The 57,671-nt window shown below is 45.1% G+C and carries 53 protein-coding genes (2 of these 53 running past the window's edge); 45 read left to right on the top strand and 8 right to left on the bottom strand.

Features of this window, described 5'->3' with window-relative positions; translation table 11 throughout:
- The 22 genes from HFM85_RS04845 to HFM85_RS04740 all read left to right on the top strand — a co-directional run.
- A protein-coding gene (locus HFM85_RS04845) for a glutamine synthetase III family protein (RefSeq protein ID WP_173737416.1) crosses the window boundary here: on the top strand, window positions 1–144 show its 3' end. The gene continues 1,974 nt to the left of window position 1, outside the view; 144 of the gene's 2,118 nt are visible here — the last part of the coding sequence; the start codon falls outside the window, past its left edge; its stop codon occupies window positions 142–144.
- Window positions 145–345: 201 nt separating this feature from the next.
- A complete protein-coding gene (locus tag HFM85_RS04840) occupies window positions 346–1,263 on the top strand; it encodes an AAA family ATPase (protein WP_173737415.1) in 918 nt (305 codons plus the stop codon).
- Window positions 1,256–3,055: a vWA domain-containing protein gene (locus tag HFM85_RS04835; RefSeq protein WP_173737414.1), complete on the top strand. Its 1,800-nt coding sequence runs from the start codon at window positions 1,256–1,258 to the stop codon at window positions 3,053–3,055. Before HFM85_RS04840 ends, HFM85_RS04835 begins: the two co-directional genes overlap by 8 nt.
- A 218-nt stretch (window positions 3,056–3,273) precedes the next feature.
- Window positions 3,274–5,172 (top strand): OPT family oligopeptide transporter, encoded by a 1,899-nt coding sequence (locus HFM85_RS04830; protein ID WP_173737413.1) that lies wholly within the window; start codon window positions 3,274–3,276, stop codon window positions 5,170–5,172.
- Entirely contained in the window at window positions 5,172–5,546 is a 375-nt protein-coding gene (locus tag HFM85_RS04825; RefSeq protein ID WP_173737412.1) for a PqqD family protein, read from the top strand. Before HFM85_RS04830 ends, HFM85_RS04825 begins: the two co-directional genes overlap by 1 nt.
- 193 nt (window positions 5,547–5,739) lie before the next feature.
- Entirely contained in the window at window positions 5,740–6,609 is an 870-nt protein-coding gene (locus HFM85_RS04820) for a YitT family protein (RefSeq protein WP_173737411.1), read from the top strand.
- Window positions 6,610–6,745: 136 nt separating this feature from the next.
- Complete coding sequence (locus tag HFM85_RS04815; RefSeq protein ID WP_173737410.1) at window positions 6,746–7,837, top strand: PucR family transcriptional regulator; 1,092 nt, start codon at window positions 6,746–6,748, stop codon at window positions 7,835–7,837.
- A 297-nt stretch (window positions 7,838–8,134) separates the two neighbouring features.
- On the top strand, window positions 8,135–8,818 hold the full coding sequence (gene ftsE, locus HFM85_RS04810; protein ID WP_173737409.1) for a cell division ATP-binding protein FtsE: 684 nt from the start codon (window positions 8,135–8,137) through the stop codon (window positions 8,816–8,818).
- The gene (gene ftsX, locus HFM85_RS04805) at window positions 8,808–9,713 is read left to right on the top strand and encodes a permease-like cell division protein FtsX (RefSeq protein WP_173737408.1); all 906 of its coding nucleotides are present in this window, start codon (window positions 8,808–8,810) and stop codon (window positions 9,711–9,713) included. Before ftsE ends, ftsX begins: the two co-directional genes overlap by 11 nt.
- Before the next feature lie 63 nt (window positions 9,714–9,776).
- Window positions 9,777–10,964: a S41 family peptidase gene (locus HFM85_RS04800; protein WP_173737407.1), complete on the top strand. Its 1,188-nt coding sequence runs from the start codon at window positions 9,777–9,779 to the stop codon at window positions 10,962–10,964.
- Window positions 10,965–10,988: 24 nt separating this feature from the next.
- On the top strand, window positions 10,989–11,912 hold the full coding sequence (locus HFM85_RS04795; protein ID WP_173737406.1) for an AEC family transporter: 924 nt from the start codon (window positions 10,989–10,991) through the stop codon (window positions 11,910–11,912).
- Between the two features lie 164 nt (window positions 11,913–12,076).
- Window positions 12,077–12,724, top strand: coding sequence for an L-rhamnose mutarotase (locus tag HFM85_RS04790; RefSeq protein ID WP_173737405.1), 648 nt, complete (start codon window positions 12,077–12,079; stop codon window positions 12,722–12,724).
- A gap of 321 nt (window positions 12,725–13,045) precedes the next feature.
- A complete protein-coding gene (locus HFM85_RS04785) occupies window positions 13,046–13,744 on the top strand; it encodes a phosphatase PAP2 family protein (RefSeq protein ID WP_173737404.1) in 699 nt (232 codons plus the stop codon).
- Window positions 13,744–14,775 carry a lysylphosphatidylglycerol synthase transmembrane domain-containing protein gene (locus HFM85_RS04780; protein WP_173737425.1) on the top strand — a complete coding sequence of 344 codons (1,032 nt, stop codon included), beginning with the start codon at window positions 13,744–13,746 and terminating at the stop codon, window positions 14,773–14,775. Before HFM85_RS04785 ends, HFM85_RS04780 begins: the two co-directional genes overlap by 1 nt.
- A 96-nt stretch (window positions 14,776–14,871) precedes the next feature.
- Complete coding sequence (locus HFM85_RS04775) at window positions 14,872–15,555, top strand: CDP-alcohol phosphatidyltransferase family protein (protein ID WP_173737403.1); 684 nt, start codon at window positions 14,872–14,874, stop codon at window positions 15,553–15,555.
- A complete protein-coding gene (locus tag HFM85_RS04770) occupies window positions 15,552–16,418 on the top strand; it encodes a phosphatidylserine decarboxylase (RefSeq protein ID WP_173737402.1) in 867 nt (288 codons plus the stop codon). Before HFM85_RS04775 ends, HFM85_RS04770 begins: the two co-directional genes overlap by 4 nt.
- A gap of 116 nt (window positions 16,419–16,534) precedes the next feature.
- Complete coding sequence (locus HFM85_RS04765) at window positions 16,535–17,215, top strand: response regulator transcription factor (RefSeq protein ID WP_173737401.1); 681 nt, start codon at window positions 16,535–16,537, stop codon at window positions 17,213–17,215.
- A complete protein-coding gene (locus tag HFM85_RS04760; RefSeq protein WP_173737400.1) occupies window positions 17,212–18,741 on the top strand; it encodes a sensor histidine kinase in 1,530 nt (509 codons plus the stop codon). The genes HFM85_RS04765 and HFM85_RS04760 overlap by 4 nt, the downstream gene beginning before the upstream one ends.
- A gap of 170 nt (window positions 18,742–18,911) precedes the next feature.
- The gene (gene hisH, locus HFM85_RS04755) at window positions 18,912–19,544 is read left to right on the top strand and encodes an imidazole glycerol phosphate synthase subunit HisH (RefSeq protein WP_173737399.1); all 633 of its coding nucleotides are present in this window, start codon (window positions 18,912–18,914) and stop codon (window positions 19,542–19,544) included.
- Window positions 19,545–19,546: 2 nt separating this feature from the next.
- Window positions 19,547–20,305: an imidazole glycerol phosphate synthase subunit HisF gene (gene hisF / locus HFM85_RS04750; RefSeq protein WP_173737398.1), complete on the top strand. Its 759-nt coding sequence runs from the start codon at window positions 19,547–19,549 to the stop codon at window positions 20,303–20,305.
- Between the two features lie 20 nt (window positions 20,306–20,325).
- A complete protein-coding gene (gene ung, locus HFM85_RS04745; RefSeq protein WP_173737397.1) occupies window positions 20,326–21,000 on the top strand; it encodes a uracil-DNA glycosylase in 675 nt (224 codons plus the stop codon).
- 15 nt (window positions 21,001–21,015) lie between these two features.
- The gene (locus HFM85_RS04740; protein ID WP_173737396.1) at window positions 21,016–22,641 is read left to right on the top strand and encodes a putative polysaccharide biosynthesis protein; all 1,626 of its coding nucleotides are present in this window, start codon (window positions 21,016–21,018) and stop codon (window positions 22,639–22,641) included.
- 119 nt (window positions 22,642–22,760) lie between these two features.
- On the opposite strand, the gene pepT is transcribed toward HFM85_RS04740, so the two are convergent.
- A complete protein-coding gene (pepT, locus tag HFM85_RS04735) occupies window positions 22,761–23,987 on the bottom strand; it encodes a peptidase T (RefSeq protein ID WP_173737395.1) in 1,227 nt (408 codons plus the stop codon).
- 185 nt (window positions 23,988–24,172) lie between these two features.
- Here pepT and uraA point away from each other — a divergent pair, with 185 nt between their 5' ends.
- The 6 genes from uraA (at window position 24,173) to xerD (ending at window position 30,869) form a co-directional block, all read left to right on the top strand.
- On the top strand, window positions 24,173–25,423 hold the full coding sequence (uraA, locus tag HFM85_RS04730) for a uracil permease (RefSeq protein ID WP_173737394.1): 1,251 nt from the start codon (window positions 24,173–24,175) through the stop codon (window positions 25,421–25,423).
- A gap of 341 nt (window positions 25,424–25,764) precedes the next feature.
- The gene (gene recA, locus HFM85_RS04725; protein ID WP_173737393.1) at window positions 25,765–26,820 is read left to right on the top strand and encodes a recombinase RecA; all 1,056 of its coding nucleotides are present in this window, start codon (window positions 25,765–25,767) and stop codon (window positions 26,818–26,820) included.
- Between the two features lie 3 nt (window positions 26,821–26,823).
- Window positions 26,824–27,321: a regulatory protein RecX gene (locus tag HFM85_RS04720; protein WP_173737392.1), complete on the top strand. Its 498-nt coding sequence runs from the start codon at window positions 26,824–26,826 to the stop codon at window positions 27,319–27,321.
- A 141-nt stretch (window positions 27,322–27,462) separates the two neighbouring features.
- Window positions 27,463–29,022 carry a ribonuclease Y gene (rny, locus tag HFM85_RS04715; RefSeq protein ID WP_173737391.1) on the top strand — a complete coding sequence of 520 codons (1,560 nt, stop codon included), beginning with the start codon at window positions 27,463–27,465 and terminating at the stop codon, window positions 29,020–29,022.
- A gap of 140 nt (window positions 29,023–29,162) precedes the next feature.
- A complete protein-coding gene (locus HFM85_RS04710; protein WP_173737390.1) occupies window positions 29,163–29,771 on the top strand; it encodes a stage II sporulation protein M in 609 nt (202 codons plus the stop codon).
- Between the two features lie 213 nt (window positions 29,772–29,984).
- Window positions 29,985–30,869 carry a site-specific tyrosine recombinase XerD gene (xerD, locus tag HFM85_RS04705; protein WP_173737389.1) on the top strand — a complete coding sequence of 295 codons (885 nt, stop codon included), beginning with the start codon at window positions 29,985–29,987 and terminating at the stop codon, window positions 30,867–30,869.
- Window positions 30,870–31,064: 195 nt separating this feature from the next.
- Here xerD and HFM85_RS04700 read toward each other — a convergent pair whose 3' ends face one another.
- The gene (locus tag HFM85_RS04700; protein ID WP_173737388.1) at window positions 31,065–32,096 is read right to left on the bottom strand and encodes a 3-deoxy-7-phosphoheptulonate synthase; all 1,032 of its coding nucleotides are present in this window, start codon (window positions 32,094–32,096) and stop codon (window positions 31,065–31,067) included.
- Window positions 32,097–32,166: 70 nt separating this feature from the next.
- Entirely contained in the window at window positions 32,167–33,507 is a 1,341-nt protein-coding gene (locus HFM85_RS04695; RefSeq protein ID WP_173737387.1) for an oligosaccharide flippase family protein, read from the bottom strand.
- A gap of 120 nt (window positions 33,508–33,627) precedes the next feature.
- On the opposite strand from HFM85_RS04695, the gene HFM85_RS04690 reads away from it, so the two are divergent.
- From HFM85_RS04690 to HFM85_RS04675, 4 genes are all read left to right on the top strand, one after another.
- Window positions 33,628–34,056 (top strand): RrF2 family transcriptional regulator, encoded by a 429-nt coding sequence (locus HFM85_RS04690; RefSeq protein ID WP_173737386.1) that lies wholly within the window; start codon window positions 33,628–33,630, stop codon window positions 34,054–34,056.
- 25 nt (window positions 34,057–34,081) lie between these two features.
- Window positions 34,082–35,269: a cysteine desulfurase NifS gene (gene nifS, locus HFM85_RS04685; RefSeq protein WP_173737385.1), complete on the top strand. Its 1,188-nt coding sequence runs from the start codon at window positions 34,082–34,084 to the stop codon at window positions 35,267–35,269.
- A gap of 28 nt (window positions 35,270–35,297) precedes the next feature.
- Window positions 35,298–35,744 carry a Fe-S cluster assembly scaffold protein NifU gene (nifU, locus tag HFM85_RS04680; protein ID WP_015526995.1) on the top strand — a complete coding sequence of 149 codons (447 nt, stop codon included), beginning with the start codon at window positions 35,298–35,300 and terminating at the stop codon, window positions 35,742–35,744.
- Window positions 35,745–35,836: 92 nt separating this feature from the next.
- Complete coding sequence (locus HFM85_RS04675) at window positions 35,837–38,422, top strand: HAD-IC family P-type ATPase (RefSeq protein ID WP_173737384.1); 2,586 nt, start codon at window positions 35,837–35,839, stop codon at window positions 38,420–38,422.
- A gap of 78 nt (window positions 38,423–38,500) precedes the next feature.
- Here HFM85_RS04675 and HFM85_RS04670 read toward each other — a convergent pair whose 3' ends face one another.
- Window positions 38,501–40,465, bottom strand: coding sequence for an alpha-amylase family glycosyl hydrolase (locus tag HFM85_RS04670; RefSeq protein WP_173737383.1), 1,965 nt, complete (start codon window positions 40,463–40,465; stop codon window positions 38,501–38,503).
- Between the two features lie 50 nt (window positions 40,466–40,515).
- The gene (locus HFM85_RS04665) at window positions 40,516–41,334 is read right to left on the bottom strand and encodes a histidinol-phosphatase HisJ family protein (RefSeq protein ID WP_173737382.1); all 819 of its coding nucleotides are present in this window, start codon (window positions 41,332–41,334) and stop codon (window positions 40,516–40,518) included.
- A 300-nt stretch (window positions 41,335–41,634) separates the two neighbouring features.
- Between HFM85_RS04665 and gap the strand changes: the two genes are divergently transcribed.
- The 3 genes from gap (at window position 41,635) to tpiA (ending at window position 44,830) form a co-directional block, all read left to right on the top strand.
- Window positions 41,635–42,654: a type I glyceraldehyde-3-phosphate dehydrogenase gene (gap, locus tag HFM85_RS04660; protein WP_021652276.1), complete on the top strand. Its 1,020-nt coding sequence runs from the start codon at window positions 41,635–41,637 to the stop codon at window positions 42,652–42,654.
- 185 nt (window positions 42,655–42,839) lie between these two features.
- Window positions 42,840–44,036, top strand: a complete 1,197-nt coding sequence (locus tag HFM85_RS04655; RefSeq protein ID WP_118169292.1) for a phosphoglycerate kinase — start codon at window positions 42,840–42,842, stop codon at window positions 44,034–44,036.
- 44 nt (window positions 44,037–44,080) lie between these two features.
- Window positions 44,081–44,830, top strand: coding sequence for a triose-phosphate isomerase (tpiA, locus tag HFM85_RS04650; protein WP_021977259.1), 750 nt, complete (start codon window positions 44,081–44,083; stop codon window positions 44,828–44,830).
- Between the two features lie 109 nt (window positions 44,831–44,939).
- Here the strand turns inward: tpiA and HFM85_RS04645 are convergent, their stop codons facing one another.
- A complete protein-coding gene (locus HFM85_RS04645) occupies window positions 44,940–45,215 on the bottom strand; it encodes a helix-turn-helix domain-containing protein (protein ID WP_173737381.1) in 276 nt (91 codons plus the stop codon).
- Between the two features lie 101 nt (window positions 45,216–45,316).
- On the opposite strand from HFM85_RS04645, the gene HFM85_RS04640 reads away from it, so the two are divergent.
- From HFM85_RS04640 to HFM85_RS04610, 7 genes are all read left to right on the top strand, one after another.
- The gene (locus HFM85_RS04640) at window positions 45,317–45,538 is read left to right on the top strand and encodes a hypothetical protein (RefSeq protein WP_173737380.1); all 222 of its coding nucleotides are present in this window, start codon (window positions 45,317–45,319) and stop codon (window positions 45,536–45,538) included.
- 79 nt (window positions 45,539–45,617) lie between these two features.
- Window positions 45,618–46,736 (top strand): Mbeg1-like protein, encoded by a 1,119-nt coding sequence (locus HFM85_RS04635; protein ID WP_173737379.1) that lies wholly within the window; start codon window positions 45,618–45,620, stop codon window positions 46,734–46,736.
- A gap of 54 nt (window positions 46,737–46,790) precedes the next feature.
- The gene (locus HFM85_RS04630) at window positions 46,791–48,086 is read left to right on the top strand and encodes a homoserine dehydrogenase (RefSeq protein WP_173737378.1); all 1,296 of its coding nucleotides are present in this window, start codon (window positions 46,791–46,793) and stop codon (window positions 48,084–48,086) included.
- Between the two features lie 217 nt (window positions 48,087–48,303).
- Window positions 48,304–49,845 (top strand): 2,3-bisphosphoglycerate-independent phosphoglycerate mutase, encoded by a 1,542-nt coding sequence (gpmI, locus tag HFM85_RS04625; RefSeq protein ID WP_119239650.1) that lies wholly within the window; start codon window positions 48,304–48,306, stop codon window positions 49,843–49,845.
- Between the two features lie 196 nt (window positions 49,846–50,041).
- The gene (locus HFM85_RS04620; protein ID WP_173737377.1) at window positions 50,042–51,394 is read left to right on the top strand and encodes an MATE family efflux transporter; all 1,353 of its coding nucleotides are present in this window, start codon (window positions 50,042–50,044) and stop codon (window positions 51,392–51,394) included.
- A gap of 130 nt (window positions 51,395–51,524) precedes the next feature.
- Entirely contained in the window at window positions 51,525–53,153 is a 1,629-nt protein-coding gene (locus HFM85_RS04615) for a L,D-transpeptidase family protein (protein WP_243873815.1), read from the top strand.
- A 77-nt stretch (window positions 53,154–53,230) separates the two neighbouring features.
- On the top strand, window positions 53,231–53,527 hold the full coding sequence (locus tag HFM85_RS04610) for a DUF3784 domain-containing protein (protein WP_173737376.1): 297 nt from the start codon (window positions 53,231–53,233) through the stop codon (window positions 53,525–53,527).
- A gap of 98 nt (window positions 53,528–53,625) precedes the next feature.
- On the opposite strand, the gene HFM85_RS04605 is transcribed toward HFM85_RS04610, so the two are convergent.
- Window positions 53,626–54,984: an MATE family efflux transporter gene (locus HFM85_RS04605; RefSeq protein ID WP_173737375.1), complete on the bottom strand. Its 1,359-nt coding sequence runs from the start codon at window positions 54,982–54,984 to the stop codon at window positions 53,626–53,628.
- A 2-nt stretch (window positions 54,985–54,986) separates the two neighbouring features.
- Window positions 54,987–55,607, bottom strand: coding sequence for an HAD family hydrolase (locus tag HFM85_RS04600; RefSeq protein WP_173737374.1), 621 nt, complete (start codon window positions 55,605–55,607; stop codon window positions 54,987–54,989).
- A 140-nt stretch (window positions 55,608–55,747) separates the two neighbouring features.
- Here HFM85_RS04600 and sfsA point away from each other — a divergent pair, with 140 nt between their 5' ends.
- The 3 genes in view from sfsA to HFM85_RS04590 are tightly spaced (at most 45 nt apart) and all read left to right on the top strand, a layout consistent with a single transcriptional unit that may run on beyond the window.
- Window positions 55,748–56,443: a DNA/RNA nuclease SfsA gene (gene sfsA, locus HFM85_RS16210; RefSeq protein ID WP_173757583.1), complete on the top strand. Its 696-nt coding sequence runs from the start codon at window positions 55,748–55,750 to the stop codon at window positions 56,441–56,443.
- A gap of 45 nt (window positions 56,444–56,488) precedes the next feature.
- Window positions 56,489–57,544: an A/G-specific adenine glycosylase gene (mutY, locus tag HFM85_RS16205; protein WP_173757584.1), complete on the top strand. Its 1,056-nt coding sequence runs from the start codon at window positions 56,489–56,491 to the stop codon at window positions 57,542–57,544.
- Window positions 57,541–57,671, top strand: the 5' portion of a protein-coding gene (locus tag HFM85_RS04590; protein WP_173737373.1) for a glycosyltransferase family 2 protein. 886 nt of this gene lie beyond the right edge of the window; only the first 131 of its 1,017 coding nucleotides appear in the window; the start codon lies at window positions 57,541–57,543; its stop codon lies off the right edge, out of view. The genes mutY and HFM85_RS04590 overlap by 4 nt, the downstream gene beginning before the upstream one ends.

Here is a 57,671-nt window from a genome sequence, read left to right as displayed (position 1 = left end):
GGACGCGACCGTGCGGTATTCTTCAGAGAGTGTGTTGTACCGGCAATGAAAGCTTTAAGAAAACCGGTTGATGAGCTTGAGATGATCGTAGATAAAGATATGTGGCCGATGCCATCCTACGGCGATCTGATCTTTGAGGTATGATCAGTCAAATATAAGAAATAGAAGATGACCCTGTTTGTTGAGGCATCTGTAAAAAAATGACGGGACAGGCAAAGAAGTCTGTTCCGTTTTTAGCTGGATCAGGTAAAATTTCCGATAGGGGTGAGCCTGCCTGATTCTGTCCTGAACAAGTATTGAGCGTGGATGTTTTTATCAGTTTGACAATTAGGAGTAATAATATATATGGAAGAATTAGATTTTTTAAAAGAACAGAATGTATCCGGCGAACTGATCCGCAGCATTAAGGAATTCCGTAAAAATTACGGAGTGGATGAAGCTGCTGCGGCAAGAGTTACCAGACCGTCCATTCCGTTCTATGGAAAAGAAATCCTGGAAATGGCCATCGCAGGTCTTCTGGAGGGGGAAAACCTTCTTCTGGCAGGACCGAAAGCAACAGGAAAAAACATTCTGGCTGAGAACCTGGCCTATGCATTCGGCCGTCCGGTATACAATGTATCATTTCATGTAAATACAAACAGCGGCGACCTGATCGGAACGGATACCTTTGTAAACAATGAAGTGTGCCTCCGAAAGGGCAGTATTTATCAGTGTGCAGAGTATGGTGGATTCGGCATCCTGGACGAAATTAATATGGCCAAGAATGATGCAGTCTCTGTCCTTCATGCAACTCTTGACTACCGCCGTTCTATTGATGTTCCGGGATATGACAGGATCGACCTGCATCCTGCAGCACGTTTTATCGGAACAATGAACTATGGATATGCAGGAACAAAAGAGCTCAACGAGGCACTTGTATCCAGATTCCTGGTGATCGACATGCCAGCCCAGACAGAGGAAACATTAGGTTTTATCTTCAATAAAATGTTCCCGGATGCAAAAGAAAAAGCAGTGGAGCAGTTCATTGGCGTATTTATGGACCTTCAGAAAAAGTCCGTAAACAGCGAAATTTCCACAAAATCCCTGGATCTTCGAGGACTTCTGGCTGCTATGAAGATCGTCCGGGCAGGACTTTCACCTTTGGCAGCAGTAAAGATGGGTGTTGTGAACAAGACTTTTGATATTTTTGAAAAAGAGATCGTGGATGATGTAGTTCGGACAAGGATCCCGGAAGAATGGACAAAGGAAGATGTCTATGCATAGAAATCTCACAGAAGAACTATCCATAGAAGATTACAAGCTGGATCTGGAGAACCGCATCCGTAATCTCCTCTGGACAGTCAGCGGCGATTATACCCTGGATGTGAAGCCGGACGTATCTCTGTTTCTGCGTTCAAAGGAGATCGCGCTTTACGACGGGATCAAGCAGGGAGCTTTTGCCAGATATTTTGATAAAAATCTGCTGGGGCTTTATCTGGTAAAAAAAATCTATCTGGATGCTTCTGAATCAGAACTTACCGGGCTGACGCAGCTCTGTATTGAGGCAGCTGTAGGTGAACGGATCTGCGAAGAACGTCCAGGAGTGCGCCGCATGAGGAAAAAAGCCCTGGAAGACATCATGGATCAGGAATACGAAACCCTGCCATCTTATGATATGCTTCTGGACCGTTTAAAGATCGCAGTATTCCGGGATGTACTGGCAGGAAGCGTACAGCCGGTGGAGAAGAAACTGTCCGGTTTTCGGGATCAGATCTACGAATGTGGAAATACAGAGGATACCATGGAGCTGATCCAGGTGATCGACAGTCTTTATAATACTGTGATCGATCCGGATTTTGAAAAGAAAAAAGGTTCTCTGGACCGGGTGATGGCAGTAACTCTGGAAGAACTGACAGAATTCGGATGGGAAGATTATCTCAATGAGGAAATGTATGAGGATGCCCTGGAAAATTATGTGGAACAGATCACAGACCGGGTGACAGATCTTGAAAATTCATCTCTTACGGAAGATATGGAAGAGAAGAGGAAAGTAAAGAACAAGATCACCGTAGTTTCCGAAGAAGCATTAAAAAAAGCCCACACCTATGTTGAACTGAATTTTGGAAGAAGCTATCTTTCGCCTGCAGAAGACAAGCGGATGAATTATCTGATGTGCCGCGGCATACACGGAGACTGTACTCTGTATTTTACAGAAGGAATCCTTGAGAATCCGGTGCGTGATAACTACCAGTATCAGTATGCCAAGCGTCTCCGGAATAAGAACATATGGGTCTATCATGACAAGCACAGGATCGCCAAGAGGAATACATCCATGCTCACCGAACTGCTGAAAAAAGCTCTTGTGATCCGAAGCGAAAACCAGGAGGTCCTTTCGGACAGAGGAATGATCATCCCGTCCAGGCTATGGAGAGTAGGGCGGAGCAGAGAAGCTGATCTGTTCAAAAGAGTCCTCAGAGGTGACAATACAGATTTTGCAGTAGATGTGCTGATCGATGCCAGCGGTTCCCAGATGAGCCGCCAGGGAGATGTGGCACTGCAGGCTTATATGATAAGTTCTGCCCTGAGTAATGTGGAGATCCCTCACCGGGTGATGAGTTACTGCACATTCTGGGATCACACTATCATGCACAGATTCCGGGAGTACGATGATCCTGTGGCGGCAGATGAAAACATCTTTAATTATGTAACTTCTTCCAATAACCGTGACGGACTGGCCATAAAAGCAGCTGGCTACGGACTTCTGCAGAGGGAAGAAGAAAAGAAGATTCTGATCATATTAAGTGATGGAAGACCTTACGATGTGATCATCAACCGTCCCAATGCAAAGAATCCTGCGCCGTATCATGGTAAATATGCCATTGCGGATACAGCTACGGAGATCCGCCGGCTCAGAAGCCAGGGAGTCAGTGTCCTGGGGGTTTTTGCAGGAGAAGAAAAAGATCTTGCTGCCGAGAAGAAGATTTTCGGCAAGGATTTTGCCTATATCCGGGATGTTGGCAATTTTTCCAGGATCGTGGGACGATATCTGACAAAACAGCTGGAAGCAGATAACTGAAAAAAAATGATATTTTTTTCCGGATGTATAATATTCAATTGGAATGTATATAGTCACTATGTTAGCATAAAAGCCGCATAGTGACTAAATTTTTACTTATAATTATCCATAAAATTGTAAATAATACATAATATTACAGAGATAATTCCTTGCAAAATACTGCGGAATTTGATATACTATATGACGTTACTAATTTACTAGATAAAGGGAGAGGAAATATGAACAAAAACACAGAGTTCAAACCTTACATTCCTGCGGAGAAAGTCACTCCGGAGCTCACAGTTACATCTGTGATCATGGGATGTATTCTTGCTGTCATCTTCGGCGCAGCCAATGCTTACCTTGGTCTTCGCGTTGGTATGACAGTATCTGCCTCCATTCCGGCGGCAGTTATCTCCATGGGTGTTATCCGCGTGATTCTTCGCAGAAACTCCATTTTGGAGAGCAATATGGTTCAGACCATCGGCTCAGCTGGTGAGTCTCTTGCAGCAGGTGCTATCTTCACCATGCCTGCACTGTTCCTCTGGGCAGAGGAAGGACTTTCAGACAAGCCAGGCATTGTTGAGATCACTCTGATCGCACTTTGCGGTGGTATCCTTGGTGTACTTTTTATGGTGCCCCTTCGTAATGCCCTCATTGTTAAAGAGCATGCAACTCTTCTCTATCCGGAAGGAACTGCCTGCGCAGACGTTCTTCTTGCCGGTGAGGAAGGAGGAGCCAATGCTTCCACAGTATTCTCCGGTATGGGACTTGCTGCCATCTTCAAATTTGTTGTTGATGGACTGAAGCTTCTTCCGGCAGATGTTTCTGCAGCATTTAAATCCTTTAAGGGCGAGATCGGTATGGAGGTTTATCCGGCACTTCTCGGTGTTGGTTATATCGTAGGACCGAAGATCGCATCATACATGTTTACAGGTTCTCTTATTGGCTGGATGGTCATCATCCCGCTGATCTGCCTGTTCGGACCTGACACATGGATGTACCCGGCTGCAGAGGGAACAACAATTGCCCAGCTTTACGCAAACGGCGGAGCAGCAGCAATCTGGTCTACTTATGTTAAGTATATTGGTGCAGGTGCCATCGCAACAGGTGGTATCATTTCTCTGATCAAATCCTTGCCGCTGATCGTTACAACCTTCCGTGACTCCATGAAGAGCATGAAGGGCAGCAAGAACACAAGTACAGAGAGAACAGCACAGGATCTTCCGATGCAGTTCATACTTCTTGGTATTATTGCAATGGTATTTATCATCTGGATCGTTCCGGCAATCCCGGTAACTCTTCTTGGTGCATTTATCATCGTAATCTTTGGATTCTTCTTTGCAACAGTATCCTCCCGTATGGTAGGTCTTGTAGGAAGCTCCAATAACCCGGTTTCCGGTATGGCTATCGCTACTCTTCTGATCGCTACATTTGCTATCAAGAGCTCCGGTAAAACAGGTATTGACGGAATGACAGCAGCGATCGCTGTTGGTTCTGTTATCTGTATCATCGCAGCAATCGCAGGTGATACTTCTCAGGATCTTAAGACAGGATACCTTCTTGGTGCCACACCTAAGAAGCAGCAGATGGGTGAGATGCTCGGTGTTGTTGTTTCCGGTCTTGCTATCGGTGGTGTTCTGTATCTTCTGAATGCAGCATGGGGCTACGGTACAGCAGAGATCCCTGCTCCGCAGGCTCAGCTTATGAAGATGATCGTTGAGGGAATCATGGGCGGAAACCTTCCATGGGGACTTGTATTTGTAGGTGTATTCCTTGCAATCTGCCTTGAAATCCTCCGTATTCCGGTAATGCCTTTCGCAATCGGTCTTTACCTTCCAATCTACCTGAACGCAACTATCATGATCGGTGGTATCGTTCGTGGATTACTTGACCGCAGAAAAGGCGTTGACGAAAAAACCAAGACAGCTCAGGCTACAGATGGTACCCTGTACTGTGCTGGTATGATCGCCGGCGAGGGTCTTGTTGGAATTCTTCTTGCGATCTTTGCAGTTGTCGGCATCAGTCTTGATATGTCCGGCGTTGTAAGCCTTGGAAATATCGGCGGTGTTGTGCTGATGATCATCATGATCCTGTCACTGCTTAAATTCTCTATCTGGAGAAAGAAGAAAGCCTGATGAGAAAAAACAAAAAGGATAAGAAACAGGATATCAACTATCTTGATCTGATCCCGGAAACAAACCAGTCGATCCGGTGGCACCGGGACCTGAAGCAGCGGATCATTCTTGAGATAGAGAATAAGGGTATGTTCAATACCATCGCGCAGAAGGTTTTTGGCAAGCCAAGGTTTTCCAAGGTTCATCTTGATGAAATGGGAACTTTTATCTGGCCGGAGATCGATGGAACAAAAACCGTGCAGGATATTGCCCTGCTGGTGAAAGAACATTTCGGAGATAAGGCAGAACCGCTTTATCCGAGAATCGTAAAATACTTTCAGATAATGGAAAGCTATGACTTTGTCCATTTTATAAATAAGAAGACAGATAAGTAGCATTGAGAACGGGAACGGACGCAGAATAGTGTACGTGCCCGTTCTTTTTATGACACATCAGTACGGGAAACTGATGCAGTTGTCATATGATACTGCAGCGTTATGAAATTTTTGCAGTGGAATGTATATATTTGGGAAACATTTCATGCAGATTTTTCAGAAACTGCTGTGAAAAAAATGAAAGGAGCACTTTATGAGTCTTGTGAAAAAAAAGAAATGGTATCTGGATTATCTTCTGATCATAGCAGGAACCGGGCTGATGGCACTTGCCATCAATTCCGTTTTTGATGCAACCGGGCTGGTAACAGGCGGCTTTTCCGGTATTGCGATCCTGGTGAAGCACTGGACCGGTGGGATCATAGATGGCGGAGTTCCGCTGTGGCTTACCAATATCACGCTGAACATCCCACTGTTTTTTCTGGGATGGCGGATCAAAGGCTTTTCTTTTGTAAAAAAAGCTCTGGCCGGTGAGATCTCCCTCTCAACCTGGCTTGCCATTCAGCCGGTGTGGAATATTGCGGGAGATGATCTTCTTCTGGCTGCTGTATACGGTGGTGTGATCCTGGGAATCGGCATCGGAATGGTTTTCCTCGGACAGGGAACCACAGGCGGAACGGATATGATGGCAGCACTGATCCAGAAGTATATAAGTCATTATTCCATCGCACAGATCATGCAGTTTATTGATGGCCTTGTTGTAATTGTGGGTATGTATGTGTTTGGCATCCAGCGTGCTCTGTATGCCATCATTGCAGTTTATCTGGTAACAAAAGTATCCGACAGCCTGATCGAAGGTCTGAAGTTTTCCAAGCAGACATTTATCATTACGGAGAAGCCGGATGAGGTGGCAAAGGTCATTATGGAAGACCTGGATCGTGGGGCAACCGGAATCTGTGGCAAGGGTATGTACTCCGGCCAGGAGAAAACCATCATCTTCTGTGTGGTAAATAAGAAGGAAATCGTGAAGCTGAAAGAGCTGGTGGATGATATTGACCCCAATGCTTTTGTGATTGTTTCCGATGCAAGAGAGGTTCATGGAGAAGGGTTTATAGAGAAAAATTAGGCTGATTTCAACAAAAATTTGTAAGTTTTTTCTGTTTTCCTCTTTTATTTTTGGTGATTTTGTATTAAAATAGCCATAGATAGAGAGGGAAAGACAGAAGATAAGCATACACATAAGTGAGAAGGGATTGAACGGAATGATATCGAATCAGGTGTTACAGAATACGCTCGAGGGACTTAAAGAAATATCAAGGACAGAATTTTGTGTCATTGATACGGACGGTAAGGTGTTGGCATCTACCTTTTCTGATTTTGAAATCCAGCCGGCAGATATCCAGGCTTTTGTAGAATCCCAGGCAGACAGCCAGCTTGTCAAGGGATTTCAGTACTTTAAGGTCTGTGATGATTATCAGTTGGAGTATGTCCTTGTGGCCCATGGGGATGATGAGGATACTTATATGGTAGGCAAGCTTGCAGCCTTCCAGATCCAGAATCTGATCGTAGCGTATAAGGAGCGTTTTGACAAGGACAGCTTTATCAAGAATCTTCTTCTTGATAATCTTCTTCTGGTTGATATTTACAACAGAGCGAAGAAGCTTCATATTGAGGCAGATGTCCGTCGTGTAGTTATGATTCTGGAACTGAACCAGGAGAAGGATCACAGCTCAGTGGAGAGCGTGAAGAGTCTTTTTGGTGGAAAGAGCAGAGATTTTATCACTGCTGTAGATGAGAAGAGCATTATTATCGTCAAGGAACTGGAGGACGGAGAGGGCTATCCGGAGATGGATAAGCTGGCTCATACGATTCTGGATACTCTTGACCTGAACAAGGATGGCGAGGATGTCCATATGGCATATGGTACTATCGTCAATGAGCTGAAGGAAGTTTCACGTTCCTATAAGGAAGCCCGTATGGCACTTGATGTAGGTAAGATCTTCTTTGGAGATAAAGAAGTGATTGCATACAGTTCACTGGGAATCGGACGACTGATCTATCAGCTGCCTATTCCGCTGTGCAAGATGTTCATCCGTGAGATTTTCGATAACAAGTCACCGGATGATTTCGATGAGGAAACACTTGTCACCATTGATAAATTCTTCGAGAACAGCCTGAATGTATCTGAGACATCCAGACAGCTGTATATCCACAGAAATACACTCGTATATCGTCTGGATAAACTTCAGAAGAGCACAGGACTGGATCTGAGAGTATTCGAAGATGCGATCACATTTAAGATCGCGTTGATGGTTGTCAGATATATGAAGTATATGGAGACACTGGAGTACTGATATCATCTTGGAATCAGGATGATAGTTCAATACATTAAGGTAAAAACAGAATTTTTTAACTGTCGCTTGATCTTTTTTGGATAGGCGGCAGTTTTTATATGGAAGTTCACACGAACTTCACAGATAACCGCCATCAGTTCTATTGTAATTTTTGTGTTTTTACGTTAAAATAAATAACTCGAAGAGGGCTGTTTTGGCTCTGGGAAATTTATTCTTGCAATCAGACAGGAAATATATTACAATAATATTACAAAAAAGTTAAGAAACCATATTTGGATTACATAGAGGAGGATAAATATGATCGATCTTGTAGATGTGAGCAAATCTTACGGTCCGGGTCTTCCGGCTGTGAATCATGCGAACTTACATGTAGATAAAGGGGAATTCGTATTTGTAGTCGGAAGCAGCGGTTCAGGTAAATCAACCCTGATCAAGCTTCTGATGAAAGAACTGGATTCCACAGGCGGAACTATTACAGTCAGCGGCGAACGTCTGGAGAAGATGAAACACAGACGTGTAGCGAAATATCGCAGAAAACTTGGCGTAGTGTTCCAGGATTTCCGTCTTCTGAAAGACCGCAATGTATATGAGAATGTGGCATTTGCACAGCGTGTCATCGGAAGACCGACCCGTGTTATCCGTAAACGGGTACCGGAAGTCCTTCAGGAAGTAGGACTTGCCGGAAAATATAAAGCATATCCGGATGAACTCTCCGGTGGTGAGCAGCAGCGAGTAGCACTGGCCAGAGCACTGGTAAACCGCCCGGACATCCTTCTGGCAGATGAGCCAACCGGAAATCTGGATCCAAAGACTTCCGAGGAGATCATGGCACTGATGGAACAGATCAATGACAGAGGAACAACAGTCCTGGTAGTTACCCATAATAAAGATATCGTCAATGCCATGCGTAAAAGAGTAGTTACCATGCACAACGGCAAGATCATCAGCGATGAGAAAGAGGGAGGATATCATGAGGCCTAGTACGATCTGGTATACCCTGAAACAGGGATTCAAGAACATAAAGAGAAACTGGATGTTTTCCCTTGCGTGTATCATTACAATGGCAGCCTGTATTTTTCTGGTAGGTATTTTTTATTCTATTGTAAACAATGTGGATAATATAGCGCATAAGGTAGAAGCGGAAGTTCCGATCACAGTATTCTTTGACGAAGGAACAACGGAGGAAGAAATCCAGGCAGTAGGTGAAGAAATCCAGGCAAGATCTGAGGTGGCGAAGATTGAGTATGAATCAGCAGACCAGGCATGGGAAGAATATAAGAAGCAGTATTTTGACGATGAAGATGCGGCAGACGGATTCAAGGATGATAACCCGCTTGTGAATTCATCTAATTATCATGTATATCTTAACGATATCACCAAGCAGACAGAGCTGGTAAATTACATACAGGGACTGGAGCATGTCCGTAAAGTCAACCAGTCTGAGCAGGCATCCAAGACACTTGGATCTATCAATAAACTTGTATCTTACGTATCCATCGGAGTGATCGGAATCCTTCTGGTGATATCCGTATTTCTGATCAGCAATACGGTATCCATGGGTATTTCCGTCCGAAAGGAAGAAATCGGAATCATGAAATACATCGGCGCGACAGATGCTTTTGTACGACTGCCGTTCCTTCTGGAAGGTATTGTCCTTGGGGTGATCGGTGCGGCAATCCCGCTGATCGGACTGTTCTTCCTGTATAATTCAGCAGTAGAATTTATCTTAACAAAATTTAATGTGCTCACAGGTATTGTAGATTTTATCCCAATCTGGCAGATTTACGAAGGACTGATCCCGATGGGACTCGGACTTGGTGTAGGAATCGGTCTTCTGGGAAGCTTCTTCACAACAAGAAAGCACCTCAGAGTATAATATAATAAGTATCGGCTGTCGGAGAACCGGCAGCCGTTTTTGGCATACAGAAAGAGGAATCACATGCATAATAAAGAATTCAAAAAAGGAATCGCTGTTGGTGCAGCAGCAACTCTAATTGTCACAGGAGCTGGCTTTGGCGGCTATCAGAAGACTATGTTTCCCAAAGGAACCGCTCTGGCGGATTCTGCGACTGTTCAGAAACTGAATTATCTGGAGAGTCTGATCGATGAGGAATATCTGGATGAAAAAGATGAGGACAGTCTCAGAGAGGGGCTTTATGCAGGTCTTATGAGTGGCCTGAATGATCCATATTCCGTATATTACACAGCAGAACAGTATAAGGAACTGAACACATCCAATGAAGGCTCTTATGTAGGAATCGGCGCAGTTCTTCAGAAAGACGAGGATGGTGGGGCACAGATCATACAGCTTTATGAAGGAGGGTCCGGAGAACAGGCGGGGCTGAAAAAAGGAGACGTTCTGAAAGCCGTAGACGGTAAAGATGTCACAGAAAAAGAAACTGCAGACATTGCAGCCATGATCAGGGAAAGTGATAAAGATTCCGTCACCCTCACCATTCAAAGAGCAGAGCAGAAGGAAACATCAGATATTAAAGTAGAGATCCGTGATGTGGAGATCCAGACAGTATCTCATGAAATGCTGGATGACGAGACAGGCTACATCCGCATTTCCGAATTTTCAGAAGTTACCAGCAATCAGTACAAAAAAGCATTCGAAGACCTTCATGATAAAGGAATGAAGAAATTAGTAGTAGATCTCAGAAATAATCCAGGCGGGCTTCTGAATGCAGTCTGCGATGTGCTCCGTCAGATTTTGCCGGAAGGTCTGATCGTTTACACAGAAGACAAAAATGGAAAGAAAGAAGAAGAGAAATGCGATGGCAAAAATGAACTCAACATGCCTCTTGCCGTGTTGGTAAACGGAAGCAGTGCCAGTGCTTCGGAGATTTTTGCGGGAGCAGTAAAGGATTATGGTATCGGAACGATCGTAGGAACTACGACTTACGGAAAAGGTGTGGTGCAGACCATCCAGCCGCTTACCGATGGCAGTGCGGTAAAGATCACCATTGCAAAATATTTCACACCAAAAGGAAATGACATCAATAAAAAAGGTATCACTCCGAATGTGGAAGCAGAGCTTTCTGAAGGCTCTGCAGACTGGACAGAACTTACACATGAGGAAGACACGCAGCTTCAGACAGCCCTGAAGGAGATCGGACAGAGCTGATGCGTTCAGAGGGGAGAGAAGAAAATGATAACTTTACAATTATTACAGCAGATCATCGTATTTTTTCTGATGATGGCCTGTGGATATGCGGTGGTAAAATGTGGACTCATCGATGCAAAAAGCAGTAAGACACTCTCAGTCATCTGTATTTACATTATCATGCCCTGTGTGATGATCAACGCTTTCCAGATTGAATATTCCAGAAGCATCCGCAATGGTTTCCTTCTGGCAGTAGCAGCAGCTGTTCTGATCCATATTTTTCTGCTGGTATTTGTCAGGATCATCGGCAAACCGCTGAAATTAAGCGTGGTGGAAAAAGAATCCATCATCTATTCCAATTCAGGAAATCTGGTGATCCCACTTGTAATCGTAGTCCTTGGTGAGGAGTGGGTAATTTATGCCAGTGCATTTTTAAGTGTACAGATGATTCTGATGTGGACTCACGGACAGTCACTGATGGAGGCGAGAGCTGGCATCAACTGGAAAAAAATCCTCTGTAATATCAATCTGATTGCGATCATCCTTGGTATTATTCTGTTTTTTGCACAGATCAGACTGCCTGTGATCCTTGGAAATACCATGAGCCAGATCTCAGCCACCCTGGGTCCTGTGTGTATGATTATGCTGGGAATGACCATGACGGAGGTAAACTGGAAAGACATTTTCAGCCATTCCAGGATCTATCTGATCACAATCCTGAAGATGGTGGTCACTCCGTTGGTCATACTAATGCTTTTAAAGTATCTGCCAATGGCTTCAATGGTAAAAGAAGGAAAAACTATTCTGCTGATCAGTCTGATGGCCGTGATCACACCCTCTGCAACAACGGTTGTACAGCTGGCACAGCTTTACGATCAGGAACCGGTCTATGCCAGCACCATTAATGTAATGACCACCATAGTCAGTATCATAACCATGCCGCTGATGGTCATGCTGTATCTTGTCTGAGCATCACCGGAAATCCACAGAAATCCTGCCAGCAGAATTGTGAAAACGGGATAAAAGTGATAGAATCAGACTATATGAGAGAGCAGAATGGATATATCTGCTCATTGTGGAAAGTATAGTGGGAAATATAGCAGAAAAATCATCAAAACAGGAGGATAGCATAAATGGAACGACATGCCTTTGCAATGAAAGTAAAAGAAGGAAAAATGAATGATTACCGTAAAAAACTTGGTGAAATCTGGCCGGAGCTTACTGCATATCTTGACCGCAACAGAATCAATAATTTCAGCATCTGGAATGCTGCAGACCTGATCTTCGGATATTACGAAAATGCAGACGGAGCAGTGATTTCTGCAGAAGAAGAGAAAGTGAAAACAGCTCTCACAGAGAAAATCCAGAATACTTTCACATGGATCTCCACACCAGATCAGGATATGCGCCTGATGTATCATAATTTTGGTGTTGTGAGAGAAAACAAGGAGCTGATTCGCCACAGAATGTTCATGACAAAATTAAAAGACGGCTGTGAGGAAGAATATAAAGCCCGTCATGACGGCCTTGTGGCACAGAGAGGCGATAAAATTGATCCGGGTCCGGACAGCAACTTCAGTATCTGGAGCGCAGGCGGATATATTTTCGGCTATGATGAGATCGACACTACCATGGAAGTGGAAGAAACACCGGAAGCAAGAGAAGCAACCGTTGCATGGGAAACACGCCAGCTCGGGATCATGGACTGGATCACCAACGATGTAGATTGGATGACAAAAGAGGTTCACCCGTCAAGTGTGCGTCTTGCATGGCATAACTAAAATGGGAAAATAAAAGGAAGGAGGCCGGGGCTTTAATTGGAGGTAGCCCCGGCAGTATGAAAAAGAAAAAAGTGTTATCAAAGGTAGTACCCTTTGCACATCTAATAATATACTCATATTTTGTGGTCATTCTGTGACGTCATTCTGAAAAAAGTATGAACAAAAAAGAAAAAATAACTGAACTGAATTCTTAATAATTTTTAAACTTTCCATATTTAGTTGAAACCATACGCCTCGACTGTTATACTGTGACTAGCAGATGGCATCAGGAGAAGAATACGTTTTATTCCTGATATTAATAAAATAATGAGGCGCGAATTTATGAAACATTTTTGGAAATATGTAACAGGGGTCATACCTGCGTACGGGCTTTTTCCCCTTGTCTTTTCATTTGTATTTAACTGTCTTGTATATTCCGGTTCAAGGGCGATCGCAGGCAGTTGGTATCACCACAACATAGAAAGTAATCTTGACCTGCGGCTTCCGTTTTTGCCGCAGTTTTTAATTGTTTATTTTGGCTGCTATCTGTTCTGGGCAGTAAATTATGTTCTTGCGGCAAGACAGGAGAAGGAACAGGTTTACCGCTTTTTTACTGCGGATTTCATATCCCGTTGTGTGTGCCTGATCATATTTCTGGCGTATCCAACTACCAATACAAGACCGGTGATCGAAGGAAACGGAATCTGGGATCTGCTGGCCAGGTGGCTTTATTCTGTTGATGCGGCGGATAATCTGTTTCCATCTATCCACTGCCTGGTAAGCTGGTTCTGTTTTCTGGGGATCAAAGATCAGAAAAGAATTCCGACATGGTACAAGAGAGTATCCCTTGTGCTGGCTGTGCTGGTTTTTCTGTCTACCATTTTTACCAAGCAGCATGTACTTGTGGACGTGGCAGGCGGTGTGCTCCTGGCTCAGGTATGCTTTATGCTGGGACAGAAAACAGAGATCTGGCATATTTATGAACGGATAGGAACTGAAATTGAGAAGAAGATCAACAGCTATACAGAAGGTGCCAAATGATGAAAAGCAAAAAAAAGATCATATTTAACGGAGTGTTTCTGGCAGTAGTTTTTGCCCTGACTATCTACGGCGTTTTTCACGGAGAAGATCTGTCCTCCATGATGGATGCCATACACAGGGCAGATAAGCGGTGGCTGGTTCCGGGAATTACACTGGTAGCATTTTTTATCTGGGGAGAATCCATTATTATCTGGTACATGATGCGTTCCAGTGGAATTCATCTGAAAAAAAGAAGCTGCTTTTTGTTTTCGTCCGTAGGATTTTTTTTCAGCTGCATCACACCGTCCGCCAGTGGCGGACAGCCCATGCAGATCTACTATATGAAAAAAGAAAAGATTTCCATTCCGGTGTCAACGGTAATCCTGATGATCGTGACTATTACCTATAAGTTGGTGCTTGTGGTGATCGGTATTGGAATCGCAATTTTCGGAAGAGGATTTCTCCACAAATATCTGGAAGGAATACTGCCGGTGTTTTATCTGGGACTGGTGCTTAATATCTTCTGTGTCACTTTTATGACCATTCTGGTATTTCATCCGCTTTTTGCAAAAGCAATCCTGGTGAAGGGAATGAAGCTTCTGGAGCGGCTGCATCTCATGAAAAAAAAGGGGAGTCGGCTGAAAAAATTGGAAGATTCCATGGATACTTACAGAGATACTGCGGCATATCTGAAGAATAATCCTACGGTGATCGTTAAAGTTATTGGAATCACTTTTATACAGCGGATGGCACTGTTTGCAGTAACCTGGTTTGTATATCAGTCCTTCGGACTTCACGGAACCGGATTTTGGGAGATACTTTTTCTCCAGGCCGTGATCTCGGTGTCTGTGGATATGCTGCCTCTCCCGGGAGGAATGGGAATCAGCGAGACATTATTTTTAACTATATTCAAGCCTGTGTTTGGTACGCTGCTGCTGCCGGGTATGGTACTGAGCCGAGGGCTTGGATATTACGGAGAACTTCTGATCAGTGCCATATTTACAGTGGCTGCCCAGCTGACTATTGGGCAGGAGAAGAAAAAGAAAGCATAAATCAGTGCCGGAGATGTTAAATACAGATCCGCATACAGATACAAGTGAGAAATGCAGAGGTCTGCTTTACGAAAAAGAGAAAGAGGTATGTAAAGAATGATAGGTTTTTATGATTACACAGTAATAATGACTTACATAAGTGTGGTGTCTTCCATGATCGGAATATTCTGTGCCATGACAGACCGGATTGCTACAGCTGTGTGCTGTCTGGCTTTTTCCGGACTGTGCGATATGTTTGACGGAAAAATTGCCAGAACAAAGAAGAACAGGACAGATGAAGAGAAATGCTTTGGCATCCAGATTGATTCCCTGGCTGATATCGTCTGCTTCGGTATTCTGCCCATCGTACTTGGCTTTAAACTTGGAATGTACCATGTTTACGGAGTGGCGATCCTTCTGTTCTACGGACTGGCAGGACTGATCCGCCTTGCATATTTCAATGTGATGGAAGCAAAGAGACAGAGTGAAACAAGCGAAAACCGCAAATATTATCAGGGACTGCCTATCACATCCATGTCTGTGATCCTGCCGCTTTTGTTTGTTGCATCCATGATCCTGCCAGGTTATAAATGGTTTGTGGTGCTTCTTCATATTATAATGCTGGCAGTGGGACTTCTGTTTATCCTGGATTTCAAATTCCGGAAACCTACAAACAGAGAGCTTGTAATTCTGGTTGCAGTAGTTGCAGTCGCAGTTCTTTTTGTCCTTTTTTATAATGAAGGATGGTGGAGATTCAGCTATATCTACAAGACATCACTGGAGCGAGGTGGGACCTTATGATACGGACAGCAGACAGAAATGGTCATGTTGTGGAGGAAGATTCCTTCCAGAATAATCTGCTGGAAAAAATTTACGGATCAGCTTTCGGTCGTGCACTGATCCGGCCACTGGTAACTCCGTCCGTATCCATTGCAGTGGGAAAGCTTCTGGATTCAGGGATCTCGGCAGCAGCAGTGAAGCCTTTTATCCGGATGAACCATCTGGATATGGGGGATTATGAAGAACAGAAATACACTTCTTATAATGAATTTTTTAAGCGGAAGATCAGGGAGGGCGCGCGGAGCATAGATATGGAACCGAAGCATTTTATCAGCCCGTGCGACTGCCGTGCAGGTGTTTATCCTGTTGACGGAAAGACAGGATTTTCTGTCAAGCATACCAGATATACAGTGGAGGAACTTCTTAAGAACCCTTCCCTGGGAAAAAGATTTCAGGGTGGCTATGTGTGGGTGCTTCGTCTCTGCGTCCAGGATTACCACAGATATATTTACCCGGACAATGCCAGAGAGTCCAGGCGTGTGAAGATACCGGGAATCCTTCATACCGTGAATCCGGCTGCTAATGATGCCTATCCTATCTATAAAGAAAACAGCCGGGAATTTTCACTTCTGAAAACCGAGAATTTCCGCACGGTACTGATGATGGAAGTAGGGGCACTTATGGTAGGAAAGATTGAGAACCGTCCGCGTAAGCCTTACGTATTTCGCGGGGAAGAAAAAGGCAACTTTGCTTTCGGCGGCTCTACCATTGTACTGATCACACAGAAAAATACAGTAAAACCAGACGAGGACATCCTGAAAAATTCCGGTGAAGGAATCGAGACAAGAGTCCTTATGGGAGAAAAGATGGGAGAATCCTTTTAACAGAGGGTTCTCTTTTTGGCAGGAAATTATTTGAAAAAATGAAATTACGTTCACACACACATCACAAACCTGTGATATATTACAAATATGAACGTAAAGAAACGGAGGAATCGAAGATGGAAGCATTAAAAATCCTTGTAGTAGACGATGAAAGCAGAATGAGAAAACTGGTAAAAGACTTTCTTGCAAAAAAGAATTTCCAGGTTCTGGAAGCCGGTGACGGTGAGGAAGCCATGGATATATTTTACAAAGAGAAGGACATCGCTTTGCTGATCCTGGATGTAATGATGCCGAGAATGGACGGCTGGGAAGTATGCCGTGAGATCCGTAAAAATTCCAAAGTTCCGATCATCATGCTGACTGCAAGAAGCGATGAGAGAGATGAGCTTCTTGGATTTGAGCTTGGCGTAGATGAGTATATTTCCAAGCCGTTCAGTCCGAAGATCCTGGTTGCACGCGTGGAGGCAATCCTTCGAAGAACGGGACAGAGTAATCCGGACGAGATACTTTCCGCAGGTGGCATTGTGATCGACAAGGCTGCTCATCAGGCAACGGTAGACGGCAAGCCGATGGACTTAAGCTTCAAGGAATTTGAACTTCTTACTTATTTTCTTGAGAATGAGGGCATTGCCCTTTCAAGGGAAAAGATCCTCAACTCTGTATGGAATTATGATTATTTCGGAGATGCCAGAACCATTGATACCCATGTTAAGAAGCTGAGAAGCAAGATGGGTGATAAAGGTGAATACATCAAGACAGTCTGGGGTATGGGATACAAGTTTGAGGTAGGAGAATGAAAAAGCCGGAAAAACAAAAGAAAGACAAACCTAAAAAAGTACACAGTCTCAGACATCAGATCACGGCTTATTTCATAGGACTTTTGTTTTTATCAATATTGACGATCACTGTGATAAACGGAGCTTTTCTTGAGAAGTACTATGTGTCCAAAAAGATCGATGTACTGCTGGATCTCCGCACAACGCTGGAGAGTACGGACATTAATGAGCTGATGAACAGCGAGGATGAGGAGAGTTCCAGGAGCATTCCTGATGAGATCCAGAGAGCCTGCTCCAGAAATAATCTTTCCTGGGTTGTGATCGACAGCAGCAACACCAGCTGGCTTTCCTGGGGTGAGAATGAAAAAATGCTTCAGAGCAAACTGTTCGGATATGTATATGACCTAGATGAGGACGGCGGAAAAAGTCACGTTCTGAAGCGTGGTGATGATTACACCATCCAGCAGTCCCATGACCGTTTTGCAGGAATGGATTATGTGGAATGCTGGGGAATGCTGGATGAGGATCATTATTTTATCATAAGGACACCGCTTGAGAGCATTCGGGAAAGTGCAGATATTTCCAATAAATTCTATTTTGCGGTAGGACTTGCCATCATTATTGTAAGCGGAATGATGATCATGGTAGTGACCAAACGGATCACAAGACCGATCAGTGAGCTTACCGAGCTGTCAAAGAAAATGTCAGATTTGGATTTTGAAGCCAGGTATGAGAGCAAGGTGGGCAACGAGATCGATATGCTGGGAGATAATTTTAACAGGATGTCCACTCAACTTGAGAATACCATCAGTGAGCTGAAATCCGCAAACAATGAACTGCAGCGGGATATTGAGGATAAGATCAAGATCGATAAGATGCGAAAAGAATTCCTGGATAACGTATCTCACGAGCTGAAAACTCCTATCGCTCTGATCCAGGGATATGCGGAAGGTCTTAAGGAAAACATTTCCGATGATCCGGAGAGCAGAGAGTTCTATTGTGATGTTATCATGGATGAGGCGTCCAAGATGAACAAGCTTGTGAAGAATCTCCTCACACTGAATCAGCTGGAATCCGGCAAGGATGCTGTTGTGATGGAGCGGTTTGATATTGTATCCCTGATCAGGGGTGTGCTCCAGACCATGGATATCATGATCGGACAGAAAAAGGCCAAAGTGATCTTTGACGAACAGAAGCCGATATATGTGTGGGCAGATGAATTTAAGACAGAGGAAGTTGTCACTAATTATGTCAGCAATGCGCTGAACCATCTGGACGGTGACAGACAGATCGAGATCAAGCTTGTTGATGAGGACAGCCGTGTGAAAGTGACAGTCTTTAACAACGGAACACCGATCCCTGAGGCTGATATCCCGAATCTCTGGAATAAATTCTACAAAGTAGACAAGGCCAGAACAAGAGAATACGGTGGAAGCGGTATCGGATTATCCATTGTAAAAGCCATCATGGAGAGCATGAACCAGGAATATGGTGTGCAGAATTTTGACAACGGAGTGGAATTCTGGTTCACACTGGACCGGAAATAACAGCAAAAAATCGTACGGGACATCTGAAACTTTAGAACGGTAGTGTGAAAAATGGGCAGCAGCAGAGAAAAGTCTTTGCAACTGCCTGTTTTTGAGTTATACTAAACAAATGTAAATCGACGTGTGAGAGGAATTCGACCGAGATACAATTAAGCAGGAGGAAGCGGCAAATGATAGCAATTATCGATTACGACGCAGGCAACATAAAAAGTGTGGAAAAAGCACTTCAGTATCTGGGACAGGAGACTGTTGTTTCCAGAGATCCCCAGGTACTTCTTGGCGCAGATAAAGTGATCCTTCCAGGTGTTGGAAGTTTTGGTGATGCCATGGAGAACCTTCATAACTACGGACTTGTTCCGGTAATTCATCAGATCGTGGAGAAAGGAACTCCGTTCCTTGGAATCTGTCTTGGACTGCAGCTTCTTTTTGAGAGCAGCGATGAGACTCCGGGAGTGGAAGGTCTTGGAATCCTGAAAGGAAAGATTTTACGCATTCCGCCAAGTCCGGGGATTAAGATCCCGCATATGGGCTGGAACTCCCTGCATTTTCAGAACAATGGAAGATTATTCAAAGATATTCCGGAAAACACATACGTTTACTTCGTACATTCCTATTATTTACAGGCGGAGGATGAGGAAATCGTAAAAGCGACAACCCGGTATAGCACATGTATCCACGCATCTGTAGAGAAAGGCAATGTATTTGCTTGTCAGTTCCATCCGGAGAAGAGCAGCCGGTGGGGCTTAAAGATCCTTGAGAATTTTGCGGCACTTGAGGCAAACACCGGAAAGGAGGAGGCATAATCATGTTTACAAAAAGAATCATCCCATGCCTGGATGTAAACAAAGGCCGGGTAGTAAAGGGCGTTAATTTTGTTGATCTGAAAGATGCCGGAGATCCGGTGGAGATTGCCAAAGCCTACGATGCAGCAGGTGCGGACGAGGTTGTTTTTCTGGATATCACAGCTTCCTGTGAGGAAAGAGATACTGTGGTAGATATGGTAAGAGCCGTAGCTGCCAATGTATTTATCCCGTTTACAGTAGGCGGCGGAATCCGTACAGTAGATGATTTTCGTAAGCTGCTCCGCGAAGGTGCAGATAAGATCTCTGTAAATTCCGCAGCCATCGACCGGCCGGAGCTGATCCGCGAGGCAGCACAGAAATTCGGAAGTCAGTGTGTGGTAGTTGCGATCGATGCCAAGAGAAGAGAAGATGGCGGCTGGAACATCTACAAGCATGGCGGAAGACTGGATACAGGTATCGATGCTCTTGCGTGGGCAAAGAAGGCAGAAGAACTGGGTGCAGGTGAGATTCTGCTTACCAGCATGGACTGTGACGGAACAAAGGCCGGATATGATATTGCACTTACAAGAGCCGTTGCAGATGCAGTTTCCATTCCTGTGATCGCATCCGGCGGAGCAGGAACGCTGGAACATTTTTACGATGCACTGACAGAAGGCGGAGCAGATGCAGCACTTGCAGCATCCCTGTTCCATTACAAAGAACTTGAGATCCGTGAAGTGAAGGATTACCTTGCAGAAAAAGGAATTTCTGTGAGAAGATAAAAGGTTGAGAGGTGAAGGATATGGCTCCGATAGCTGGGGACTGGCAGGAGGCTCTTAAGGGTGAGTTTCATCAGCCTTACTATGCCAAACTTTATAAAACCGTGATGACGGAATATAAGACAAGAAAGATTTTTCCACCGCCGGAAGATCTGTTCAATGCGTTTCATTTTACTCCCCTTCACAAGGTGAAGGTGGTGATCCTTGGACAGGATCCGTACCACAATGACGGACAGGCGCACGGACTTTGTTTTTCTGTAAAAAAAGGTGTGGAAACACCGCCATCTCTGGTAAACATCTATAAGGAGCTTGAGGATGATATGGGATGTTATATCCCAAATAACGGCAATCTGGAGAAATGGGCGAAGCAGGGTGTTCTCCTTCTGAACACGGTGCTTACAGTAAGGGCCCATCAGGCCAATTCCCACAGAGGGATCGGCTGGGAACAGTTTACAGATGCCGCGATCCGTATCCTGGATGAGGAAGACCGTCCTATTGTATTTCTTCTCTGGGGAAGGCCTGCCCAGATGAAGGCATCCATGCTTCATAACCCCAGACATCTGATCCTGGAGGCTCCGCATCCAAGTCCTCTTTCTGCGTACAGAGGATTTTTCGGTTGCAAACATTTCAGTAAGGCCAATGAATTTCTGAAAGCCAACGGTGAGGAGCCGATTGACTGGCAGATCGAGAATATTTAAGTTAAGGAAAGTAAAATGGGTAAAAAAAACGATAACACACTTGTGAAAAACGCCTCTTTTCTGATGATTGCGGCATTGATTTCCAAGATCATCGGAATGCTGTACAAGAGTCCGCTTTCAACAACACTGGGAAGTCAGAGTTTCGCACTTTTCCAGTTTGCGCAGAATGTATATTTTATTTTGCTGATGATCGCGTCCTTCAGTATTCCTCAGGCCGTATCCAAGATCATGGCTGAGAAGATCGCTTTTCACAGATATAAGGATGCACAGAAAGTATTTTACGGTGCACTGATCTATGCGGCAGTTGCAGGCGGCATTGTAGCACTGATCTGCGTATTTGGTGCGGGAATTCTGGTTCCGGACAGTATGGCCAATGCCCGTCTGGCACTACAGATGCTTGCACCTACGATTTTTATGTCAGGTATCTGTGGTGTTTTCCGCGGATATTTCCAGGCATACCGCAATATGATGCCGACTTCAATCTCGCAGATCATTGAGCAGATATTTGTGGCAACCTTTGCACTTCTGATGTCCCATATATTTATTCAGCATTTTTCTGCAACAGGAGATATGGATCTGGTACACAGATGGGGTGCTGCAGGTGCTACCATGGGTACTGGTGCAGGTGTGGCATCTGCGCTGATCTTTATGCTGATCGTCTATGCAGTGAACCGCAGGATCATCCGCAAAAGGATCGCCAATGACCATCATTCCGTAAATGAGAGCATGGGTCATGTAATGAGCAATATTGTGCTCATTATCATGCCGATCATCCTCAGCGCTTTTATCTATAATGTAAACGGATATATCAACAGCTACATGTATTCCGGAATCATGGATATCAAAGGCGCTGTCAAGGATGTGATCCAGACTTTGTATTCTGAGTACGGATATTATATGACACTGATCAATATCCCGCTGACTCTGGCAAGTACAGCGCCGACTTCCATGATCCCGGAGGTTTCTGCACACTATGCAATGCATGATATTGAAGGTGCGAATATGAAGACAGACAGAGCTACCTGGATCAGTATGCTGATTTCCATTCCGGCTGCTGTAGGTCTTGCTGTTCTGTCAGGTCCGATCACAAGACTGATATTCCCTGGAACTAATGGCGTGGGCGGACAGCTTCTGATCCTTGGAGGGATTACCATTATCCTTAATGGTAATTCCAATATTACCAACGGTGTGCTCCAGGGTATCGGCAAGCCGAAACTTCCGATGATCCATGCAGCCATCGCACTGGTAGCAGATGTGATCGCAATGGCACTGCTTCTGGTATTTACCAACCTTGGTGTTTATACCATTGTTATCGCACAGATTGTTTATGCAGTTGTAATGTGTCTTCTTAATGACCATTCTATCAAAAAATACATGGGATATAAGAATCCGTGGAGAAGTGCTTATTTAATCCCGTTCCTGGCTTCCATTCCTATGGGAATCGTGGCAGGAGTGGTATATTACGGTTTGTATGCACTGATCCATTCCAATGTGATCTGTCTTGGCGTTTCTGTAATCCTGGCAGCAGGTGTATATTTTATTGTATATCTGTTTGTAAGCAAGCCGGGTGAAGAAGAACTGGGCATGATGCCTGGCGGAAGATATATGAAGAAACTGGCGAGAATGATGAAGATCATCTAAGATCTTAAAGAAAATAAATATATGTATACAAAAACACCCACAGACAGTCAGGCGAGACATGATGCTTCGCCCTTGGCTGAGCTGTGGGTGTTTTTTTCATAAATAAGCAGGAAATTATCTTAATCTCTGCGTTCTGCGAATAATTTCACAATTTGCAGGGTAACTTCCACTGCAGTGTCCATCCCCTCCACGGTAATATGTTCATAAGGCCCGTGATAAGCATGTCCGCCTGTTCCAAGGTTAGGACATGGCAGCCCCATGAAGCTTAACCGGGCTCCGTCTGTACCGCCGCGGATGGGAAGGATCAGAGGAGTGACGCCGCAGGCCCGGCAGGCTTCCTCTGCAAGGGAGATCAGCCACGGGCAGGTATCGATGATCTCCTTCATATTGCGGTACTGCTGAGTGAGGGTAAGGGCGACTGTACCTTCACCCCATTTTTCGTTGAGGATCTTTGCAATATGAGTAAGCGTATTCTGGCGTGCTTCAAAAGATGCTGCATCATGGTCGCGGACAATGTAGTGAAGCTCTGCCCGGGAAACATCTCCCTTCACAGAACACAGATGGAAAAATCCTTCATAGTCCTCTGTGTTCCGTGGCGTATCAGCGGCTGGCAGCATGGAATTAAACTCCATGGCAACAAGAGACGCGTTGACCATGGTATTTTTGGAGGAGCCTGGATGAACGTTCACACCCTGGAAAACAACTTTTGCACTGCAGGCATTGAAGTTTTCGTACTGGATCTCACCTTCTGTATCCCCATCCAGAGTGTAGGCATAGTCTGCACCGAATTTTCCGACGTCAAAATGTGCCGGTCCCATGCCGATCTCTTCGTCTGGAGTAAAGGCAATGGCAAGAGGGCCGTGAGGAATTTTTTCCGTAAGGATACGCTCCAGAGCTGTGATGATTTCAGCGATTCCGGCTTTATCATCAGCACCGAGGATCGTAGTTCCGTCTGAGGTGATAAGAGTTCTGCCTTTCAGAGAAGAAAGATGCGGGAACATTTCCGGGAAAAGAATTCTGCCACTTGTGCCAAGAGGGAGCTCGCCGCCGTCATAATTTTCAGTGATGACAGGTGTGACCGGATGATCGCAGAAATCGGAAACTGTGTCCATATGTGCGATAAAACCAAGAGTTTTGCAGGAGTCCAGACCTTCTGACGCAGGAATATGGGCGTAAACATAGCAATGTTCGTCCAGGGAGACATCAGAGATCCCAAGATTTTTCAGCTCATCAACAAGAATGCGGGCCAGGTTAAACTGGCAATTGGAAGACGGGGCTGTGGTACTGTCTTCATTGCTTGGGGTAAGTATTTTTACATAGGATAAAAGTCGTTCGTATGCTTTCATATATATAGATCCTTTCTGGGAAAATTTGGTTAAATCAGAGTGGCCTTGGCTGTAAAAAACTCTGATTAACCGGAGATACTAACAGTATACCACACAGTATCCACATATTTATGCAAAAAATCCCCCGGTATGACAAAACATATGTTATAATCGGTGAGATAATAAAAAACGGGGAGGATTAGAGAGTGGAAAAAAGAATCATACAGGTCGAGGAAAAAGTACCTGCCAAAATGCTGATACCCTTAAGTATCCAGCATATGTTTGCCATGTTTGGAGCATCTGTACTGGTACCGTTCCTTTTTGGCATCAGTCCGGCCATCGTTCTTCTGATGAACGGTGTGGGAACACTTCTTTTCATTTTTATCACAAAAGGAAAGGCGCCTGCTTACCTGGGATCCAGTTTTGCCTTTTTGTCACCGGCGCTGCTGGTCATCAGCAAATATGGCTATGAATATGCGCTGGGAGGCTTCGTAGTTCTTGGTATTGCCGGTATGGCAGTTGCTTTTATCGTACGTCAGTGCGGAACGGACTGGATCGATATCGTGCTGCCGACAGCAGCAATGGGACCGGTAGTTGCACTGATCGGACTGGAACTTGCAGGAAGTGCAGCAAGCACAGCAGGACTTCTGGAGGATAAAGTAGATCCTAAGAATGTGATCGTATTTCTGGTGACACTGGGAGTTGCAGTATTCGGACAGATCCTTTTCAGAGGATTTCTTTCGGTTATTCCGATTCTGATCGCGATCATCGCGGGCTATGTGGCAGCAGGAGCATGCGGGCTTCTTGATTTTACAGCAGTAAAAGAAGCAGCATTTTTCGCACTTCCGAATTTTACATCACCGAAATTTAATTTTGAGGCAGTTATGACCATTTTTCCGGCACTGCTTCTGGTAACTTCCGAGCATATCGGACATCAGATCGTAACCGGAAAGATTGTTGGACGAAATCTTCTTAAGGATCCGGGACTTCACAGATCACTGTTTGCGGATTTCTTTTCCACCACAGTTTCCGGCTGTCTTGGTTCTGTACCGACAACTACTTACGGTGAGAACATCGGCGTTATGGCAGTGACAAAAGTTTACAGCGTGCAGGTTATCGGCGGCGCGGCGGTGCTTTCCATCTGCTGTTCTTTCCTTGGTAAACTGGCAGCACTGATCAGCACCATTCCGGGACCGGTCATCGGAGGAATTTCTTTCCTTCTTTACGGAATGATCGGAACATCCGGACTTCGTATGCTGGTTGACAACAAGGTAGATTACAGTAAATCCAGAAACCTGACACTGACAAGCGTTGTGTTCGTAACAGGACTTTCAGGAATTGCCCTGAAGCTTGGAAATGTAGAGCTTACAGGTATGGTCCTGGCCTGTGTGGTCGCTATGGCCCTGAGCCTTGTATTCTATATTCTTGACAAGCTGAAGCTGACAAATGATCAGTAAGACAGTATTATAATTTTTGGGGAAAAGCAGATACACGGAAAAAATCTCCGCTGTATCTGCTTTTTTGCTGAATAACCGCATATCAGTTATTCGGTTATGAGCAAGTAGCGAAAGCGGATTGCGAATATCCGATTGACTGCAGAGCTGCGTGGCGAAAAGGGATGATTTTATCCGCCTGATTGTCATATTATGAGTTTTGGTGTCAACAAAAAAACAGGGGGATTTTGAAGTATCTTATTGACAATCAGCCCGATTTATAATACTATGTAATACAGAAAACACGAACAAAGGTTCGAAAAAAACGTAAATTATAAAATAGAGAAGAATAGGAGAGTCGAAGGATGATCAGTGAAGAGAAGCAGAAGGCGCTGGAAGCAGCCCTTGGAAATATTGAGAAGCAGTTCGGTAAGGGCTCCGTTATGAAACTTGGAGATTCCAGTTCCCATATGCAGGTGGAGGCAGTTCCTACAGGATGTCTGAGCCTTGATATCGCCCTTGGCGTGGGTGGTGTTCCTAAGGGACGTATCGTGGAGATTTACGGACCGGAATCCAGTGGTAAGACAACAGTTGCCTTACATATGGTAGCTGAGGTGCAGAAGAGAGGCGGAATCGCAGGATTCATCGATGCAGAGCATGCACTTGACCCGGTTTATGCCAAGAGTATCGGCGTAGATATTGATAATCTTTACATTTCGCAGCCGGATAACGGTGAGCAGGCACTGGAGATCACAGAGACTATGGTTCGTTCCGGTGCAGTAGATATCGTGATCGTAGACTCAGTTGCAGCCCTGGTACCGAAGGCTGAGATCGAGGGAGATATGGGAGACAGCCATGTAGGACTTCAGGCCCGTCTGATGTCACAGGCACTTCGTAAGCTGACAGCAGTAATCAGCAAGTCAAACTGTGTTGTTATATTTATCAACCAGCTTCGTGAGAAGGTTGGCGTTATGTTCGGCAATCCGGAGACAACAACAGGCGGACGTGCCCTTAAGTTTTACGCGTCTGTCCGTATGGATGTACGCCGTGTTGAGACACTGAAGCAGGGCGGCGAGATGGTTGGTAACCATACCCGTGTGAAAGTAGTGAAGAACAAGGTGGCTCCGCCATTTAAGCAGGCAGAGTTCGACATCATGTTCGGTACCGGTATTTCCAGAGAGGGAGATATTCTGGATCTTGCAGCAGAGTGCTCCATTGTCAACAAGAGCGGCGCATGGTACGCATATGAAGGAGATAAGATCGGACAGGGACGAGAGAATGCCAAGATGTTCCTGAGAGAGCATCCGGAACTTCGTGATGAGATCGAGAAGAAGGTACGTGTACACTATCACCTGGATCCGTCTGACGAGACAGCGGAGGCAGCTGGTACACAGGCTGCAGATAAAGAGGAAGAAGAGTAATCCATGCTGAATCCGGAAGAGAGAAACAGAGCACGTAAGAAAGCCATGAGACTTCTGGAACATATGGACCGCACAGAGAAAGGCCTGACGGACAAGCTCCGCCAGGCCGAATTTTCACAGGAGGCAGTGGAGGATGCCATTGCCTATGTGAAGTCCTACGGCTATATCAATGATGCCCGTTATGCCAGAACCTATATCTCATTCCGCATGGAGTCCAAAAGCCGCCAGAAGATCCTCTCAGAACTTCAGATGAAAGGGGTAGACCGCCAGACTGCACTGGAGGCCTGGGAAGAGATGGAAGAGCTTATGGAGCCGGATGAACGTGCAGTACTTCGTAAGACAATAGAGAAGAAATTTAAGCCGAATGCAGAGCTGGATGAGAAGGAGATGCGGAGGCTTCAGGGATATCTTGCCAGAAGAGCGTTCAAGTATGAAGATATCGCCCATGCTCTGGAAGAAATGAATATACGGGTGAAGCGGGATACGGGATCGTTATACTGAATTAAGCGACCAAAAAACCACAGTTCACATATGCTAACCAAAATTGGCTTTTTCAAGAGAAAAACTTGACATAAATGTGAAAAACAGCTAAACTTGTATTGTTGTATTTGTACAATGAAAACTAAATAAGGAGGTGCTCCTGTGGCAGGCACAATTATCGGTGTTATTGTCGCTGTGGTAGTCACGCTACTTATTGCAGTTCCTGTTACTTGCAAGATTGCTGTGGACAAGAAAGTACGCAAGGATGCGGAAATCGTAGGTACAGCAGAGGATAAGGCAAGGAATATTCTTGATGAAGCATTGAAAGCAGCAGAGACCAAGAAACGCGAAACTTTACTTGAAGTAAAGGAAGAATCTCTGCGAACTAAAAATGAACTGGAAAGGGAAACCAAGGAACGGAGAAACGAGCTGCAGAGATATGAGAAACGAGTATTATCAAAAGAGGAATCTGTTGATAAGAAAGCCAATGCGGTGGAGAAGCGTGAGCTGGAATGTACAGCGAGATTTAACGAGTTACAAGAAAAAGAAAAACGAGTAAATGAACTTGAGGAAAAAGGAGTACGGGAACTGGAACGAGTTTCAGGTCTTACCTCCGAACAGGCAAAAGAAGAATTACTGAAATCTGTTGAAGATGACGTAAAGGTTGATGTTGCAAGACTCTATAAAGAGCTTGAGAACAGAGCCAAGGAAGAAGCCGGAAAGAAAGCAAAGGAATATGTGGTCAATGCCATCCAGAAATGTGCAGTAGATCATGTTTCCGAGACAACGATTTCTGTGGTACAGCTTCCAAGTGACGAAATGAAGGGAAGGATCATCGGTCGTGAAGGTCGAAATATCCGTACACTGGAGACACTTACAGGCGTGGATCTGATCATTGACGATACACCTGAGGCAGTAGTCCTCTCTGCATTTGATCCGATCAGAAGAGAGATTGCCAGAGTGGCTCTGGAGAAGCTTATTGTGGATGGCCGTATCCATCCGGCAAGAATTGAAGAGATGGTTGAGAAGGCCCAGAAAGAAGTGGAAACGCAGATCCGTGAAGACGGCGAGACTGCTGCCATGGATGTGGGTGTACACGGAATCCATCCGGAGCTTCTGAAACTTCTTGGACGTATGAAATTCCGTTCAAGCTATGGTCAGAATGCACTGAGACATTCCATTGAAGTTGCACAGCTTTCCGGAATCCTTGCAGGAGAGATAGGTGTAGATGTGCGTATGGCGAAACGTGCCGGACTTCTTCATGACATTGGTAAATCCATTGATCATGAAGTTGAGGGCTCACATATCCAGATCGGTGTAGATCTCTGCAAGAAATATAAGGAGTCCCCGATCGTTATCAATACTGTTGCGTCCCACCATGGTGATGTGGAGCCAGAATCTCTTATCGCTTGTATTGTACAGGCTGCTGATGCCATTTCCGCAGCAAGACCTGGTGCAAGACGAGAGACACTGGAAACATATACCAATCGTCTGAAACAGCTTGAGGACATCACAAATGAGTTCAAGGGCGTTGAGAAATCTTTTGCTATTCAGGCAGGAAGAGAAATTCGTGTTATGGTCGTACCGGATCATGTAAGTGATGCAGATATGGTTCTCCTTGCAAGAGACATTGCAAAGCAGATTGAAGCAGAACTTGAGTATCCAGGACAGATCAAGGTCAATGTGATCCGTGAGAGCAGAGCGGTTGATTACGCGAAATAATCCACAGATCATATAAGAGTACTGATAATAAAGAAAGCCGGACAGCTTTTATATAGCTGCCCGGCCTTTTTGCGTCCTGAAATATTAACAGGAAGTTATATTACCTGGGATGTGAACGTAAACTGGTACAGGGTGAGTGAATGGAGATTAAGACAGAAAACCGAAAATGGAAAACAGCCGGAAGATTTCCAGCGGAAATATTGTTTCTTACCGGCTTTCTTGCAGGGACGATCCTGCCAAATATAGTTTGGAAGATGGAATGGAAACAGAAGACCCTGGCTTCTTTTTACCTGATCCGCAACTTTGCAGAGAAAGATATTTCCGGCAGCGGATATTTTATGGAAGTGCTCAGGCGAAGAGGAGGATTTTTTATTATACTGTTTCTGTGTGGCTTTACTGTGTTTGGTGTGCCGCTGTCTGTGGCGTACATGTTGATCCTGGGAGTGGAAACAGGACTTCTGCTTGCATTGTCGGTTCTGGAATTCGGACTTTATGGAGGACTTGCCGGAGCAGGGCTTCTTTTGCCACAGTATATAATCTATGTACCGGCCTATTTTTGCCTGGCAGGAATGGTGTACCGGCAGTCCTGCAGAATCTGGAAAAATTACGGCCTGGTGCCTGCAAAAAACGTGCCTTATATCAGAAAGGGAATTACGGTTTTTCTGATTTATGCAGGGGGGATTCTGGCAGAGAGTTTTCTGAATCCATGGATTGTTGAAAAAATTATAAGGAATCTGAAATTTTTTTGAAAAAGTTTCCCACAACATCTAGTGATGGTTTCCATAAAATCTGCGATATTTGGTGGTTAATGGCTGAAAGTGTTGAAAATGCGCGGTTTTGCGCTAAAAAACCGTTTGATTTTATGTAAAATTCACAGTATAATTCAGTAATAAAAGGATACAGAATTTACTATTTGGGATAAAATTAATATAGCATTAGCGTTAGAAACGGGATGTAAGGGAATGGACATAGAGATACGGGAATTTATTACATATTTACATAACAGAAAAAGAACATCGCATAATACAGAGGTATCTTATCAGAGAGATCTGAAGAAAATGGCGGCATATTTTGAAGAGCGCGGAATTTATGATATTAAAGATGTAGGGGAACTGGAGCTGGAAGGGTACTTAAGTTATATGGAACGCGGACAGTTTGCTTCTTCTACCATATCCAGGAATGTTGCTTCTATCCGTGCGCTGTTTCAGTATCTCCATCAGGAGGGCAGAATTGAGAAAGATCCTTCCCTGGAACTGAAGCCGCCCAAGGTTGAGAAGCGGATGCCGGAGATCCTTTCTGTAGATGAAGTGGACAGGCTTTTGAAGCAGCCTAACAGAACAACTCCCAAGGGAATCCGTGACAGTGCCATGCTGGAGCTTCTTTATGCTACGGGAATGCGTGTCAGCGAGCTTTTGCGCCTGGAGATGAAGGATATCAATCTTTCCCTTGGGTATGTGGTATGCCGTGATGAAGGCAAGGAGAGAGTGATTCCTATCGGGAATGTATGTAAGACTGCCATGGAAAAATATCTGGGAGAGGCCAGGGAGAAGTTTGTGAAAGAGAATGAGACAGAGTTTCTTTTTACGAACTGCTCAGGTAATTCCATGAGCAGGCAGGGATTCTGGAAGGTGCTGAAAGGATATGCGGAGGAAGCAGGAATCAAGCATGATATTACACCACATACGTTAAGACATTCTTTTGCCACGCATATGCTGCAGAACGGGGCAGATGTAAAGAGTGTACAGGAGATGCTTGGACATTCCGACATTTCCACCACACAGGTGTATCTGAACTTTGGCGTGGCGAAGATGAGAGATGTGTACATGAAGGCGCATCCGCGCCACTGAAATTAAATATATAAGTTAAGCCAGAAAGCGGATATCTGAGAAGATACGTTTTCTGGCTTAATTTTTAGTCACCGCAGATGAAGCAGCATGCAGGACTCTACTATATGATTGAATGTAAAAATCCCGACAGATCCGAATGATCGTAACGAATCTGCCGGGATAAATTTATGTCTGGAATATAAAGATCAGATCTGCCTAGCAGTTCTCGGCAATTGTATAGAGAAGCTGTTCGGACTGCTCCCATCCGAGGCAGGCATCTGTAATAGACTTGCCGTAGATATGGTTTCCGCCGATCTTCTGGTTGCCTGGCTCGATGTAGCTCTCGATCATGAGACCCTTTACCATAGTGTGAAGCTCCGGATCTACCTTGCGGCTGTGAAGAACCTCGCTCGCAATACGGATCTGCTGCTCGTACTGCTTGTTGGAGTTGGAGTGGTTGGTATCCACGATAACAGCCGGGTTGGCAAGATTCTTAGCATGATATTTATCATAGAGGAGACGAAGATCCTCGTAATGGTAGTTCGGAATAGCTTCGCCATGTTTGTTTACAGCACCACGAAGGATAGCATGCGCAAGCGGGTTGCCTGTTGTCTCAACTTCCCAGCTTCTGTAAATAAAACGGTGTGCGCCCTGGGCAGCCACGATGGAGTTCAGCATAACGCTGTAGTCACCGCTGGTCGGGTTTTTCATACCAGCCGGAACATCCATGCCGCTGACTGTTAATCTGTGCTGCTGGTCCTCTACAGAACGTGCACCTACAGCAACGTATGAGAGAAGGTCAGAAAGGTAACGGTAGTTCTCCGGGTAAAGCATCTCGTCTGCACATGTAAAACCACTCTCGCGGATAGCACGCATGTGCATCTTACGGATTGCGATCAGACCTGCAAGAAGGTTCGGTTTCTTCTCAGGATCCGGCTGATGAACCATTCCCTTGTATCCTTCACCTGTTGTACGAGGTTTATTTGTGTAAACTCGTGGGATGATGAGAACTTTATCCTCAATTTTCTCCTGTACTTTACGAAGTCTTAAAAGATAATCACATACAGCGTCTTCGTTATCAGCAGAACATGGTCCGATGATAGCGAGGAATTTATCTGATTTTCCGGTGAAAATATCGCGGATCTCTGTATCACGTTTCTCCTTAAGTGCCTGGATCTCTGCATCTACCGGGTACTGGTTGCGGATTTCCTCAGGAGTAGGCAGTTTCTTTATGAATTCAAAACTCATAGTATTAATTCCTCCGTAATTCCGTATTTTATTCAGCAGTCATTTGTAAACTGTTGTATTCGGTTATTAATTATAAACGATTCTTGCCGGATTGTCGATAGGGAAATTTTAACGCTTTCACGTGTAGAAGAGTCAGGAGCAATTCGCCCAGAAAAATACCGTAAAAATAACCCCGGAGTCCGATACGCGGGATCATAAAAACTACAAAGAAGATCCGGATAAGGATGCCGCAGACACTGTGTACCAGGCACCGGCCAGGTCTTCCAAGTCCGTGAAGAATGCTGGCAAGCATAGTATTTGTATAAAGAAACGGGCACACAAAAGACATATACCGTATGTAGATCCCGGCAGTTTTACTGTGAAAAAGCAGCTGACCGAAAAAAGGTCCGAAAAGAAAGAAGCCGCTTCCGCAAAGAAGGCCAAGGACCATGCAAACAAGAAAAGACTGGTCTGTAACTTTAAGGATCTGTTTCTGATCGCCAAGGGCATCAAGCTCTGCTACAGAAGGCATAAGCATTACAGAAGCAGATGCAGTAAGTGTGGATGGAAAAAGGATCAGAGGAAGTGCCATTCCTGTAAACACTCCGTAGGTCTTCAGAGAATCTGATGCAGTAAGTCCGGAACGCAGGAGCATCTGCGGGATCAGCACCACTTCAATACTCCCAAGGAGAGTCAGAAGAATCCTGTTAAGGGAGACAGGAAAAGAAAGCTCAAAAAGCTCTTCGAGAAGTGCAGAAGTTTTCAAGGAGCGGGCTTCCTCCCTGGAAAAAGTATGGTTTCCGAAATAAAAGGAAACTGCCAGGAGAGAAGCAAGGGTTGCTGCGATTTCACCGGCCAGGGAGCCGCCTGCAGCAATAAGTGCAGTTACAGGGCGGTTTTCCCTGAGAAAGATCAGATACAGGACATAAGCTGCACCGATACGGACAGCCTGTTCTGTAAGCTGGGTAGCTGCGGGTACAAAAGCTTTTTTCCGGGCAAAATAATAGCTGCCAATGCAGGAATGAACTGCACAGACAGGAACTGTGAAGCTTATCAGGCGGAGAAGATTCGCAGTTTTTGGAGCTTTCAGTATAGCTGACGCAAAAAAATCAGCTTTCTGAAAGACAAATAATCCGGTTACAGAAGAAAGAAAAACAGCAGTGCAGGTGCCAAGGAGCAGGGAAAAATGTGCCTCTTTTTTCTGGCAAAGAGCAAGCTTGGAAGCGATGAGACGGGAAAGCGCGGACTGGATCCCGGCGTAGGAAAGGGCGCACATAAGTCCCTGTAGCGGCAACACCAGCTGATACAGTCCCATGCCTGCGGCACCAATCGTGTGAGATAAGAATATTCTATAAAAGAAGCCTGCAAGACGGCTGATAAGCCCGGTACAGGCAAGAATCAGAGTTCCTTTCAGAAATACTTTTTTTGACATGGCGATACCAGAGCTTTTTTTCAGTATATGAGAAAGTTAGTCTTGACAGAACCAAACGTTTCTGATAGAGTAAACATGAAATCCGAGGAAAACACTGGGAATTAAAAAAGAGGTGAGCGGATGAAACTGTCAACAAGAGCTAAATACGGACTCAAGGCCCTTATAGATCTTGGGCTTTACAGTGAAAAAGAAGCGGTCTCGCTTCAGAGTATTGCAGGCCGTCAGAATATATCAGTCAGCTATCTGGAACAGCTGATGGCTCTTTTAAAAAAAGCGGGACTTGTGAAGAGTATCCGCGGTGCTGCCGGAGGCTATTTCCTTGGAAGACCGGCAGAAGAGATTTCAGTGGGAGATATCCTTCGTGTCCTGGAGGGCGGCCTGGAAGCTGCGTCATGTCCGGGAACAGAAGGCGATGGTGGCTGCCAGGGTTCCGATCTCTGCGTAGCTAAATTAGTGTGGAAGAGGATCAACGATAGTATCACAGATGCAGTGGATACACTGATGCTCAGTGAGCTGATCGAAGAAAGCCGGAGAATACACGAAAAATAATTATCCTGGACAGGAGGAAAAGAAAATGGGAAAAATGATATATCTGGACAATGCGGCTACCACAAAGACCGCACCGGAAGTTGTGGAGGCAATGCTGCCGTATTTTACAGAGTTTTATGGAAATGCTTCAACCGTTTATGATTTTGCAGCAAACAGCAAAGCAGCTATCGCAAAAGGAAGACAGCAGATCGCAGATGTGATCGGAGCCAAAAAAGAAGAGATTTATTTTACAGCAGGTGGTTCCGAGTCTGATAACTGGGCACTGAAAGCTACATTTGAGGCATACAAGAATAAAGGAAACCACATCATCACAACAAAAATAGAGCATCATGCCATTCTCCATACCTGCGAGTATCTGGAGAAAGAGCGCGGAGCGAAGATCACATATCTTGATGTTGATGAGAACGGTTTCATCAACCTGGATGAGCTTCAGAAAGCGATCACACCGGAGACCATCCTGATTTCTGTTATGGCAGCCAATAACGAGATCGGTACTCTTGAGCCGCTGAAAGAGATCGGACAGATCGCACGTGAGCATGGAATCCTGTTCCATACAGACGCTGTTCAGGCATTCGGACAGATCCCGATCAATGTAGATGAGTTCAATATCGATATGCTCAGTTCCAGCGGACATAAGATCAACGGACCGAAGGGAATAGGCTTTCTCTATATTCGTAAGGGCGTTAAGATCCGTTCCTTCGTACACGGCGGAGCACAGGAGAGAAAACGTCGTGCAGGTACAGAGAACGTTCCTGGTATCGTAGGCTACGGTCTTGCAGCAGAGCGTGCAAACAAGTCCATGAAGGAGCGTACTGCAAAAGAAATCGAGATCAGAGATCATATGATCAGCAGGATCCTCACAGAGATCCCGTACGTACGTCTCAATGGAGATAAAGTAAAACGTCTTCCAAACAACATAAACGTAAGTATCCAGTTCATCGAGGGTGAGTCTCTTCTTCTGATGCTTGATAACTTTGGAATCTGTGCATCCAGCGGATCTGCATGTACATCCGGCTCTCTTGATCCGTCACATGTTCTGCTGGCTATCGGACTTCCACATGAGATCGCACACGGATCTCTCCGTATGACATTAAGCGAGGAGACAACAATGGAGGATGTTGATTTTGTAGTAGATAAACTGAAAGACATTACTGCAAACTTAAGAAGTATGTCTCCATTATATGAAGATTTTATTAAAAAGCAGAAAAAATAATAAAAACACTTGTCAGGAGGAAAAAATAATGTATAGTGAAAAAGTAATGGATCATTTTCAGCATCCACGTAATGTAGGTGAAATCGAGAACGCAAGCGGCGTGGGTACTGTAGGAAATGCTAAATGCGGTGATATTATGAGAATATTCCTTGATATTGATGACGAAACTCATATTATCAAAGACTGCAAATTTAAAACATTTGGATGCGGCGCAGCAGTTGCGACAAGCAGCATGGCAACAGAGCTTGTAATGGGAAAGACCATTGAAGAAGCAATGGAAGTAACCAACAAGGCTGTTATGGAGGCACTGGACGGACTTCCGCCAGTAAAGATCCACTGCTCCCTTCTTGCTGAGGAAGCAATTCATGCAGCTCTCTGGGACTATGCAGAGAAACATCACATTAAGATCGAGGGTCTTTCCAAACCGAAGTCTGATATCCATGAAGGAGAAGAGGATACAGAAGAAGAGTATTAATTCCCTTATATTTTTAAGATCATAGCCGTGGCATGAGCAAGCTTCGCGCGAATGGAAACCGTAAGCCATTGAAAGGACAGGTAAGTAGACACATGACAGGACTTACGAACGAAGAAGTTCAGGAGAGAATTGCGCAGGGCCAGGTAAATAATAACGAAAACCCCAACACCAGGACTTATAAGCAGATCATTCTGGAGAATACACTTACATTCTTCAATTTTCTGAACCTGGTGCTGCTGGTTCTCGTACTGCTGGTTGGTTCCTACAAGAATTCCATGTTTGTAGGAATCATTTTTATTAATACGGTAATTGGAATTATTCAGGAGATCCGTGCCAAGAAGACCATCGACAAGCTGGCGATCCTGACAGAATCCAAGACTGTAGTTCTGCGTGAAGGAAAAAAATGGAAGATATCCACAGAGAAGCTGGTTGTGGATGATCTGATCTTCCTCAAGGCCGGGGAACAGGTACCGGCAGATGCGAAGATACTGGAAGGAAATCTGGAAGTAAATGAATCCCTGCTTACCGGCGAGGCAGATAACTTGCCGAAGAATCCGGGGGATGAGCTTTTTTCCGGAAGTTTTGTAACTGCAGGTCAGGCCTGCTGCCAGATCATTCATGTAGGAAGCGATAATTATGCTTCCAGGATCACCAGTGAGGCGAAGGAATTCAAGCGTCATAACTCAGAGCTTCGTAATTCACTGAACGCTATTCTTAAGGTGATCAGTATTATTATCGTGCCCCTTGGTGCGATGCTTTTTTATAAACAGTATTATTTTGTGGGAGACAGTATCCGGGATTCTGTAGTCAATATGGTGGCAGCAGTTCTTGGAATGATCCCCGAAGGGCTTGTTCTTCTGACCAGCGTGGCCCTGACTCTTGGTGCCCTGAAACTGGCACAGAAGAAGACGCTTGTGCAGGAGCTTTACTGTATTGAGACTCTGGCACGTGTGGATACACTCTGCCTGGATAAGACAGGAACCATCACAGAGGGAACCATGTGTGTGGATTCAGTGGAGAGCTATCCGCCGGTGTATGAGGAGATTTCTGATGAAGCATCAGGAAATAAGACCGAGTCTGGAGAAAGGAATAACGATGGAACTAAGAGTTCTGAGCTGACTGAGGGTTCGGCTGCTTCTGAAGCTTCAGCAGTTTCAGCCGCGGAAGCGATTGCAAAAGAGGATGGGAGTTCGATTCTCTTACCACAGGAGGAGGCTGAAACCGGTGCAGAGAAAACTAGACAGGAAGATACTGTGAAGATCCGGGAGATCGAGCATATCATGGGAAATCTTCTTTCTGTTCTGAAGGACCAGAATGCTACTGCAGATGCGCTTCGTGCAAGATTTAAGGTGGCTCAGGATATGGAGCTGGATCATGTGATCCCGTTCTCTTCTGACAGGAAGTATAGTGGAGCTGCTTTTAAAGATGCAGGAACGTATCTGATGGGGGCTGCGCAGTTTCTTTTCCCGGAGGGAAATCCTGAACTGATGGAGTACTGTGGCAGTTTTGCAGAAGAAGGACTTCGTGTTCTGGTTGTTGCCCACAGTGAGAATGTAAATGAAGGCACTGAAATCCCGGAAGGACTTGAGCCTGTAGGACTTCTCCTTCTTACAGATGTGATCCGTGCAGAGGCACCGGATACGCTGGCATATTTTGAAAGTCAGGGTGTTGACCTGAAAGTGATTTCAGGTGACGATCCTGTGACAGTTTCAGCTATTGCGAAGCGCGCAGGGCTGAAAAATGCAGAGCAGTATGTAGATGCTACCACCATAACCACTCAGGAAGAGATGGATGAGGCAGTTGCCACATACAGTGTATTTGGCCGTGTAACACCGCAGCAGAAGCAGGCAATGGTGAAATCCCTCCAGGCACAGAAGCATACAGTTGCAATGACCGGTGATGGTGTGAACGATGTTCTGGCTCTCAAAGAAGCGGACTGTAGTATTGCCATGGCAGAGGGAAGTGATGCTGCCAAGAATATTGCAAATGTGGTTCTTCTGGATTCCAATTTTGCGGCAATGCCGGAGATTGTAAACCAAGGACGCCGTGTTGTCAACAATATTCGGACAGCAGCTTCCATGTTCCTGATCAAGACGATCTTTTCTGTATTGCTGTCACTGATTACGATTTTTTTCGGGGATTACTATCCGTTTGAGCCGATCCAGATGTCACTGATCAGTGCCTGTGCAGTTGGTATCCCTACATTTCTTCTGGCTCAGGAGAATAACTATGAGAAGATCGACCACACTTTCCTGCGACATGTGTTTATGAATGCCTTTCCGGCTGCAGTTACCATTACAGGATGTGTATTTACTGTAATGTTGGTATGTCAGAATGTATACCATTCTAATCTGATGCTGAATACAGCCTGTGTCCTTGTTACAGGATGGAACTATATGGCTGCGTTAAAGACAGTATATGCGCCGTTGAACCGCTATCGAAAGGTAATCATTTACAGTATGCAGGTGATCTTTTTCGGGGCTGCGGTTGTTCTGCAGAATCTTCTGACACTGGGCTCACTGGAGTTTGGCATGATCATTTTGGTATTTCTGCTTATGACGTTTTCGCCGATTCTTATCGAAGTGATCACAGACTGGCTCAGGAATATTTACAGCAGGTCACTGGATAAGGGGGAGCAGGGAAAATTTACGATATTTATTGATAAACTTAGAAAATAGAATAATACAAAAAATGAACAAAAGGCACTGCGCAGAAAATGGCAGTGCCTTTTGTTGTGGGGAAAAAAGCCAAATCAGTTACTTGGTCCGCATGAGCCAGATAAATCCAAATGCCGGGATTTCTACAGCCTGTGCGTCTCTCTGAACGCCTGTGAGGAGATCGGTGTAAGTACCGTCCTGTTCGTTGATCCAGGCGACTTTGTCCTGGTCGCTGAAGTTGTAGAGGCAGATCAGTTTTTCCTGCTCAGTTTCTCTTACCAGCGCGAGAAGAGCTTTGTCCCAGGTTTCCAGGGTGTGGGACGGGATTTCAGGGGCGAATACGGAGTGACTGTTCCGGATGGCTTCCAGTTGCTCCAGACTGTTGAAAATGCGTCCCTGGATGGTTTCGGCGTCAGCACGGTTCTGGGCCAGGACCCAGTTGAAGTGGCCGTTGTGGAGCCAGCGTGGATCAGCTGCTTTGGACGAATCGGTTTTGTAGGTGTAGTCATTGAGCTGTCCGATCTCGTCTCCGCTTCGAAGTACCGGGATTCCCGGGAGGGAAAGAAGGAGAGCATGAAGGGTTACATCGTAGCGGATTCCGCGGCTGACACCGTCTGCATTGCCTTCGTAGTCAAAACGTTCGATTCCTGCAAGAGATGCAGTTGTACCGCAGAGCTCAGATTCTTCAGTTTCCGTATTTATGTAGATTTCACCCCGGGCAAAGGAATCCGGGAAGGTACCTGAGAGAAATTCATTCAGATAATCTCTGTGAGGGCCTTCTGTGATGAAGCTGTCTTTCAGGAAATCGTAGTCCAGATTCCAGCGTACGGTGTTACGGTTGCGGAGGTAGTTCTGGAATACCGGTGCCTGGGAAAGAGCGGCAGTTTTGTCGATTCCATGGCGAAGAAGAGAAGTATCCTTTGTGGCAACGGTGTGCCAGATATCGGACATCAGCTGTGTGCTGTTTACAATGTGAAGTTCCGGCATATCAGAGGTTCCCCCAAATGCAGCTGCCTCGGCAGGAGTACGGTCGGTTTCTCCGAGAAGAAGAACTCCCGGGCATACGATCTCGCAGACCATACGTGTCATGCGAAGCAGGGAGTGAAGCTTCCAGAGATCTTCGGTGTTCAGCATTGGAAGGACACCGAGGCTGAAAACAGAAGCTCCCACATTTGCAAGCTCCAGGATCTGGAGAAGCATTGCATTAAAGAATGCCGGAGTCTGGAGTACACATGGCGAACCGGACTGCGGATCATCCACAGAAAGGCTTAACGGGATCTCAAGGGCCAGGCGGATGTCTGCTTTCTGGCAGTTAGCTGCAAGGGTGTGCAGATCTTCGGAAGTTCCGATTTCCGGGATAATGCGAAGAGAGCAGTTGGAGGTTGCCTGAAAAAGATCTGTCAGGTACAGAGTGTCTGCCTTGCATTCGCTGACATAGTCCAGTTTATTGGATAGTCCGGAAAGGGTATCTGCGAAATCAGCAGGGTTTACAGCCATTCCTGTGAAAGTGGTTTTGCGGAACCAGTCAGGATTTTGTGCGCAGGCCTGGTCAGCTTCTTTCATGGAAAGAGAACGCTCGCGGTAGATCTCTTTCATTTTTTTTGTAAGGCTTGAGAATGTGCCGGCAACCTCAGGATGATCGCGGAACAGCTCGCAGTAGAGCCATTTCAGATCATTGTAGTAGCGGTTCAGACGCTTCTCGTAGAGAGCATCGTAGGCAGTGTCCTCTTTGGAAGTCTCAACTTTCAGAGGTTCCGTTTTGGAAGTAGTTACTTTTGCCGGCTCAGTTTTGGAAGTCTCGACTTTAATTGGCTCAGTCTTGGAAGTCTCGACTTTAATTGGCTCAGTTTTGGAAGTCTCGACTTTGAGCGGTTCAGTCTTAGAAGTCTCAACCTTAAGAGGCTCTTTCTTCACAGTCTCAATTTTTTCTGTCTCAACTTTAGCATTTTCAACAGAGTTAACAGCACTGGCACTGGTACCGGCAGCAGCGGTATTCTTTTTCAGCTGCTTTTCTTTCTTTGCCTGCATGGCAGCTTTCTTTTTCTGGAGTCTTTTTGTTGACATATATTAAATATTCCTCCTTAATGAATTAGTATCAGTATAATAAGTAAAATCTACAGCTTATGGAAAACCGGCTGGCGGTTTTTAAACACAGTATAATAGGAAAATCCACATTCACGGAGAACCTCAACTGCTTTGTTAAAGGCATAACCGATCTTATCCGGAGTATGTGCATCAGCCCCGATCGTAATGATCTCACCGCCAAGCTCGCGGTAACGGCGTATGATATTGACGCAGGGATTCGGCTCTCCAAGCCCGTAGTGATAACCGCCTGTGTTAAGCTCAATCCCCACATTCTTTCGGATCAGCGTACGCAGGATCTCATCCAGGATCTCCTTGTACCGGCCATAAGAATACTGTCGGTTCTGATTCGGACCATAGCGTACTACATAGTCAATATGTCCGTATACATCCATTTCGTCAAAAACAGCGATATTTTCCAGGATGGATTCGAAATATTCCATATAGCAGGCAGATTCCTTACGACCCGCAAAATAAGAAGGATAATAAGGATCATATCCATGCACCACGTGAGAGGAACCAATAACGAAATCAAAAGGAACTTCTTTCAGAAGTCCGGAAAAAGATTCTGCAAGATGAGGCTGAAGCCCAAGCTCGATCCCGAAGTTAACATTGATCTGGTCTTTAAAAGCATCTGCAAGACTCTCAAGCTTCTGTCGGTATGCCGGGATATCCAGCGAAAAATCAAGATCCTCCGGAGTATCAGGATAATCCGGATCAAAATGTTCAGTAAAACAGATTCCCTTAAGCCCCTGTTCTACGGCAGTCTGGATCATCTCTTCCATAGGAGTATCGGAATCTGAGGAAAAAGAGGAGTGCATATGGCAGTCCCATAAAATTTTCTGGTCCATGTTTTACCTCCATATTCAAGTCTTTATATTCTGTGACAATGTTTTTATCTGTCTGTTGCGCAGCCGGATAAGTTACTGGTGGGATTAAGGATATCCGTTTTGGTACTTAACAGGACAGAACTTTCTATCACAGAATTATAACACATTTTTCATAAATTTTCTTAATATTTATTTTAATGTGCTTTTTTATAAATAGCTCTTGAATTTTTGTTTGGAATTAGGTACAATATGAGACAGGTTGATGTTTCTTTAACAAAGGAACGATTTAAATCACCATTCAATTCATAGGAGGAATTTATCATGGCAGTAAAAGTTGCAATTAATGGTTTTGGACGTATCGGTCGTCTTGCATTCCGTCAGATGTTTGGAGCAGAAGGATTTGAGATCGTAGCAATCAACGATCTTACATCTCCTAAGATGCTTGCTCACTTATTAAAATATGATTCTACACAGGGAAGATATGCTCTTGCTGATAAAGTAACAGCAGGCGAGGATTCCATCACAGTAGACGGAAAAGAGATCAAAATCTATGCTAAGGCTAACGCTGCAGAGCTTCCATGGGGAGAGATCGGTGTAGACGTAGTTCTTGAGTGCACAGGTTTCTACACATCTAAAGACAAAGCTCAGGCTCATATCGATGCAGGTGCTAAGCACGTAGTTATTTCCGCTCCGGCTGGAAACGACCTTAAGACAATCGTTTACAACGTAAACCATCAGGGTCTTACAAACGAGGACAAGATCATCTCCGCAGCTTCCTGTACAACAAACTGCCTTGCACCAATGGCTAAGGCTCTTAACGATCTTGCACCGATCAAATCCGGTATCATGTGCACAATCCACGCTTACACAGGCGATCAGATGACACTTGACGGACCGCAGAGAAAAGGCGATCTGAGAAGATCCCGTGCAGCTGCAGTTAACATCGTTCCGAACAGCACAGGTGCTGCTAAAGCTATCGGACTTGTTATCCCAGAGCTTAACGGCAAACTTATCGGTTCTGCACAGCGTGTACCTACCCCAACAGGTTCTACAACAATCCTTACAGCAGTAGTTGAAGGAAACGTTACTAAAGAGCAGATCAACGCAGCTATGAAAGCAGCTTCCAATGAGTCCTTCGGATACAACGAGGATGAGATCGTATCCAGCGATATCGTTGGTATGAGATTTGGTTCCCTCTTCGATGCTACTCAGACAATGGTACTTCCACTTGAGAATGGCACAACAGAGGTTCAGGTAGTTTCCTGGTATGACAACGAGAACTCCTACACAAGCCAGATGGTTCGTACAATCAAGCACTTCGGAAAACTTCTGAACGCTTAATTTTCTGCGAACGGGTGTAGAAGAATAGACTCAGAAAGGGTCCGGTCTGAAGAGGACCGGGCCCTTTTTTTCCAAAAGACCAAACAAAAAAATGTCTGAGGAATGACTGTTAACAGAGCGGACAACAATATCGCTCGCCCTTATTGATCTGCTTTTGCAGAAATAAAAGTTAAGGAGATATAGAGATGCTGAACAAAAAAAGTGTTGACGATATCAATGTAAAAGGACAGAGAGTACTTGTAAGATGTGATTTCAACGTTCCGCTTCAGGACGGAAAGATCACAGATGAGAACCGTCTTGTAGCTGCTCTTCCGACAATCAAGAAACTGATCGCAGACGGTGGAAAGGTTATCCTCTGCTCCCACCTTGGAAAACCGAAGGGAGAGCCGAAACCGGAGCTTTCTCTTGCACCGGTAGCTGTTCGCCTTTCCGAGCTTCTTGGACAGGAAGTAAAATTTGCAGCAGATCCTGAGGTAGTAGGACCGAACGCAAAGGCTGCTGTAGCAGCAATGAAAGACGGCGACGTAGTTCTTCTTGAGAACACACGTTATCGTGCAGAAGAGACAAAGAACGAGGATAAGTTCAGCGAAGAGCTTGCTTCCCTTTGCGACGTATTTGTAAACGATGCATTTGGAACAGCTCACAGAGCTCACTGCTCCAATGTAGGTGTTACCAAATATGTGAAGACAGCAGTTGTAGGATATCTGATGGAGAAAGAGATCGCATTCCTTGGAAACGCTGTAAACAATCCGGAGAGACCATTCGTTGCAATCCTTGGCGGAGCTAAGGTTTCCAGCAAGATTTCCGTTATCAACAACCTTCTTGACAAGGTAGATACACTGATCATCGGTGGTGGAATGTCTTACACATTCTCCAAAGCTATGGGTGGACATATCGGAAGATCCCTCTGCGAGGATGATTACCTTCAGTATGCACTTGACATGATGAAGAAAGCAGAGGAGAAAGGTGTGAAACTTCTTCTTCCTGTAGATAACAGAATCGGTGATGACTTCTCCAACGACTGCAATATCCAGGTTGTAAAACGCGGTGAGATTCCGGACGGATGGGAAGGAATGGATATCGGACCTGAGACAGAGAAGATCTTTGCAGACGCTGTTAAAGATGCCAAGACAGTTGTATGGAACGGACCGATGGGATGCTTCGAGATGCCGAACTTCGCACATGGTACAGAGGCAGTTGCAAAAGCTCTTGCTGATACAGACGCAACAACCATCATCGGTGGTGGTGATTCCGCAGCAGCTGTAAATATCCTTGGATATGGCGACAAGATGACACACATCTCCACAGGTGGCGGTGCTTCTCTTGAGTTCCTTGAGGGCAAAGAGCTTCCGGGCGTAGCAGCAGCTAACGATAAAGACTGATAAAAAATAAAGTGTTCCGCGAACACGAAAAGGAGATAAAAACAATGGCAAGAAAGAAAATTATTGCTGGAAACTGGAAAATGAACATGACACCAAGCGAGGCTGTAAAGCTTGTTGAGACTTTAAAACCGCTTGTTGTTAACGATGAAGTTGACGTAGTATTCTGCGTACCGGCTATCGACATCATCCCTGTTGTTGAGGCAGCTAAAGGTTCTAACATCCAGGTTGGTGCTGAGAACATGTACTTCGAGGAGAAAGGTGCTTACACAGGTGAGATCGCTCCGGCTATGCTCGTAGATGCAGGCGTTAAGTACGTTGTACTTGGACACTCCGAGAGAAGAGAGTACTTCGGTGAGACAAACGAGGACGTTAACAAAAAAATGCTCAAAGCTTTCGAGCATGGCATCACACCGATCATGTGCTGTGGTGAGACACTTACTCAGAGAGAGCAGGGCGTAACAATGGACTTCATCCGTCAGCAGGTTAAGGTTGGATTCCAGGGTGTTACAGCTGATCAGGCTAAGACAGCAGTTATCGCTTACGAGCCGATCTGGGCTATCGGAACAGGTAAGACAGCTACAACAGAGCAGGCTCAGGAAGTTTGCGCTGATATCCGTAAATGCATCGCTGAGATCTATGATGATGCTACAGCAGCAGAGATCCGTATCCAGTACGGCGGATCTGTAAACGCTGCAACAGCTCCTGACTTATTCGCTCAGGCTGACATCGATGGCGGTCTTGTAGGTGGCGCTTCCCTGAAACCGGATTTCGGAAAGATCGTAAACTACAAATAAGATCTACTAAGATCAACTCTGAAGAGGGGGCTTTGGCCCCTTCTTTTTTAAACAAAAACTCCCTCTGAAATCAACCGGTGCAGATCATGCCATCATAACGCCGTTAATTTCAGAGAGAGTTTTTATTATTTTCAGGAGAAGTACTTTTTTTCTCGAGCTCATCTGTATTTTCAGTATTTTCACCAGGATCAGGAATGTGTTCCACAATATCTTCAATATTACAGTGAAAGATGGAGCACAGCCTGTCTATTGTAAAAATCTCAATATTCTTATTTTTCCTTAGTCTGTCCAGAAGTGAACGTGTAATCTCATAATGTTCATAGAGATCATACTGGGAAATTCCGCGTTCCTTCATAGTCACCCAAAATCTGTCATATTTTATCATATGTGTATCCTGTCCGATTCGTCCTTGAATTAAACTTATTATGAATGTAAAATTGGAATTACAACAGTGTCCTTATAGAGACACTATAGAGAGGAGAGACAATGAAGAAATTTTTAAGAAGACTTTTTTCTGTGGTAATCACGCTCTATTTTTCAGCTACTATGTTTTACTGTTTTGTGGCCGGAGCACCAACAGGGGGAAATGGAAAGGTGATCTATCTTGTATCAGCAGCAGGTCTTGCTGTTCTGATGCCGGGTTTTGCCTGTGGATGCCTGTATTACATTCGATATCTCAGGAAAAAACTTGATGAACAGGGGAAATGATCCGGATTTATGGTATTATAATAAAGAGTAAGGCTGTAACCATGGGAAGCAGATAATAGATTGATCTATGGAGGTTTTTATGGGAAATATTCTGGATTATCTGGACTGGAGAGGAGATATTACTTTTGAACAGGCATCGTTTAATGAAGTGGACAATCTGATACTGGCATGCTTTTCCTATCTTGAACTGGATGGTATCCGCGGGATACAGGATGGAAATACTCTTTATCTGGAGGAGCTTTCAGAGAACTTTTTTGCAGAAAAAAAGGACGAAAAAATTAAAGCCCAGACCACGTTCCTGAAGAATATACCAGAGCTCTTAAGAAAAATGGCCAGGTCCGACAGATATCGGAAATGCAGGGTGGGTGGTTTTGTCAATGAGATCCTGTCAAGCGAGATACAGCAGTTTGCAGCTGTGACAATAGAACTGCCAGACGGAACTGTCTATATTTCATTCAGAGGCACGGATGATACCATTACCGGATGGAAGGAAGATTTCAATCTCAGCAACGGGATCGTTCCATCCCATAAGCGTGCGCTGGAATATCTGGAAAAAGAAGGCAGGTACATCCAGTCCATGCTGCGTATCGGCGGTCATTCCAAAGGCGGAAATCTGGCCATGTATGCTGCACTGCAGTGTGAGGAAGAGATACAGGAGAAGATCCTGACAGTTTATGATAATGACGGACCCGGATTCCCGGAAGGATTTTTTTATGTAAGAGATACAGAAAAGATCCTGAAAAAAGTAACGAGGATCATACCGGAAGCATCTGTGATCGGTATGCTGCTTACCCACCAGAAAGAACCGGTGATCATAGGCAGTACGCAGAAAGGGATTCTGCAGCACGATGCTTTTACCTGGGAGATCATGGGAACTTCTTTTATAAGAAAAGAAGGTTTGACCAGAAAAGCAGAGACAATGGATCTGAGACTTCATAAATGGATTGATGGCATGAATGAGGAGCAGAGAGCCCATCTGATTACGGAGCTTTTTTCCGTGCTTGAGGCCACCGGGGCGGAGACGATCCAGCAGATCCTGGACGGAGGAGTGAAAAGTCTGGCTGCCATGGCATGGCGTCTGGATAAACTGGAACCGGAATCCAAAGCCATGGTACAGGAGCTGATCACAGGACTTTTTGCAAGCTGGCTGGAGCTTCTTCCGATGCCGGAGCTTGACAAAAAACGTTTTCTGCCATAACATATGAGATAACTCTGATAAAAAATGGAAAAAAATGAAAGGGGACATCAGAAAATGAGCGAAAAAGTCGTAAATGCGGCCCTCCTTGGCCTGGGAACAGTAGGAACAGGCGTATATAAAGTCATCAGGAACCAGGAGCAGGAAATGACAGCCAAGCTTGGATGTCAGGTAAAGATCACAAAGATCCTGGTGCGCAACCTTGAAAAAGCAGTTAAGAAAGTAGAAGATCCGTCTATTCTTACAACGAACTGGGATGATATTGCAGGAGATCCTTCTATTGATATCGTGATCGAACTGATCGGTGGTATTGAGCCTGCACGCACATATATCCTTTCCGCATTGAGAGCAGGAAAGAATGTAGTAACAGCTAACAAGGATCTGATTGCAGTTCATGGAAAAGAGATCCTGGAGACAGCAGGGGAGGCGCAGAAAGACTTTTTATTCGAGGCAGCAGTTGCCGGCGGAATTCCGATCATCAGTCCGCTGAAGAACAGCCTTGAGGCCAACCATGTGACGGAAGTTATGGGAATCGTAAACGGAACCACAAACTTTATCCTCACAAAGATGTCCCAGGAGGGTATGGAATTTTCTGATGCCCTTGCCCTTGCGACAGAACTTGGATATGCAGAGGCAGATCCTACGGCAGATATCGAAGGTATCGATGCAGGAAGAAAGGTTGCGATTCTTGCTTCCGTTGCTTTTAATTCCAGAATCACTCTGGATAATGTTCATATAGAAGGAATTACCAGGATCACAGCCAAAGATATCCGTTATGCTAAGGAGATGGGCTGCGAGATCAAGCTGCTGGGTGTTGCGCGCTGTCAGGAGGACGGTGTTGAGGCTTATGTATGCCCGATGCTGATTCCGGCAGAACATCCGCTTGCTTCTGTAAATGATTCCTACAATGCTGTTTTTGTACGCGGTGATGCAGTTGGAGATACCATGTTCTACGGACGTGGAGCAGGTGAGTTTCCTACAGCAAGTGCTGTTGTGGGTGATGTATTTGAGGTAGTCCGCAATATGAAGGCAGACTGCTGCGGACGTGTAGGCTGCACCTGTTATAAGACTCTTCCGGTGAAAGAGATGGCAGACACTCATAACCGTTACTTCCTCCGCCTTCAGGTAGAGGACCGCTGCGGTGTACTTGCCGAGATTCTGGAGTATTTTGCCAAATATCAGGCAAGTGTTGCACAGATCATGCAGAAAGAGAGCAAGAGACCGGATACAGCAGAGGTTGTTGTGATCACCAAGCTGGTAAGCGAGGGAGCTTTCTTCAAGGTTAAGGAAGAGCTGGAGAACAGCCCGTCTGTAAGAAAGATTTCTTCCATGATCCGTGTATATGAGAATTAAAAAAATTCCCACGGAAATCAGCGCAGAAATTTGCAGATCCGGTTTTGAGGAATTTGTATCAGGATAAATTTTTATCAAAGAAAACGTTGCAAAATTCCTGGATTTTGGTACTATATAAAATGGAAAACAAAAGAATTCTGTCAGACACAGAAAGCAGGAACGATCCCGGCGAAATGTGGGCGGCAGATTTTCGATCAAAGATAAGAAGGGGAAAATTATGAGCAAAAAACCAACCGTATTAATGATCCTTGATGGTTATGGACTGAATGACAGACATGACGGAAATGCTGTATACGAGGCCAAGACACCGGTTATGGACGGACTGATGAAAGATTATCCGTTTGTAAAAGGCAATGCAAGCGGACTTGCAGTAGGCCTTCCGGATGGACAGATGGGTAACTCCGAGGTAGGTCATATGAACATGGGTGCAGGCCGCATCGTATACCAGGAGCTTACAAGAATTACAAAAGAGATCCAGGACGGCGATTTCTTCAAGAACGAAGCACTTCTTGCAGCAATGAAGAATGCGAAAGAGAATGATTCCGCAATCCATTTCATGGGACTTCTTTCTGATGGTGGTGTACACAGCCACAATACACATCTCTATGGACTTCTTGAGATGGCTAAGAGAGAAGGACTTAAGAAGGTTTACGTACACTGCTTCCTGGACGGTCGTGACACACCGCCTGCATCAGGTAAGGAATTCGTAGAGCAGCTGGAAGCCAAGATGAAAGAGATCGGCGTTGGTGAGATCGGAGTGATCTCCGGACGTTACTATGCAATGGATCGTGATAACCGCTGGGATCGTGTAGAGCTTGCATACAAGGCTCTTACACAGGGTGAAGGCGTAAAAGGAACAGACGCTGCAGCTGCAGTTCAGGCTTCCTACGATGATGACAAGACAGATGAGTTTGTTCTTCCGACAGTTATCGAGAAAGATGGCAAACCGGTTGCAACAATTTCTGATAAGGATTCCGTTGTATTCTTTAACTTCCGTCCTGACCGTGCTAGAGAGATCACAAGAGCTTTCTGTGATGATGATTTCAAGGGCTTTGAGAGAGCTAAAAGACTGGATACTACCTTCGTATGCTTTACAGAGTATGATGATACGATCCAGAACAAACAGGTAGCATTCCACAAAGTTCTTCTTCACAATACATTCGGTGAGTACCTTGCAGCTCATGATATGACACAGGCTCGTATTGCTGAGACAGAGAAATATGCACACGTAACATTCTTCTTCAATGGCGGTGTTGAGGAGCCGAACAAGGGAGAGGACAGAATCCTTGTGAAATCCCCGAAGGTTCCGACATACGATATGCAGCCGGAGATGAGTGCACCGGAAGTCTGTGAGAAACTTGTTGAGGCGATCAAATCTGAAAAATATGATGTGATCATCATCAACTTTGCAAACCCGGATATGGTTGGCCATACAGGTGTTGAGGCAGCTGCGATCAAGGCTGTTGAGACAGTTGACGAGTGCGTTGGAAAAGCTGTAGAGGCGATCAAAGAGGTTGACGGACAGCTCTTCATCTGCGCTGACCACGGTAACGCAGAGCAGCTTGTAAACTATGAGACAGGTGAGCCATGGACAGCTCATACAACCAATCCGGTTCCGTTTATCCTTGTAAACGCAGATCCGAAATACACACTTCGCGAGAACGGATGCCTTGCAGACATCGTTCCGACTCTGATCCAGCTTATGGGAATGGAGCAGCCGAAGGAAATGACAGGAGAATCTCTTCTTGTTGAGAAATAAATAAGCATTTTTTATGAAAAGCCTTGCGGGTCGTTTCAGATCCGCAGGGCTTTTTTTGCAGTTGTTTATATTTGTTGGACATATGAAAAAAATTTTAAAAACCATCTTGTAAAATAATCCCATTTCAACTATAATCCCTCTGATACATAAATGTTGGTAAGTTTTGAGTATTTTTATCAGGGGGAGAAGACATTAAATGAAAACAGACATGACACAGGGAAAGCCGATGAAAGTGCTGCTGGGATTTACTATTCCGGTGTTCATAGGTAATGTGTTCCAGCAGTTCTACAACATGGTAGATGCTGTAGTAGTAGGAAAGTTTGTGGGAACAAAAGCACTGGCAGCGGTTGGTTCCACAGGAACGATCATTTTTCTGATCATCGGATTTCTGCTTGGGCTGACAGCAGGTTTTACTGTACTGACAGCACAGAAATACGGTGCGGGAAAGATGGACGAAATGCGTCAGACAGTAGGAAATGCACTGATCCTGACAGCGGTGATCTCCGCTGTGATGACAGCTGTCAGCATGACAGGGATGCATGCACTTTTGAAATTTATGCATACGCCGGATGATATCTTTAAAGACGCGTATGCTTATGTTATGATCATCTGCGGGGGGATTTTTGCCCAGGCCTTATATAATATTCTGGCCAGCATCTTACGTGCGCTTGGAAACAGCAAAGTACCGCTTTATTTTCTGATTCTGTCAGCAATGCTGAATATCGTGCTGGATCTTGTGTTTATCGTTGTGTTTAAGATGGGAGCACCTGGAGCAGCGTGGGCTACCGTAATCTCACAGGGAGTATCCGGAGTCCTCTGTCTTCTGTACATCTGGAAATACGTTCCGGAACTCCACATGAAAAAAGAAGACTGGTATTTCAGAAAAAGCCTTGCAGGAAAACAGATTGGTGTGGGAATCCCAATGGGACTTCAGTATTCTATCACAGCGATCGGAACCATGATGGTACAGTCTGCATTAAATATGCTTGGTTCTTATGCTGTGGCAGCGTTTACAGCAGGAAGTAAGATCGAGCAGATTTTCAGCCAGGCATTCGTGGCACAGGGAACAGCAAGTGCAACCTATAATGCACAGAATATCGGAGCAGGTAAGCTGGAACGGGTGCGTCAGGGATTCCGTGCGTCCCATCTTATTGGCTGTGTGTACAGTGTGGTAGTCGGAATGTTCCTGTTTTTTGCAGGAAAATATTTCGCATATCTGTTTATTTCGGATAATATCGCAGAAGTACTTCCTATGGTTGATACTTATGTGAAATGCGTTGCACTGTTTTTTATCCCGCTTTATTTTGTAAATGTACTGAGAAACGGAATCCAGGGAATGGGATACGGACTGCTTCCGATGATGGCAGGTGTTGCAGAACTTGCAGGAAGAGGAATCACAGCTATGATCGCAGCAGGAAAAAGCAGCTATATCGGAACCTGCCTTGCCAGTCCTGTAGCATGGATTTTTGCTTCAGCCCTTCTCTGGGTGATGTATTTTTATGTTATGAAGGATATGTCCCGGAAATTATACGGTACAAATAAGTTGTAAAAAAACAATGAAATGAGATGCAAATTCCGGAAAGTATGTTATAATGAAAAAGCTGGTAACAAAACCAGAAAATATCAATGGAGAAGTGTCCGGTTTTGGGGACACATAAACATAGAGGTGGAATATAAATATGAATAACGAGGAGAGGAAGGATATCGAAGACAAGATCAACGATGCCATGGCACAGATCGTCAGTGATACAGCAGGGGAGCTCCGGACTGAGAACGACAGAAGCAGCGGACAGAGATCAGCAAGGCCATCGAAGTCAGCCAGACCGCGTAAGATATCATACGTGCCCATCGATGAATCTGAATTTGACCCCATCGTTCTCCCGGAAAAGAAGAAGCATAAAGGACTTAAGGTAACGGGACTGATCGCTGCCATGGTTCTTGTAGCGGCCGGCTGTGCTTATGCCGGGGTGTCTTATTATTACACCAATCACTTTTTTGAAGGGACAACAATCAACGGAATCGACAGTTCGAATAAAACAGCTTACGAGGTTGAGCAGGAAATCGCCGCTAAGATGGCAGGCTATTCCATTGAGATAAAAGCGAGAGATCAGGATGCGCAGGCCATTGACGGATCCGATATTGATTACAAGTATGTATCAAGCGGTGAGATCCTGAAGCTTTTAAAAACCCAGAAACCATACACATGGGTGAAAGGCTTTTTCGAAAAAACAACTTATACAGCCCAGGAACAGACATCGTATGATAAGACGAAGCTGGAAACACAGGTGAAGGCACTGAACTGTGCACAGAAAGAGAACCAGGTAGCACCGGAGAACGCTTATGTAAGCTTCAATGATTCGGAGTTTACCATTGTTCCGGAGACAGAGGGAAGCGAACTTAAGGTAAAGGAAGCCTACCAGATGATCAGCGAGGCCATCAGCAATGATGAAAATGAGGTAGATCTTGCAAGTAATCCGGATGCCTATGTTACAGCGGATATCACCAGTAACAGTGCAGATCTTCAGGCTACTGTGGACGCTTATAACAATTTTGCGAAAGCAAGTATTACCTATATATTTGGTGATGAGACAGTAACGCTGGACGGAACCACCATCAAGGACTGGCTGCAGTTTGATGAAAAGGGTCAGCTGATTCAGGATGATGCGTCGTTTAAACAGCATATTGTGGATTATGTCGCTCAGCTTGCGGCAAGCCATGATACAGTTGGAACTGAGAGACAGTTCCAGACAACAAGCGGAAGAACCGTATCGGTATCCGGTTCTGCATATGGCTGGAAGATCGACCAGGATGGTGAGGTTGCACAGCTTACCCAGGAGATCCAGTCCGGTACCCAGACAACGAGAGAGCCTGTATATTCCATGCGCGCCAATGCTTACGGAGTCAACGATTTCGGTAACACTTATATAGAAGTGGATCTTACAGAACAGTATATGTGGTATTATCAGGACGGAAATGTGATCTTTGAGTCCGACATTGTATCCGGACTTGCAAGTGATCCTGAGAGAAAAACTCCTCCTGGAATCTTCACGCTGTACTATAAGAAGAGTCCGGATGTGCTCCGCGGTACCAAGAAAGCAGACGGAACTTATTCCTATGAGCAGCCGGTAACATACTGGATGCCGTTCAATGGAGGAATCGGATTCCATGATGCAGACTGGCAGCCGTATTTTGGCGGAGACAGATATCTTACAGGCGGTTCACACGGATGTATCAACATGCCTCCGGACAAGGCCGGAGAGCTTTACAACATCATCCAGTATGATGTTCCGATCATCTGTTTCTATTAATAATAAGAACAAATCAGACAGGAGCCAGCCGGTAATCCGGTGAGGGCTCCTGTTATTTATCAGGAGGAAAAAGAATTATGATGGATGAGACATTCAGCTATATACTTGCCATAGCTGCGGCAGTGATCGGCATTATGCTGCTCACAGGACACGGAGCCATGTTCATGAAAGGCGGCAACACCCAGGCCAGAGCCAGGAAATACGATGAGAAAAAAATGGAAAAAGTTTCCGGAATCTGTATGCTTCTTATTGGAATTGCAACAGGAATCGATGCTTTTACAACATCTGTCACAGCAAAGATCGTTTATGTTGTGGTACTGTTTGTGATACTGGCAGTATTTCTGTTTCTGCTTAAAACGAAATGCCGAAGATAATATCTGAGATATAAAAAACGCTCTGTTTATATTCCCATACTGTTATATGATTATTATATAACACAGGAAATATAGAGAGCGTTTTTTTGATACGATGTTTACTGCAATCTGGTGCGGCTGGTATGCCGGAACGTCAGTGTAAATACAATACCCTTCACAATAGAAGTGAGGGAAAGTGCCCACCAGATACCGTCAAGTCCCATTCCTGCGAAACTGAGGATCATAGCCAGCGGAATCCTTGCCCCTGTAAGTACGATACTGATAATACTGCAAAGCTTGGTCATTCCAAGACCTGAGAGGGCACCGATGGTCATCAGCTCAATGGCCATAAACGCTTCACTGAAACCGATGATGATCAAATAATTCACTGCAATTGACAGGGACTCCTTATCATGGAAAAACAGTCCTGCGATGGGCTTCGGAAGGAATACAAACACAGCTGTTATGATCAGTCCCCATATAGCGAGAATACCAAAGGAGATCCGGTATCCATGCCGGATACGGTCATGTTTTTTTGCACCGTAGTTCTGAGCTGTAAAAGCATTCAGGGCAGAAGCAAAACCGTCCGCAGTATTCCAGGAAACAGATTCAATCTGGCCACCAACACGCTGAGTGGCAATGGCAGCAGCACCAAAACCAGAAACCATTCGTGTAAGCACCATGGAGATCATGCAGTAGATCATACTCTGTACAGCAGTTGGAAAACCGATCCGGAAGATATTTTTATAAAATTTTCCGGAATAACGTGAAAAAAGATGCACTTCACGGAGAATATTCGGTTCCATCCTGGAAGTAAGGATCCGGAATACCAGAACTGCGAAAACAAGGATCTGTGCAGTTACAGTGGCAACAGCAGCACCGGTTGTTTCCATCCTTGGAAAAGGTCCTACGCCAAGGATCAGAAGCGGGTCAAGGATCATATTTCCCACAAGACCAAGAAGATTGGCCATAAGAGGAGAGCTGGAGTCACCCTGGGCTGTAAAAAGTCCGGTCAGTGTCAGATTCAGGAAGGAAAAAATGATCAGCCCGCAGGTAAGCTTCATGTAGGAGCCGGCTGCCGTATAAGTTTCAGCATCTGTCAGATTAAAAAATCCGATCAGCGGATCAAGAAACACAAGACAGACAGCTGCAAAAAGAAGCCCGAAGAAAACAGTGATCTGCAGAGCACTGGCTGCATAGGAACGGGCCTCATCGTAATCTTTCCGGCCGCAGGCCTGTGCGGTGTTTACCTGTCCGCCCATTCGTGGAAGTGCTACAAGTCCCTGGGAAAGCCAGACATACATGCCGCCCACACCAACACCAGCAACAGCTTTGGAACCCAGAAGGCCAATCCAGGCCATGTCTGTGATGTTATAGGCTGTTCCCAGAAGAGAGGAAGCCATGATGGGCAGGGCCAGCTCAGCAAGGGTCTTGAGGATCGGGCCGGAAGTAAGGTCAATAGATTTCGTTTTTTTCATGATTATCTGCAAAGCTCCACAAGATCTGCCGGGGAAGAGATACGGTAGTCAGGAGCTTCCACTTCTCCGAAACCATATTCTGCGAAGATAAAAGGAATATCCGCCTTGCGGCAGGCATTGAAATCTCCAAGTGTATCACCCACATATACAGGATCTTTTAAGTCAAAGTCATCACGGATCTTCATGATGTTTTCGGCCTTGGCCATGCCTGTATCACCAGGGCAGAGATGACCTTTGAAGTAGTGGCCGAATCCGGTTGCCTGCAGAAATACTTCGATATATCCTGCCTGACAGTTGCTGACAATAAAAAGCGGAAAACGTGCAGAAAGATTTTTCAGTGTTTCTTCAAGCTGCGGATACAAAGGCGCGCATTTTCGAAGCAGAGCCTCGTGCTCAGCCTGGCAGCAGCCGTCAATGATACGAAGCTGCTCAGATTCCGGCAATTTCGGGAAAAGTGCTTTCGCAATGTCCGGAAGCAGCTGTCCGAAAAGTCCCATCAGACGTCTGGAACTTACGTCTGTATCCATGTGTTCCGTATTTGTAAGATAGTCATTCCAGGCCTCCGCCACGATCTCCGTGGAATCCCAGAGTGTGCCGTCAACGTCAAAAATGATGCTGTCCATTAAAGTAACCTCCCAATAAAAGTATAAATATTCTATATTGTATCAAAGGCAATACAAAATAATTTTATAAGAGAAAAGATGAAAAAGCAACTGTCTTTTTAAGGATTTTGTGTTATAGTAGAAAATGCGAGGTAAATAATATGAAATACAGAAATACGGTCAGAGGTATTTTTAAAGATCGTCCTAACCGTTTTATCGCCCATGTTAAGGTAGGTGATAAACTTGAGACAGTCCATGTAAAGAACACCGGCAGGTGCAGAGAACTTCTTGTTCCGGATGCAGAAGTCATCCTGGAGAAAAGTGATAATCCTGCCAGAAAGACGAAATATGATCTGATCTGTGTAAATAAAGCCGGCCGCTGGATCAATATGGATTCCCAGGCCCCCAATAAGGCAGCAGAAGAATGGACAGCAGCCGGAAATCTTTTTCCGGAAGAAATTACTGTACAGAGAGAGAAGACTTACGGGAATTCCAGGTTCGATCTTTACGTGGAATCGCCGGAACGGAAGGCATTTATTGAGGTAAAGGGAGTTACCCTGGAAGAAAAAAATATTGTCCGCTTTCCAGACGCACCGACAGCCCGCGGGGTCAGGCATCTGGAAGAACTGATCCATGCAGTGAAAGATGGATATGAAGCCTATCTTCTCCTGGTGATCCAGATGAAGGATGTGAGATATTTTGAACCAAATTGGGAAACACATCCGGAATTCGGTGAAACTCTGAGGAAAGCAGCAGATGCAGGTGTTCACATTCTGGCTTATGACTGTACCATCACAGAAGATTCCATGGAAATCTGCAGCCCTGTACCGGTGAAACTGGAAGAAGCGGGTTATTGAGAACGGAATGAACAGTAACAGAAGCGGGAATGGAGGGTAACACACATGTGTGAAAATATTGCGCAGCTTCTTCTGGAATGGTACGATAAAAATAAAAGAACCCTTCCATGGCGTGATAAGAACAATGCCTATTATACCTGGGTATCGGAAATCATGCTCCAGCAGACAAGAGTAGAAGCTGTGAAACCATATTTCCAGCGTTTTATCCGGGAACTGCCGGATGTGGCAAGTCTTGCAGCAGCACCGGAGGAACGCATTGTCAAACTCTGGGAAGGGCTTGGCTATTACAGCAGGGTCCGCAATATGCAGAAAGCGGCTATCCGGGTAATGGAAGAATACAATGGAAAGATACCTGAAGATTTTGAGACGCTGCTTTCGTTAAAAGGAATAGGAAGATACACAGCAGGAGCTATTTCTTCCATTGCATACGGACACAAAGTTCCGGCAGTGGACGGCAATGTTCTCCGTGTATATTCAAGACTTACAGAGAGCAGGGAAAATATCATGAAGCAGTCTGTCCGGAAATCTGTGGAAGAACAGCTGAAAGAGATCATGCCAGAGGACAGGCCGGGAGATTTCAACCAGGCTATGATGGAGATCGGTGCAGTAGTCTGTGTGCCGAACGGAAAAGCAAAATGTGAAGAATGCCCGCTTGGCAGATTCTGTCTGGCAAGGAAACATGGAACAGTGGAGGAACTTCCCGTAAAAGCACCTAAGAAAGCCAGAAAAATAGAGAACAGAACAGTGCTTGTAATACAGGATGGCGCAGCCACCGCGATCCGCAGACGGCCGCCGGAGGGGCTTCTGGCAGGACTTTACGAAATTCCGAATGTAGAAGGCCACCTGACACAGAAGGAAGCTCTCACACAGGTAAAAAATATTGGTCTGGAGCCTCTCCGTATTGAACAATTGCCGGATGCCAGGCATGTTTTTTCCCATATTGAATGGAGAATGTGTGCTTACCGTATTGCAGTGGCATCTCTGGAAGAGGCCGGACATCAGGAGTTTCTTTTTGTAGATAAAAAAGAATCCGACAGAAAATATGCAATTCCATCTGCGTTTAGCGCATACACGAAATACATGAAGGAGGAACACTCATGAAACTTTTGAGCGTAGCAATTCCATGCTATAATTCAGAGGCTTATATGTCAAAATGTATCAATTCCCTGCTGATCGGAGGAGAGGAAGTGGAGATCATCATCGTAGATGACGGCTCCAGTGACCGTAC

It is taken from the genome of Blautia schinkii, from assembly GCF_013304825.1.
GTDB classification, from domain to species: Bacteria; Bacillota; Clostridia; order Lachnospirales; family Lachnospiraceae; genus Blautia_A; species Blautia_A schinkii_B.
Note: the sequence above shows the minus strand (reverse complement) of the source record. Positions and strands in the feature narration are given on the sequence as shown.

What these genes read in the sequence shown, in the direction of transcription:
- HFM85_RS04840 (WP_173737415.1), top strand. Translation starts at nt 346, where the DNA reads ATGGAAGAATTAGATTTTTTAAAAGAACAGAATGTATCCGGCGAACTG.
- HFM85_RS04835 (WP_173737414.1), top strand. Translation starts at nt 1,256, where the DNA reads ATGCATAGAAATCTCACAGAAGAACTATCCATAGAAGATTACAAGCTG.
- HFM85_RS04830 (WP_173737413.1), top strand. Translation starts at nt 3,274, where the DNA reads ATGAACAAAAACACAGAGTTCAAACCTTACATTCCTGCGGAGAAAGTC.
- HFM85_RS04825 (WP_173737412.1), top strand. Translation starts at nt 5,172, where the DNA reads ATGAGAAAAAACAAAAAGGATAAGAAACAGGATATCAACTATCTTGAT.
- HFM85_RS04820 (WP_173737411.1), top strand. Translation starts at nt 5,740, where the DNA reads ATGAGTCTTGTGAAAAAAAAGAAATGGTATCTGGATTATCTTCTGATC.
- HFM85_RS04815 (WP_173737410.1), top strand. Translation starts at nt 6,746, where the DNA reads ATGATATCGAATCAGGTGTTACAGAATACGCTCGAGGGACTTAAAGAA.
- ftsE (WP_173737409.1), top strand. Translation starts at nt 8,135, where the DNA reads ATGATCGATCTTGTAGATGTGAGCAAATCTTACGGTCCGGGTCTTCCG.
- ftsX (WP_173737408.1), top strand. Translation starts at nt 8,808, where the DNA reads ATGAGGCCTAGTACGATCTGGTATACCCTGAAACAGGGATTCAAGAAC.
- HFM85_RS04800 (WP_173737407.1), top strand. Translation starts at nt 9,777, where the DNA reads ATGCATAATAAAGAATTCAAAAAAGGAATCGCTGTTGGTGCAGCAGCA.
- HFM85_RS04795 (WP_173737406.1), top strand. Translation starts at nt 10,989, where the DNA reads ATGATAACTTTACAATTATTACAGCAGATCATCGTATTTTTTCTGATG.
- HFM85_RS04790 (WP_173737405.1), top strand. Translation starts at nt 12,077, where the DNA reads ATGGAACGACATGCCTTTGCAATGAAAGTAAAAGAAGGAAAAATGAAT.
- HFM85_RS04785 (WP_173737404.1), top strand. Translation starts at nt 13,046, where the DNA reads ATGAAACATTTTTGGAAATATGTAACAGGGGTCATACCTGCGTACGGG.
- HFM85_RS04780 (WP_173737425.1), top strand. Translation starts at nt 13,744, where the DNA reads ATGAAAAGCAAAAAAAAGATCATATTTAACGGAGTGTTTCTGGCAGTA.
- HFM85_RS04775 (WP_173737403.1), top strand. Translation starts at nt 14,872, where the DNA reads ATGATAGGTTTTTATGATTACACAGTAATAATGACTTACATAAGTGTG.
- HFM85_RS04770 (WP_173737402.1), top strand. Translation starts at nt 15,552, where the DNA reads ATGATACGGACAGCAGACAGAAATGGTCATGTTGTGGAGGAAGATTCC.
- HFM85_RS04765 (WP_173737401.1), top strand. Translation starts at nt 16,535, where the DNA reads ATGGAAGCATTAAAAATCCTTGTAGTAGACGATGAAAGCAGAATGAGA.
- HFM85_RS04760 (WP_173737400.1), top strand. Translation starts at nt 17,212, where the DNA reads ATGAAAAAGCCGGAAAAACAAAAGAAAGACAAACCTAAAAAAGTACAC.
- hisH (WP_173737399.1), top strand. Translation starts at nt 18,912, where the DNA reads ATGATAGCAATTATCGATTACGACGCAGGCAACATAAAAAGTGTGGAA.
- hisF (WP_173737398.1), top strand. Translation starts at nt 19,547, where the DNA reads ATGTTTACAAAAAGAATCATCCCATGCCTGGATGTAAACAAAGGCCGG.
- ung (WP_173737397.1), top strand. Translation starts at nt 20,326, where the DNA reads ATGGCTCCGATAGCTGGGGACTGGCAGGAGGCTCTTAAGGGTGAGTTT.
- HFM85_RS04740 (WP_173737396.1), top strand. Translation starts at nt 21,016, where the DNA reads ATGGGTAAAAAAAACGATAACACACTTGTGAAAAACGCCTCTTTTCTG.
- pepT (WP_173737395.1), bottom strand. Translation starts at nt 23,987, where the DNA reads ATGAAAGCATACGAACGACTTTTATCCTATGTAAAAATACTTACCCCA.
- recA (WP_173737393.1), top strand. Translation starts at nt 25,765, where the DNA reads ATGATCAGTGAAGAGAAGCAGAAGGCGCTGGAAGCAGCCCTTGGAAAT.
- HFM85_RS04720 (WP_173737392.1), top strand. Translation starts at nt 26,824, where the DNA reads ATGCTGAATCCGGAAGAGAGAAACAGAGCACGTAAGAAAGCCATGAGA.
- HFM85_RS04710 (WP_173737390.1), top strand. Translation starts at nt 29,163, where the DNA reads ATGGAGATTAAGACAGAAAACCGAAAATGGAAAACAGCCGGAAGATTT.
- xerD (WP_173737389.1), top strand. Translation starts at nt 29,985, where the DNA reads ATGGACATAGAGATACGGGAATTTATTACATATTTACATAACAGAAAA.
- HFM85_RS04700 (WP_173737388.1), bottom strand. Translation starts at nt 32,096, where the DNA reads ATGAGTTTTGAATTCATAAAGAAACTGCCTACTCCTGAGGAAATCCGC.
- HFM85_RS04695 (WP_173737387.1), bottom strand. Translation starts at nt 33,507, where the DNA reads ATGTCAAAAAAAGTATTTCTGAAAGGAACTCTGATTCTTGCCTGTACC.
- HFM85_RS04690 (WP_173737386.1), top strand. Translation starts at nt 33,628, where the DNA reads ATGAAACTGTCAACAAGAGCTAAATACGGACTCAAGGCCCTTATAGAT.
- nifS (WP_173737385.1), top strand. Translation starts at nt 34,082, where the DNA reads ATGGGAAAAATGATATATCTGGACAATGCGGCTACCACAAAGACCGCA.
- nifU (WP_015526995.1), top strand. Translation starts at nt 35,298, where the DNA reads ATGTATAGTGAAAAAGTAATGGATCATTTTCAGCATCCACGTAATGTA.
- HFM85_RS04675 (WP_173737384.1), top strand. Translation starts at nt 35,837, where the DNA reads ATGACAGGACTTACGAACGAAGAAGTTCAGGAGAGAATTGCGCAGGGC.
- HFM85_RS04670 (WP_173737383.1), bottom strand. Translation starts at nt 40,465, where the DNA reads ATGTCAACAAAAAGACTCCAGAAAAAGAAAGCTGCCATGCAGGCAAAG.
- HFM85_RS04665 (WP_173737382.1), bottom strand. Translation starts at nt 41,334, where the DNA reads ATGGACCAGAAAATTTTATGGGACTGCCATATGCACTCCTCTTTTTCC.
- gap (WP_021652276.1), top strand. Translation starts at nt 41,635, where the DNA reads ATGGCAGTAAAAGTTGCAATTAATGGTTTTGGACGTATCGGTCGTCTT.
- HFM85_RS04655 (WP_118169292.1), top strand. Translation starts at nt 42,840, where the DNA reads ATGCTGAACAAAAAAAGTGTTGACGATATCAATGTAAAAGGACAGAGA.
- tpiA (WP_021977259.1), top strand. Translation starts at nt 44,081, where the DNA reads ATGGCAAGAAAGAAAATTATTGCTGGAAACTGGAAAATGAACATGACA.
- HFM85_RS04645 (WP_173737381.1), bottom strand. Translation starts at nt 45,215, where the DNA reads ATGATAAAATATGACAGATTTTGGGTGACTATGAAGGAACGCGGAATT.
- HFM85_RS04640 (WP_173737380.1), top strand. Translation starts at nt 45,317, where the DNA reads ATGAAGAAATTTTTAAGAAGACTTTTTTCTGTGGTAATCACGCTCTAT.
- HFM85_RS04635 (WP_173737379.1), top strand. Translation starts at nt 45,618, where the DNA reads ATGGGAAATATTCTGGATTATCTGGACTGGAGAGGAGATATTACTTTT.
- HFM85_RS04630 (WP_173737378.1), top strand. Translation starts at nt 46,791, where the DNA reads ATGAGCGAAAAAGTCGTAAATGCGGCCCTCCTTGGCCTGGGAACAGTA.
- gpmI (WP_119239650.1), top strand. Translation starts at nt 48,304, where the DNA reads ATGAGCAAAAAACCAACCGTATTAATGATCCTTGATGGTTATGGACTG.
- HFM85_RS04620 (WP_173737377.1), top strand. Translation starts at nt 50,042, where the DNA reads ATGAAAACAGACATGACACAGGGAAAGCCGATGAAAGTGCTGCTGGGA.
- HFM85_RS04615 (WP_243873815.1), top strand. Translation starts at nt 51,525, where the DNA reads ATGAATAACGAGGAGAGGAAGGATATCGAAGACAAGATCAACGATGCC.
- HFM85_RS04610 (WP_173737376.1), top strand. Translation starts at nt 53,231, where the DNA reads ATGATGGATGAGACATTCAGCTATATACTTGCCATAGCTGCGGCAGTG.
- HFM85_RS04605 (WP_173737375.1), bottom strand. Translation starts at nt 54,984, where the DNA reads ATGAAAAAAACGAAATCTATTGACCTTACTTCCGGCCCGATCCTCAAG.
- HFM85_RS04600 (WP_173737374.1), bottom strand. Translation starts at nt 55,607, where the DNA reads ATGGACAGCATCATTTTTGACGTTGACGGCACACTCTGGGATTCCACG.
- sfsA (WP_173757583.1), top strand. Translation starts at nt 55,748, where the DNA reads ATGAAATACAGAAATACGGTCAGAGGTATTTTTAAAGATCGTCCTAAC.
- mutY (WP_173757584.1), top strand. Translation starts at nt 56,489, where the DNA reads ATGTGTGAAAATATTGCGCAGCTTCTTCTGGAATGGTACGATAAAAAT.